We start from the raw sequence: 48,677 nt of genomic DNA, 5'->3' as shown, positions 1-48,677 counted from the left end.
GGCGCTGGGCCGAGACCGGCAGGGCGTTCTCGGCATGCACGCTGATGCCCAGCAGCAGGAACTGCCTTTCTTCCTCGCCCCCGGTGTCATGCTGAGAGTGCTGGGTGAGTTCGAACCAGCGCCCGGCCTGGAGCTGACGCGTACCACCAGCGCCGCGAAAGCGCTTGGCCAGGGATTCATGCGCCTCGAGACGGTTTTCGGTGAGGCGTTCGCCGCGCTCAAAGCCGTGGTAGTAATACTCACCGGCGTAGTCGTAGACCTCGGTGGCGGGCAGGTTGCCCTGATCGCTGAGGGTATCGAGGCCGGTATGCTTGGTCAGCGAGGGCTGCTTGTAGTCGAAGGTGCCGACACTGACCCGGGTGGGCTGCTGGCTGCGTACGCCGCCCCACTGGGTGAGGGCATCCTCGCGCTCGGTGGCATCCTGGCGGTGGAAGCGGATCGTCTGTGGCGAGACCGGTTGGCAGGTGTCGACGTCGTCGGTAATGACCAGACGGTGGCCGTCGAAGGCCTGGCCATCGCTGCCGCTCGCCCCGTTGCCGGACGCCGCCTTGTCACTCTCTTCGTCGTCTTCATCGTTGCCGGCGTATTCGAAGTAGTACCACAGCCCTTCTTCCTCCAGCAGGCGACTGATGAAGTTGAAGTCGCTCTCGCGGTACTGCACGCAGTAGCTGCGCGCAGGATAGTCGCGGCGCAGGTCGAAGCGGTAGCGGCCCCGGGCCAGTTCATGGCCGTCGAACACCAGGGTGAGCACCTCGACCACCGAGCGATCCTGGAAGATCCGGCTGTCGCGGCCGAGCTTCAGCATCGCCAGCCACGGCACCAGGGTGAGCTGGTAGTAGGTGACGCCGCCGTCTTCGCCCAGCAGCGCGGCCTCGGCAACCAGGCCATGCAACTGGCGATAACCGCCATCGGCCTGCAGAATCGACAGCCTCGCCGGCTGCGCCATCAGCGTCTTGAGTTCGAGATCGCCCTGCTGGGAGATACAGTCCAGCGTATAGCTGAAGGGCGCGCTGACACGCTCCTCGCCCACCAGCCGATGCGGCAGCAGCGACGCCCCGGCAATGTCCAACGTCAGCAGCCGCTGCGACGGCGACAGGTCGATATCGAAGGTGTCGAAAAGCGCCTCTGACATGGCATCGTCCCTGAATGTCATGCATGGCAAGAACGCACGCGCTCAAACGATCGTCGCTTGCCACGCTCGTGCCACGTTTATGTGGAAGATAGCTAATTTAACATGGGTAAAAGTGAAACGTACCCCAGCGACACTGCCGTTCTGTGAGGATTTGTTGCTGGCGAGACGCGGGGTCTAGCACTGTCGTGTGAAGGGATCGTCTATAGTGGGGCGTGCGCAACGCGCTGGAACCGCATCAGGAATAATCGCCGGGTCGGCCTCGGCGTATCAGGGAGGAAGTAACTTGTTCAGTGAAGCGAGTATATCGGTAGCGCGCCATTGGGCGGGCGGTGGCGTCATGGTGGGCGCTTTGGCGGTGCTCGGTGGGTGCCAGACAGGGTCGCCGGCACCGGAAGGGCTGAATACTGAGCGTGTGGAGAAAAGCTTCGTCGAGCGTGATTGTCCGGCCGGGCGTTGCGCGACCGTTGAAGTCGAATCGTTGCGTTTTCCCGGTGCATCGGGCCTGAGCGAGCAGCTACGAGATGAGTTGCTGAGCATGGGGTCGGGCATTACCAATGGCGAAAGCGACGTGGTAGCTTCGTCTTGGAAAGAGTACGCGCAGACGTTTTTCGACGAGGCCAAGGCGGCGCGGGAGCGCGTGCCGGAATTGCCCGGTTATCAGGCGGTCTTCAAGGCGGAGATCTACGACCGGCATGCCGATTTGACCACCGTCAAACTCGATAGCTACGTGTTCACCGGCGGGGCCCACGGCATGCCGCTGACCGAATTCATGGTGATCGACGAACGCGAACAACGCGTGGTGACGCTCGATGACATGCTGCGCGAGGGGCAGACGCCGGCCTATCGCGAGGCGCTGTCGCGTGCGCATCTACGTTGGTTGGAACAGCAACAGGCGGATACCGACTTCGCCGAATCCTGGCCGCTGAGCATGAACCGCAACGTAGCACCGTTCGCCGACGAATGGCGAGTACGTTACAACGCCTATGACATCGCGCCCTACTCATATGGGCAGCCGGAGCTACGCATTCCTGCCGAGGCGCTCGAAGGCATCATCAAGCCGCGCTATCTGGAGCGCTGATTTTCAAGTGTTTTCAAGTGATACTTAGCCCCGGCGCTGCTTGAGCTGTTCCTTCAAAGAGCCGGGCACCTGCTTGATGATCAGCCGATCGCGCTCGGCGTCGAATTCGATGCTGTTGCCGAGCAGGTGAGAGTCGAAGCTGATCGAGACGCCGCTGGCGCGTCCCGTGAAGCGCCGGAATTGATTGAGCGCGCGTTTGTCCGGCGGGATTTCCTCGGAGAGTCCGTAATCCTGATGGCGAATGTAGTCGTAAAACGCCTTGGGATGTTGCTCGTCGACGAGTTCGGACAGCTCGTCGAGGGTCACCTTTTCGCCGTTCTTGGCCTGGTTGCTGGCGTAGTCGATCACGGCATCCGTCTTCTCGCGGCTCTCGTCGTCGGGCAAGTCCTCGCGCTCGACATAGTCACTGAAGGCCTTGAGCAGGGTGCGGGTTTCGCCGCTGGCATCCACACCTTCCTCGACGCCGAGCAGTTCGCGGAAGCCTTCGGCGAACTTCTTGCCGCCGCGATCCTTGATGAACGACACGTATTGCTGTGAATTGCCGCCTTGCCATTGGGCGAGGTCGATACGCATGGCGAGCATCAATTGGCCAAGATTGAGCTGAGGCGATTCGGTCACGTTGAGGGCATTGTCGATGGCAAAGCCCTGGCGATGATGGAGAAGTGCCACGCTGACGTACTGTGTCTCGCCGTGCTGATAATGCACGAACAGCAGGTGGCCACCCACCGAGAGGTGAGCGTCGATCAAGGCGTTGATGCGCTCCGCCATCCGTGCGCTCCAGGTGACGAAATCGACCGATCCGGCAAGATACTCGGAGAGCCCCGCAGCGAAGGCACTGCTGCCGGTCTCGCCGAAGTGACCCCACGCCTTGGGCTTGGCGTGATAGCTGTCATTGACGCTCGTCAGCAGCGCCTCGAGAGACGCCGTCGATGACTGTGCCTGCTCGGCGCAGGTCAGTGTGGCGGGCGTCTCGGTATCAGGCTTGTCGATGCGGTGGAGGGTGCTGGTCAGAATCGGCATGGCGACATCTTGATGGAAACGAAAATGGATATAATAGCGCGCACTACGGGCCAGCTTCTAAGGCCTAGGGCTTGATGTTGTAGCCGGTCTTGAAGATCCAGCCGACCAGCGCCAGACACAGGCTCAGGAACACCAGGATCATCAGCAGGCTGGCGCCGACGCTGACATCGCTGATGCCGTAGAAGCTCCAGCGAAAGCCACTGACCAGATAGACCACCGGGTTGAACAGCGTCACCGTCTGCCACACAGGGGGCAGCATGTCGATGGAGTAGAAGCTGCCGCCCAGGAAGGTCAGTGGCGTGATGATCAATAGCGGCACGAGTTGCAGCTTCTCGAAGCCTTCCGCCCAGATACCGATGATAAAGCCCAGCAGGCTGAAGGTGAGGGCGGTGAGTGCCAGGAAAAGCAACATCCAGAATGGATGGTCGATACGCAAAGGCACGAAGAAACTGGCGGTGACGAGAATGATCAAGCCCAGAATGAGCGATTTGGTGGCTGCAGCGCCCACATACCCGAGGACGATTTCGAGATAAGAGACCGGCGCCGAGAGCACTTCGTAGATAGTGCCGGTGAACTTGGGGAAAAAGATCCCGAACGAGGCATTGGAGACGCTCTGAGTGAGCAGCATCAACATGATCAGCCCAGGCACGATGAAGGCGCCGTAGCTGACACCCTCGACTTCCTGAATGCGTGAGCCGATGGCGGCGCCGAAGACCACGAAATACAGTGAAGTGGAGATGACTGGCGAGACCAGGCTCTGCAGCAACGTGCGCCACGCGCGTGCCAACTCGAAATGATAAATGGTGCCGACCGCGCGGAGATTCATGCGTCCTTCCTCACCAGGTTGACGAAAATTTCCTCCAGCGAACTTTGCTCGGTGTGGAGGTCCTTGAAGTGAACGCCCGCCGCTTCGATATCGTTGAGCAGGGCGCTGATGCTTGCCGGCGTCGAGTACTCGTTAGCGGACGCGGCGTAGGTATAGACCAGTACATTGCCGTCGTCGGCGAGACTCAGCGGATAGTGTGCCAGCGTCTCGGGGATGGCCGCGAGTGGCGTCTGCAGGTCGAGCCGGAGTCGCTTGCGGCCCAACTGGCGCATCAGGGCGGCTTTCTCTTCGACGAGCACGATTTCACCGTCGTTGATCACGCCGATGCGGTCGGCCATCTCCTCGGCCTCTTCGATGTAGTGCGTCGTCAGGATAACGGTGACGCCTTGGTCGCGCAGTTGCCGCACCACATCCCACATGTCGCGGCGCAGCTCGACATCGACCCCGGCGGTGGGCTCGTCGAGAAACAGGATCTGCGGCTCGTGCGCCAGCGCCTTGGCGATCAGGACCCGGCGTTTCATGCCGCCCGAGAGCGTGATCATCTTGTTGCGACGCTTGTCCCACAACGACAATGACCTGAGCACACGCTCGATGTGCGCAGAGTCGGCGCGCTTGCCGAACAGACCTCGGCTGAAGCTGACCGTGTTCCAGACCGTGGCGAAGGCGTCGCTGGTCAGTTCCTGCGGGACCAGGCCGATCTGCTCGCGCGCGGCACGGTAGTCGGTGACGATGTCGTGGCCGTTGACGCGGACTTGGCCGTCACTAGCGTTGACCAGCCCGCAGATGATGCTGATCAAGGTGGTTTTGCCGGCGCCGTTGGGGCCCAGCAGAGCGAAGATTTCGCCGCGCTGGATATCCAGGTCGATGCGCTTGAGCGCCTCGAAGCCGGAGGCGTAGCGCTTGGTCAGCCCCTGAACGGCGATCACCGAGGGCGTGGCTTGCAAGGTATGAGCGCGTGCGGCGGGGCGAGTGTCGGTGGCAGTGGCGTCTGCGATGTCATGACTCATGCGATACCGGGCTCCCGTGGAGAATGGATACGATCCGTATAGGCACGCGCCGGCATGTCGTGGCCGGCGCTCAGCTGATCGGTAAGTACATCGTCGGCGAGTGCCTCGTCGGCGAGGCCGGGTCAGTCCTGCGGCTCGGCGCTGTGGTAGATGTTCTGAACGTCGTCGAGATCGTTGAGCGTGGCGAGCAGCTTGTCGAGCATGGCCACGTCATCGCCGGCAACGGGGGTCGTGGTCTGCGGCAGGAACTGGATCTCGTCGGCCTCGAACTCGAGCTCACCGAAGGCCTCGGCGAGTGCCTGCTTGGTCTTGGCGTATTCGGTGTGGGGCGCGAACACGGTGATGCGATCGGTTTCGCTCTCGATGTCGGTGACATCGACATCGGCCTCCATCAAGGCTTCCAACACCGCTTCCTCGTCACCACCTTCGAAGGCGAGAATCGCGCAGTGATCGAACATATGGCTGACGCTGCCCGGGGTACCGAGCTTGCTCTTGGCCTTGTTGAAGCAGGCGCGTACGTCGCCGAAGGTACGGTTGGGATTATCGGTCAGGCATTCGACGATGACCATGCAACTGCCCGGCCCGAAGCCCTCGTAGCGTGCCAGGGAGTAGTCCTCGCCGCCACCGCCCTTGGCCTTGTCCAGCGCCTTGTCGATGACGTGCGACGGTACCTGGTCCTTCTTGGCGCGTTCGATCAAGCCACGCAGGGCGAGATTGCCCTCAGGGTCGATTCCGCCGGCTTTGGCGCAGACGTAAATCTCGCGCCCGTATTTGCTGTACACCTTGGTCTTGGCGTCGGCCGTCTTGGCCATGGATTCCTTGCGGTTCTGGAAAGCCCTACCCATGTCATGCCCTATCAAGTGGTTCGCAACGCACAAGATTCTACGCAACATCGCCGGTCGAGGCAGGTTTAATTTTACGCTTTCGGCCTTTGGCCTTCGACGATACGCCGTTCTCTTCAGTCGACGCTATGCTTAATGCGCGCTCACCTGTAACTTAGGGAGTCTCTAATTGCTCACCTCATCGGAAATGCATATGTCGACGCGCTCCATGCCAATGCCGTTTACTGCTCGCTCCGTCTGGCACGTCATGCTGTGGCTGTGCCTTGCCGTCTCGCTGACGGGCTGCGGCATCAACAATATTCCCACGCTGGACGAGCAGGTGAAGTCGGCCTGGTCGCAAGTCGAGAACCAGTATCAGCGGCGCGCGGACCTGGTGCCCAACCTGGTGGAGACGGTCCAGGGATTCGCCGATCAGGAACAGGAAACGCTGACTGCCGTGATCGAAGCGCGTTCCAAAGCGACCTCGATCAACATCGACGCCGACTCGCTGGACGATCCCGAAAAGATGAAGCAATTCCAGCAGGCCCAGGGTCAATTGACCGGGGCGCTGAGTCGCCTGATGGCAGTGTCTGAACGCTATCCGGAGTTGAAGTCGAACCAGAACTTCCTGGCGCTTCAGTCGCAACTGGAAGGCACCGAGAATCGCATCGCCGTGGCGCGCCGCGACTTCATCCAGGCGGTCGAGCAATACAATACCGAGATTCGCACGTTCCCCGGGCGACTCTGGCATGGCCTTTTGTATAGTGACATGCCGATTCGCGAAAACTTCGAAGCGACTGCTGAGAACGCCGATCAGGCGCCTGAGGTGGAGTTCTAATGAGGCATTGCATCCGTCTGACATGCTTGATGCTGCTGTGGGCCTGTGCCCTCAGCGTTCAGGCCCAGGACATCGAGTTTCCCGAGCTGACCGGGCGCGTGGTCGACCAGGCCAACCTGCTGGATGCGTCGACTCGAGATGAATTGAGCGGCATGCTCGCGGCGCACGAGGAAGACACCGGCGAGCAGGTCGTGGTGGTCACGCTGCCCGACTTACAGGGAGCGCCGATCGAGGAATACGGCTACCAGTTGGGGCGCCATTGGGGCATCGGTCAGGAGGGCGAAGACAACGGCGCGCTGCTGATCGTCTCCATGGAGGAGCAGGACATCCGTATCGAGGTCGGCTATGGCCTCGAGGGGCGGCTGACCGACGCGCAGTCCTCGGCGATCATCACACAGAAGATCGCCCCGGCGTTTCGTGAGGGCGATTACGCGACCGGCATTACCCAAGGCACTGAAGCGATCATCCAGGTGCTGGGCGGCGACCCGATGGCCGACGCACCCGCCGCCGGCTCGGCGTCCGGAAATGACAAATCGCGGGATGCCGGCGGCGCATCGGTGGCGTTCTTCGTCATGCTGATGATCGTCATGGGCATCGTGCGTGGCATCGGTGGTGGCGGCGGACGCGGCGGGCGTCGAGGACGCGGTGGCGGCTTGCTCGGCGGTATCCTGCTCGGCGGCGCCATGGGCGGCGGTTTCGGAGGCGGCGGTGGCGGCCTCGGAGGCGGCGGCTTCGGCGGCGGCGGTGGTGGTTTCGGCGGGGGCGGTGCCTCCGGTGGCTGGTAGATCAACGCAAGGGACATCACCATGACATTATTGAGCGACAGCGAGCAGCAGCAGGTGCGCGACGCGATCACGCACATCGAACGTGATACCGACGCCGAACTTGTCACCGTACTCGCGCCGCAGGCCGACGATTACACCTACATCCCGTTGCTCTGGGCGGGGATTCTGGCCCTGCTGATTCCGGGGGCGATCAATTACTTCCCCCAATGGCTGGGGGCCTCGGAGCTTTTGATCGTGCAGTGGGCGTGTTTCGCGGTGCTTGCCATCGTGTTTCGGCTGCCGGCGGTGACGACGCGGCTGATCCCGCGCCGCGTTCGCTTCTGGCGGGCCGCGAATCTGGCAAGGCGGCAGTTCCTCGAGCAGAATCTGCACCATACTCAAGACGGCACCGGCATGCTGATCTTCGTCTCCGAGGCCGAGCGCTACGTGGAGATCCTGGTCGATCGCGGGATTTCCAGCCGGCTCGACGACGAGACCTGGCAGAGCATCGTCTCGACCTTCACCCAGCAGGTGAAGCAAGGCCAGACGCTGCAGGGTTTTCTCTCCTGTATCGAGGCATGCGGCGAGCATCTTCGAGAACATGTGCCCGCCACGCACGAGCGCAACGAACTTCCCAATCGTCTGATCGTGCTGGAGTAAGCGCTCCCCTTGCCTCGCGGCGATTCGTCACCATCATCTAGGTAGGATACTTGAGGGGCGCGTCATTTGGATGCGTCCTGCAAGCACAGGATGACAGCACAGGAGAGCACGATGAACGTCGTTACATTACGTAGTCCGGGTGGGCTGGATAAGCTCGATGTCCACGAATGCGAAGCGCCGGGCGAGCCGGGTCCGGGCGAGGTACGCGTGCGCTTGCATGCCAGCTCGCTCAACTATCATGACTACGGTGTCGTCGCCGGCGCCATGCCCACCGAGGACGGTCGGATTCCCATGTCGGACGGGGCCGGTGTCGTCGAAGCCGTGGGAGAAGGCGTCGAGGAGTTCACCGTGGGCGACCGCGTGGTGTCGACGTTCTTTCCCGGTTGGCTCGAAGGGCCGGCGCGGATCGGCGACTTTACCACTACGCCCGGCGATGGCGTCGATGGCTACGCTCGCGAGCAGGTCGTGCGTCCGACGACGTGGTTTACCCATGCGCCGCGCGATTACGACCACGCCGAAGCCGCTACCTTGACCACGGCCGGCTTGACCGCCTGGCGCGCACTGGTGGTGGACGGCAATCTCAAGGCCGGCGACACGGTTTTGGTGCTGGGCACCGGTGGCGTCTCGATCTTCGCCTTGCAGTTTGCCAAGCTGATGGGCGCCACGGTGATCGCGACCTCGTCCTCGGACGAGAAGATCGCACGGCTGAAAGAACTGGGCGCCGATCATACGCTTAACTACAAGACCGAGCCGGAGTGGGGCAAGCGCGTCAAGGCGCTCACCGATGGCCGTGGCGTCGATCATGTCATCGAAGTGGGTGGCCCGGGTACGCTGCCGCAATCCATCGACGCCGTGCGCATCGGCGGACACATTTCGTTGATCGGCGTGCTCACCGGACGCGGCGGCGAGATCCCCACCGCCAAGCTGATGGCCAAGCAGGCACGTCTGCAGGGCCTGATCGTGGGTAGCCGGCGCGATCAGATCGAGATGATCCGGGCCATCGACGCCAGCGATCTCCATCCAATCATCGACCGGCGTTTCGGCCTCGACGAGATCGCCGACGCGTTTCGCCACCAGGAAGCAGGGCGTCACTTCGGCAAGATCTGCCTGGAATTCTGATTGTTAGTCAATGGAACACTAAAACGCCGCCGAATAATTTCCGGCGGCGTTTAATGGAAGCTGGGTACAAACTACTAGCCCAGTAACGGGCAAAATTGTATGCTAACCGATCGTACTTGGGTGAAGGGCAATACAAACTACTTGGGCTAATTACTGGTCTACGAATCTCGTGCATGTGTGATGTGGTAAGGAGCAGAGGACAGTCTAGGGGGCAATCATCTACCCTTGTAGGTATGGGTGTCTTTGGTTGACTATTCGGCAAACAGCGGAGGTTGCTGGGGGGAGAACCGATTTATTGGTAAGACTCTTGGATGCATTCAGCTACCGCTGGCACTACGCTCGACAACGGCTCGTCTTCAGCAGTCACCACTACGCGGATCTATGAGCCGATCAGGAAATTACGACGCCATATACACTGGAGAAAAACGGACTCGTTGAATTCCTTTTTTGGACCTTAAAGGAAGAGTTAATCTGGTAGGACTTATTTCATCACCCGGGATCTGACACGACCAAGCTAGGGGTGTGATCCACCACTGACTTCGGCACTACAGATTATATTGGCCAAATAAGTCTCTGGGTTACGTGGCAATCCCATGTTATTAGGATGAGGCGTGAAGAAATAACAATATTATATATTTTTTACCTCGAGATTGTGTCTATCAAATTTGAGCCGCACTTTAGCCTTTCATTAGTTCTCGTAGTGGTAGTTGTTCTTTGTTAATGGGGGTCTTTATGACAATATAGCTAAAATATTTTGCAATTCCAATTTCATTTTCGACAAGTGTTTCTATGACTTGCTGGTAGTGCGCAATGCTGCGGGTTATAAAGCGCAGTAAATAGTCATAGCCGCCGCTAATAAGGTGGCACTCCATGACTTCATCAACCTGGCGAATTTCCTGTTCAAAGCGCAAAAAATCTTCCCGGTGGTGATCCGATAGTGTGACCTCTGTAAAAACGGTCACGCTCTCCATCATTTTCGCTAGATTGAGGCGGGCTTGAAAGGAAGTGATATAGCCAGCGGCTTCTAGTCGCTTGACTCGCTGTAGGCAGGGGCTGGGGGATAGCCCGACAGCATCGGCCAAATGGACATTGGTCATTCTGCCATCTGCTTGAAGCTGAACAAGAATATTGATGTCGATACGGTCAAGACGAACGCTAGCCACCATGCAAAGTCCTTTGCTTGTTAGGGGGCGGTAAAACGCCCCGTTGATTTGAACTCATACCTTTGTCTAAAGCAATTCGCCGCGTAGAGCAAGCTGGTGTTGATAAATAAAGTCGCTAAGCGAGATACACACCTGCGTTTGCGGTCGGTCAGCTTTGGCACTGCGCGTGATACGGCAGTGCCCCCCATGACTATTTACCGAGGCGGGGCCAGCGGTTAAGAGCAGAACCAGGCTATCTGCCTCCATCTCCCGAAGCTTGGCACGTGCGGCTACAAAGCTGCCAGTGGTGAGCCGCTCATTAGCTGAAAGGCCTATGCGCTGATTAAACGCAAAGAACTCCTGCTCATTGAGGGACGTCACCACTCTGAGTTTATAGAACTTGCGCAGATAGTGGATAGCGCCAGGGGCATCTTCATAAAGTGAGCCAAAGCCAAGTGAGCTGGCAAACTCAATCCCTTCTTGCCAATCCGCCTCCAGCCCCCAGCGGTTGGCCAGTGCACGGTAGACAGTGCAGTGCGCCGAAACGGCACCCATCTGCTCATCCGTGAGTTCATGCAGTGCCTGCACATAGTCTGCTAATACCTGCTCCTGCGGTGGCGGGGTAGGCATCAACGCTAACAGTGGCGATAGGCCCCGCACAATATCTCTATCACGATTAATCAGCACGCCATGGGCATCCATACATAGCGTCGTATAGTCGGTCAATTGCATGACGTCCTGCTCTCCTGGCGTTGGCGATGAATTAGTGAGTGGTGTTCGATAATGCGTTGTCTAAAATCGCCATTGCTTCGTCGGTTTGTTCGTCGCTTGTGTTCAGTGGCGCCAGGAAGCGAATAACATTGCGGTGAACACCGCACTTGATCACCAGCAAACCCGCTGCACGACAGTGATCGATGACCTGTTGCACAAGGGCGGCGTCTTCAGGTGTAGCCCGCGGGCCGTTGAGAAGCTCGATGGCAAGCATCGGGCCTTGCCCGCGTACGTCGGCAATCAAAGGGTGCTTGGCTTGCAACTGGCGCAATCCTGTTTCCAGGCGTTTGCCCATGGCGATACCACGTTCAAGCAGTTGCTCATCGGCAAAAATATCCAGCACCGCCAGTGCCGCCGCACAGCTCAGCGCACTGCCGCCATAGGTACCGCCCAGCCCACCTGGAGAAGGCGATTGCATCATCTCGGTACGCCCAACAACACCTGAGATTGGCAGGCCCCCGCCCAGGCTTTTAGCGACAGTGACCAGGTCAGGCTGGATATTGCTGTGTTCAAAGCCAAACATCTTGCCCGTGCGCCCGAAGCCGGTCTGAATTTCATCGGCGATGAGCACAATGCCGTGGCGTTCAGTCAATGCGCGAAGTGCCTGCATAAACTCGACCGGCGCCGGCAGGAAGCCACCATCACCCTGTACGGGCTCGATCAGGATAGCGGCGACCTGGTCGGGGACGACTTCCGTGGTGAATAGGGTGTCCAGCTCGGCAAGTACGTCCTCATTGCTGACGCCCCGCAGCGCATCCGGGTAGCTCACGTGGTGAATAGCAGTGGCAAAAGGGCCAAAATTTTGTCGATAGGGCTGGCTCATGCCGGTAAGCGTGGTGCCCAGCAGCGTGCGCCCATGAAAGCCGCCGCGAAAGGCAATCACGTTGGGGCGCCCTGTATGGGCGCGGGCAATTTTGATGGCGTTTTCCACCGCTTCAGCACCGGAGGTAAAGAGCACGCTTTGGTAGGCGTTGTCACCGCCGACCAACTGGGCCAGCTTATGCGCGAGTTCTATATAGCCAGGGTAGGCAGCTACCTGGAAGCTCATATGGGAAATACGTTCCACCTGGGCCTGAACCGCCGCCACCACCCGTGGGTGATTGTGGCCGACATTGAGCACGCCGATACCCCCTACAAAATCCAAATAGCGATTGCCGTCGACGTCATAGATTTCGCTGCCGCGGGCATGGGAAATGACAATAGGGTGGGCGTTCACCACACCGCGGGGAATGCGCTGCTCGCGCTGGCTTAGCATCGCGTGGGAAGGGTGGACGTCGGTATTCATCTGCGGGCTCCTTGAACATAGTCACGTTATAGTCACGATTTTCATGTTGTGGTGTGTTGGCGCCGCTGGCAGAACGCGGAGCGCGAGCGCCAACACTAATACGTTTTGAGCTTACCGCTGTTCGCAAACGAGATACGCTTGGTATAACGTCGGCAACCGCATAATCCTTCGTATTTTCCAGCTTGTGCGGCATGACTCACTATCATGGGGGAACGCAGTGTAATCTGCGTCTTAAGCGCGGATTTAGGCGCATGGCTTCGCTTCATCACCGCCAAAACGGTATCCACTGCCTCTCAGACCATCGTAGGATGAAGTTTTAGCTAAGGAGGCGCTGCTATGGCACTGCTGTATAAATCTGACCCGGTGCGCGGCGCCCGGTGGAAAGAACTTTTTGCCCAACACGCGCCTGATATTGAGTTCCGCCAATGGCCCGATATTGGCGCCCCTAATGAGATTCGCTATTTATTGGCGTGGCAGCCCCCGGAAAACATCATGGCGTGCCTGCCCTCCCTTGAGGTGCTGTTTGCCACGTCCGCAGGTGTCGATCAGTTTGATTTTGACGCACTGCCTCCAGAACTGCCGGTCGTGCGGATGCTCGACCCCGCCATTGAGCGTGGCATGATTGAGTACGCCACCTTCGCCACACTGTGGTTGCACCGCCGCATGGGCGACTATGTGCGCCAGCAGCGCGAGGGAAAATGGCAGGCGCATATGCTTGTGCCTACTGAAAAACGACGTATCGGTATACTCGGTTTAGGCCAGCTTGGCTGCGCCATCGCGACCCATCTGGCAGGTTACGGTTTTGACGTGCACGGTTGGTCGCGTTCGCCAAAACAGGTGGCGAATGTTCACTGCCACAGTGGTCAGGCAGCGCTGGATGGCTTCCTTGCTGAAAGCGATATTGTGATCTGCGTGTTGCCGCTGACCGGCGCCACCCGCGGTATTCTCAACAGAGATCTTTTTACGCGCCTGCCCGAAGGTGCGGCCTTGATCAACATTGGCCGTGGCGAGCACCTGGTTGACCACGATTTGACGCAAGCCCTTGACGAGGGGCAACTGAGTGCTGCGGTGCTGGACGTGTTGAGCGAAGAACCACCCGCCGATGACCATCCCTTCTGGCAAGACGAGCGGATTTTGCTAACGCCGCATGTTGCTGCGATGACCCAGCCGGATAGCGCCTTTCCCGTACTGCTGGACAATCTGCGTCGTTATCAGCACGGAGAGCCAATGATTGGCCGTGTCGATCTGCAGCGTGGCTACTAGGGTCGCTACCATTTCACTAACGTTTCCCACTCGCTTGACTTGGGTATCGGCTAGCGAGTGGGGTTATGTCGGTGTTAGTTATGTCCGCGTCAGTTAAGCCCGCCCATATGAAACGCTTTCTCTTCCAGGTACTCGTCCAGGCCTTGGTGGGAGCCTTCACGGCCCAGCCCAGACTGTTTCATGCCACCAAACGGCGCTACTTCCATTGAGATAGAACCGGTGTTGAGACCGACCATGCCGAACTCCAGCGCTTCGCCGACCCGCCAGGCCCGGCGCACGCTTTCGGTGAAGAAGTAGGCGGCTAGCCCAAAGGGCGTCGCGTTGGCAATACGAATAGCGTCTTCTTCGCTGTCAAATTGCATAATGGGGGCGACGGGGCCAAAGGTTTCCTCCTGGGTGACCAGCATGGCTTCGGTTACCTTGGTGAGCAGTACCGGCGCCACAAAGCGATCCTGACCACTGGGTACATCGCCGAGCACCCGTTCAGCACCATGGGACAAGGCGTCATCGAGATGGCGGGCGACTTTGCTCACCGCCTGGTCATTGATCAGTGGACCGATAGTGGTGCCTTCCTCCATGCCGTCGCCACAGCGCAACGCCTCGATTTCCGTCGCCAAGCGGGCCACAAAGCGGTCATGAATGCCGGATTGAACCAGAATGCGGTTAGCGCAAACGCAGGTCTGACCGGCATTACGGAACTTGCTCGCCATGGCACCGGCCACCGCCAGTTCCAGGTCGGCATCGTCAAACACGATCAGCGGGGCATTGCCGCCCAACTCCAGGCTGAGACGCTTGATATCGTCGGCGCTCTGGCGCATCAGCAGGCTGCCCACCCGGGTTGAGCCGGTGAACGAGAGCTTGCGCACGGTGGGGTTGGAGGTCAGTTCGCCACCAATCCCTTCAGGCAACCCGGTGACGATATTCACTACGCCGGAGGGGAAGCCCGCACGCTCCGCAAGTACTGCCAAGGCCAGTGCTGACAGCGGCGTCAGCTCCGACGGTTTGATGACAATCGGGCACCCCGCCGCCAGCGCCGGGGCGCACTTGCGGGTAATCATGGCGATGGGGAAGTTCCAGGGCGTAATCGCACCGCACACGCCCACCGGCTGTTTGAGGATCACAATGCGACGATCCGCGTTGGGGGCGGGGATGGTCTCGCCGTAGGCGCGGCGTGCCTCTTCAGCAAACCACTTGATAAAACTCGCGCCGTACTGGGTTTCCCCACGCGCTTCGCTGAGGGGCTTGCCCTGTTCCAGGGTCATCAATACCGCAAGATCCTCGCTGTTTTCCAGTATCAGCGCATGCCAGCGCTCCAGCAGTGCCGCGCGGTCTGCCGCTGTGCGGGCACGCCAGGCGGGCCACGCCGCTTCGGCGGCTTCGATTGCCCGGCGGGTTTCGCTGGCACTCATGCTGGGTACGCTAGCCAGCGCTTCGCCGGTGGCGGGGTTGGTGACGGTCAGCGTGGCCGCATCGTCGGCGTCGCACCATTGTGCGTTGATAAAGGCCTGCTCGCGTAGCAGGTCACTGTCATTGAGGGGCAGCGTCGGCATGCTTTTCTCCATGTCATTAATAGGGCTAGGTCATCAATCGGTCTGGAACATCAATAGAGCTAGTGGTTAAACGGGCGCGGTTGACGGCTGCGTATGGGTCGACCATTGGCACCCCTCAAGCCAGCCAGGCTGGAGTTCAGGCACCGAGCCGATCAGCTTGCGGGTATAGTCGTGCTGTGGCTGGCTGAGAACTGTGCTGCAAGGGCCGAACTCCACACATTCCCCCTGGTAAAGCACCATGACGTCATCGCACAGCGAGCGTACCGTCGAGATATCGTGGCTGATAAACAGGTAGGCGACGCCCAGTTCACGGCGCAGTTCGGCCAGCAGTTCGAGAATGGCGGCGCCCACCACGGTATCTAACGCCGAAGTCACTTCATCGCAGAGAATCAGGTCGGGTTCTGCGGCCAGCGCCCGGGCGAGATTGACGCGCTGCTTCTGGCCACCCGATAGCCCGCTGGGCTTGCGGTCGAGCAGCGTGCGCGGCAGTTTGACCAAGTCCATCAACTCTTCGACCCGTCGCTGTCGGGCATCGCGGCTCATCTGAAAATAGGTTTCCAGCGGGCGGTTGAGCAGCCGCCTAACCGAGTGGGCGGGGTTGAGTGCATTGTCGGCGCTCTGGAAGACGATCTGGATACGCCGAAACTGGTCGGGTGTGCGTCCTCGCAGCGTCGGCGGTAGCTCACGGCAATTGAACTGAACTTCACCCCGTGACGGTGCCACCAGACCAGCGACTGCCCGGGCAAGCGTTGATTTGCCTGAGCCGGATTCACCAATCACGCCTAACGTCTGGCCGCGATCAATGCGCAGTTGGATATGATCCAGCACGACATTATTCGGCAGCCCATTGCGATCACAGCGCCCATAGCCCACTTGAAGATCATCGATACGCAACAGTTCGTCGCCGCTGGACTGAGGGCCGGAGGGCGTGCGGGCCTCCGGACGCGCCGCCGCCAATAAGCTTCGCGTGTAGGCATGGCCCGGATTGTCCAGGATTTGCCCAATGGCCCCTTGCTCCTGCTCCTCCCCGGCTTGTAGCACCAGCACGTGATCGGCAATCTGGGCCACCACGGCAAGGTCATGGGAGACATACAGCGCCGTGGTGCCCCGCTCGCGCATAACGCGTTTGAAGGCCCGCAGCACATCGACCTGAGTGGTCACATCCAGTGCGGTGGTCGGTTCATCCAGAATCACCAGCGCGGGATCGGTAATCAAGGCCATGGCGGCCATAAGGCGCTGTAGTTGGCCCCCGGAGACCTGGTGGGGGTATCGGTCGCCGATATGTTCCGGGTCGGGCAGGGCCAGCTCGCCAAACAGTTGAATGGCTTTCTGCTGCGCTTGCTGTCGATCCATAACGCCATGGATAAGCGCGCCTTCGATGACCTGATCCATTAGGCGGCGCGAGGGGTTGAAGGCTGCCGCAGCGCTTTGGGCGATGTAGGTCACCCGGTGGCCGCGCAACGCGCGGGTTTCCACCGCAGAGAGGGTGAGTATGTCGGTCTCTCCCAACTGCACGCTGCCCCCGGCGATCCGACAGCCACGCCGGGCATAGCCCATCATGGCCAGCGCAATGGTGGTTTTGCCTGAACCGGACTCACCAATTAGAGACATCACCTCGCCTGGCTTAAGCGCGAAACTGATCTGGCTGACGATAGTGAGCTCATCCTCACCAGGCGGGGTCGCACAGATATCAAGATCGCGTACGATCAGCGATTCACCTTGCATGGCATCACTCCTTCTGGCTGTCGCGGCTGTTCGAGAGACTGTCGATCAACAGGTTGGCACCGACGGTTAATGAGCCAATCGCCAGGGCTGGGGCAATCACTGCCAACGCCCCCTGGCTAAGCCCACCGATGTTCTCACGCACCAGAGAGCCCAGGTCGGCGGCCGGCGGCTGCACGCCTAAGCCCAGAAAGCTCATGCCGCTGAGCAGCAGGACGATAAACACAAAGCGCATGCCCATATCGGTGAGCACGGGCTGAATCATGTTGGGAAAAATTTCCACGGCGGCGATATACAGCCGTCCCTCTCCCCGGGTATGGGCGACTTGAACGTACTCCAGGGTGGAGAGGTTTTTGGCCAGGCTATGGGCAATACGAAACGAGCCCGGCGCGTAGCTGAGCACCGCCGCCAGAATCAGTAGCGGGATAGAGGTGCCAAAGGCGGAAACCATCACCAGGGCCATCATTTTGCTGGGGATCGAGATGAGCGTGTCGAATATCCGCCGAACGCTCTCCTCGAGCCAACGGGGCAGGAGCACCGTCAACATGCCAAAGCCCGCTCCGACCAAGCTCGAAAGCAGCGCGGCCACCAGGGCCAGCCCCACGGTGTAGCGTGCCCCGGTGAGCATGCGGCTGAGCATGTCGCGGCCCATATAGTCGGTGCCCAGCAGGTGGGCTGTGCTCGCGCCGCCATAAATCTGGTCAGAGACAAAAGCCCCCATGGGATACGGTGCCAACAGTGGCCCAAACATGGCCACTAATAGCCAGAAGCTAAACAAACCAAGACCGATCCAGCGGGTGAGTTGCAACCCTGAACGATTGCGCTGCTTTGGCACCGCTATCGGCAGGCGGCTTCTTGGCGAGACATAGGGACGACGGTTGCCCTTGCTAGCGGGCATTGTTTTGGTGTCGTTCATCGGTTTCGCAGCCTCGGGTTGGAGAGGATCGCGCACAGGTCAGCCAGCATGACCAGCAGCAGATACGCGCCGCAGAAGATCATGGCGCAGGCCTGTACCAGGGCGAGATCGCGGTTGGAAACCGCATCGACCATTAAGCTGGCGATGCCTGGATAGTTGAAGATGGTTTCGACGATGATCACCCCGCCCAGCAGGTAGGAGAGGCTAAGCGCTACCGCATTGGCAATCGGGCCGACGGCGTTAGGCAGCGCATGGCGCAGTACACGCCGCATCGGGGGAACGCCTTTGAGCCGGGCCATCTCGACATAAGCGCTGTCGAGCTGATCGATTAAGGCCGCCCGCGTCATGCGTGCCATTTGAGCAATCAACACGCTGCACAGGGTGAGCACCGGCATCGCGTAAACTTTCATAAAGGCGCCCAAACTATCGACGGTGGAGACGTAGGAGAGCGCCGGTAGCCAGCCGAGTTGCACGGCGAAAATCAGCACCGCCAGCGTGGCGACCAGAAACTCGGGTACCGCCACCATCGACAGGGTGATCAGGTTTAGGGTGCGGTCAAGAATGCCCCCCCGGCGCATGGCGGCGGCGATACCCATGATGAGTGCCACGGGGACTGAGATAACCGTGGTAATCGCGGTTAACAGTAGCGAATTGGGCAGCCGGTCATTGACCAGCTGTATGACATCTACGCCATTACTGGCGGAGCGGCCAAGGTCGCCGGTGGCAAAGCCACTTAGCCATTGCCAGTAGCGCAGCAAGGGCGGCTGATTAAGGCCTAGCTGGGCACGCAGCGCCTCCACCTGTTCCGGCGTGGCAAACTGCCCCAGCACCTGCTGGGCGGTGTCCCCTGGTAGCAACGAGGTAATCGCAAAGATCACCAGTGAGACCAGCAGCAGGGTAATAAGACTGGAGGCTAAGCGACCTAGTACCAGTCCAAAGAGTGAGTCGCGCATATTTCTTCTCCGGCTCAAGGGCCATGTTCGTCATCATCAAGCGTCGTTAGGCGCTTTTGTGATAATGCCCATGGCTCGTGATTACAGTAGGGAGAGCAGGGATTAGCCTTTCCACCAGATATGCTCGGCGAACATATAGCCCATGAAACTACCCAGAGGCACGGTGCGATCCATTCCACCAATGCGGGCATCGAAGCCTTCGACACTGCTTATGAAGACGGGGATGCCGATACCACTCTCTTCATGGATCATGGTCTGCATATCGGCGTACATCTGTTTACGGGTGGCCAAATCCGGCTCTCCCCGCGAGGCAATCACCAATTGATCGAACTGCTCGTTGTGCCAGCCGGCTTCGTTCCAGGCAGCGCTGGAGAGGAAAAACTGCGAGAGCAAAATATTCGCCGTGGGGCGGGGATTAATATTGCCGAACCCCAGCGGGTGTTTCATCCAGTGGTTAGACCAGTAGCCATCGGAGGGGACACGGTTGATATCAAGGTTTAGCCCTGCCTGAGCCGCGGACTGCTGGAGAAGCACAGCCATATCTTCTGACGAGGAAGCCGCTGGAGAAGCGACAAGCGGTACTGTGGCTCCGCTCAGGCCAGCCTTCTTCAGCAAAGAGGCCGCTCGCTCTGGGTCGTACTCACGCTGAGGTAGCCCATCGAAGTAATAGGGGGAGCTTGAGATAATCGGCTGGTCGTTGGCAATCTCCCCATAGCCGCGCAGGGCGACGCGCTTGATCTGCTCGCGGTCGAAGAGATACTTCATCGCCTCTCGAAATTCTGGGCGACTGGTGGGCTGTTCATCAAAGCGCATCACCAAGTCGGTGTAGTTACCGGCGTTCGTCGCTTTTACCTGGTAGCCGTCACTGGTTTTCATGCGCTCTGCGGAGTTGCCACTCACTTCATTGATCATCTGCACATCGCCAGAAAGCAGCGCATTGACCCGTGACGATTCGTCGCTAATACCCACCACTTCGATAGCATCCAGGTAGGGATGGCCATCGCGCCAGTAGTTCTCATTCCGAACGCCGACCGAACGCACGCCGGGAGTAAACTCCTGGCACTTAAAGGCGCCGGTACCCAGCCCTTTCGAGAAGTCGGTGGTTCCGTCTGCCACAATCACCAGGTGCGAAACGGCCAGGATGGAGGGTAACTCGATATTGGGCGAGGAGAGGTTGAATTCGACACGTTGATCATCCAGTGCCTTGACACTTTCGATTTGTTCGACCATGGAGGCGACTTTCGAACCCGTTTCAGGATCTTTATGGCGCATGATCGAAAAAATCACATCCTGGGGTGTCAGCGGTTTGCCATCGTGGAAGGTGACGCCGCGCCGCAGGGTAAAGATCCAGTGGCTGCCGTTGTCGGTATTTTCAAACGACTCTGCCAGGCAGGGCTGGGGTGTCAGATCCTCATCGAACTGGGTCAGGCCGTTATAAAACATGTAGGCGCGGACATAGTCGATGGCTGTCGCCCCTAAGGCAGGGTCAAGCGTATCTTTTGTGGATGCCGAGTGCGCCGCTACGCGGATACGGCCGCCGTATTGGGGTGTTGCGCTTTCGCTATCCGCCGCCCAGGCCGAAGAGAAACCGGGAAAGGCACCGGCCGCGGCAGCAAAGGCGCCCGTCGCGCCAATAACTTTCATGGCATCGCGTCGAGACAGCCCGCGCTGCATGGCGTTGTAAACCTGCATGCTTTGTTCGGGAGAAACAAACAGATCATTAGGATTTTTTTCACGTGTCATAAGCCTTCTCCTTACTGCGATCAAGTGTTGTTGTGAGTCTGGCAGCGCGTGCTTAGCTGTTTTTGTAATCGCTGTTTTGCTCGCTCTCTTGGTGAGTTTGGGAAGCAGTGTGAGAGCTGTGGTTATGGCTTAATGCAATCGATCCTGTAGTCGGTACCAACTGCCCACCAGGGGTAAAAACCACGGCTTGCCAAAATGGCCGGGGATCGCTGGCCACTTGGTATCGTGCCAAGGATGATGCTGGCGGTTGCCTAGCATCACCTCGGCTAACACATGCCCCATATGCACCGACATCTGTACCCCATGGCCGCTATAGCCCATGGCGTAGTACATGCCGTTGTGCTGGCCTGCATGGGGAAGCCGGTCTTGGCTCATATCGACCAGCCCGCCCCAGCAGTAGTCGAGCCGCACCCCTTTTAGTTGGGGAAAGGCCTCTTCCAGCCCCCGGCGCAGTATCTCGCCGCTTTTGGCATCCGATTGGCTGCCGGACATGGCAAACCGTGCCCGCCCGCCAAACAGCAGTCGGTTATCGGCGGTAAGCCGGAAGTAGTGACCGACGATGCGGCTGGTGACATAAGAGCGCCGCTGGGGTAGCAGTTGGGCACACTGGGCGGCTGAAAGCGGCTCGGTGACGACGATAAAACTGCCCACCGGCACCAGGCGGCGGCGAAACCAGCTTAGTGGGCCTTTTTGCGAAGCGCCGGTGGCCAGCAGCACGTTTTCGGCGCGAATATCACCGCTGGGTGTGCCTAGCCTGTACGTGGACTTCTCGCGGGTGACGCGGGTCATCGGCGTACGTTCAAAAATATGCGTGCCATGCCTGGCTGCTGCTTCGGCCAAGCCGACACCGAAGCGCCCCATATGCATCTGGCCGCCGTTATGCTGCAGCAGCCCGCCATGGTAGAGCGACGAGTCGACCTCCTCTCGAACGGCGGCGGTGGAGAGCATCTCCACGTCGCTATCCACATCACGGCGAATGGCGTCGCAGGTGCGCGCGAGCTTGTCGTAGTGTTCCGGTTTAGCCGCCAGCTTCAGCTTGCCGTGGCGCAGGTAGTCGCAGTCGATAGCCTCTTCGGCCATCACCTGCTCGACGCTGGAGACGGCCTCGGCGTAGGTGGTGTAGTGAGCAATCGCCCGCTCGCGGCCCAGTTGCTCGACCAGGCTGGCGTAGTCTTGGGCCACGCCGGTGTTGCACTGGCCACCGTTGCGCCCCGAGGCTTCACCAATGATTTGGCCCGCCTCCAGCAGTGCTACGCGGGCCCCGCCCCGGGCCAGCGTGCGAGCAGCCGACAGCCCGGTAAAGCCACCGCCCACCACCGCAACATCGTAATGCTCTTGGGTGAGCGCCTGCTGGCCCCCGGTAAAGGCGGGCGCTGTGGACAGCCAATAAGAATTGAGTTGCATGGACGGCTCCTGCACGGTTGGCGAAATAGTCAGCTTAGAGACCGACTAACGCGGGCAAGTCGCGGATATCGTTAATCTTGGTCGCCCCGTAGCCGTCGCAATAGGGCTCGTGGTTGCGCGCCACAAACGCCTTGTTCTTGATGCCCATTAGGTGAGCTGAAATAAGGTCATAGCGGAAGCTCGATGAAACGTGCAGCAGCTCTTCGGGGTGGCAGTCCAAGCTGTCGATCATGGCTTCGAAGGCGGCTAAACGTGGCTTGTAAACTTTGAACGTATCGGCGGTAAAGACCTTGTGAAAGGGCACCTCAAGCTTTTGCACGTTAGCCATGATTTGGCCGTCATCGGCATTGGAATAAATCACCAGAGGGATTTTGTCGGCAATTTTCGCCAGCCCCTCAATCACGTCCGGGTGTGGGCCCCAGGTAGGTACGGCCTGGTAATAGAGCATGCCTTCGTTGTCACGGTATTCGATGCCCCAACGCTTGCAGGTACGCTCCAGCGCCGTGCAGAGAACCTCGGCATAGGGTTTCCACTCGCCGAGTACTTCGTCGTAACGGTAGGCGCCAAAATCCTGCACGAAGCGCTCCATGCGTTCGGCATCAGGGATGCGATCGGCAAAAATTTCGCGCGTCATGCGCCCCATCTGGAAGTTGGTGAGTGTGCCGTAACAATCAAAGGTGATGTACTTAGGGCGCATAATCTCGCTCATGGTTTTGATCCTCTTTTGTCTTGATCGGAGGTAGTTGGAGAGTCCTTAGCGCAGCCACTCATTTCATTACAGCATTCTTGAGCAGGCGCCAGACGCTGAAAGTACGCGCCCGGCTAACACAAACCGCCTTTTTTTGGGAGGGATGCAGCATAGAATGCGGCAGGCCGCTCACATCATTTCTGGCTGGCGGATACGGCTGCCATCGGAGAAGCGGTTGATGTGGTAAGGCTCGGGATCTACAACCGGCGTTGCATTGGTCGCCAAATCCGCGGCCAGCCTGCCCGCACCAGGTCCAATGCCGAAGCCGTGGCCACTACAGCCAGCGGCGACGATAAAGCCGGGGATGTTCTCAACCGGGGAGATGATGGGAATCATGTCCGGCGTGGTATCGATCATCCCGGCCCAGGCGCGGGCAATATGAATGCCTTTAAGCGCTGGGTACTCTGCCTTCAGTTCTGCCAGAGCGGCACGTGCCTGGGGAAGGTCGGGGGTGGGGTCAAGCACGCGCTGGCGCTCAAACGGCGATACCTGATCAAATTGCCAGTTACCCGCCGCTTCAGGCCCGTTGAAGAAAGACGCACCAATGCGGATCTGCAGCTTTTTGGCTAATTTGCTGCGGTAGGCGGCGTAGAATTTGCTCGCGTAGCGTAGCCCTTGGGGGCTGATTTCCACCCGGCCAAGCCCCGGCAGCGCCAAGGTGTAACTGCCATCCAGGCGGCGGCGCAGTGCGACCCTGGGGGTGATCAAGCAGCCCGGTGTGACCTCCGGCGCGGCGGTGGTTTGCAGCGCGGTGCCCATGATATTGGCCGAAGGTAGCTCAACGCCGTGACGACGGCAGAAGCGAGAGCTCCAGGCCCCGCCTGCACAGATGACCGTCGAGGTCTTAATCAATCCGTGCTCCGTCCAAACGCCACTCACACGCCCGTCATGCAGATCCAGGCCGCGCACCGCACAGTTTTGGTGAAGGTAGGAGCCGTGTTCACGGGCGCCAATAGCGATGGCCGAACAGGCCATTGAGGGTTCGGCCTGGGCATCGCTGGGCGACCAGACGCCGCCAATACAGGGTGAGGTGGTGCCGGGGGCGCGCTCGCGGGCTTCTTCGGCACTCAACATATGGCTGATAAAACCTCGCTCCTGGGCCTGTTGCCCCCAGGCCTCCCATTTGGCAAGGGTCGCTTGGCTATCCGTGGTGTAGACGATACCGTTGCGTCGAAACCCTACATCGCGGCCTATCTCTTGGGAGAACGCTTCCCAGCGGTCAAGGCTATACATGGCCAGCGGCAGCTCGAACATATCGCGATTTTGCTGGCGTACCCAGCCCCAGTTGCGGCTGGACTGCTCAGCGCCGATAAGCCCCTTCTCCAGCAGCGCCACCGAGACCCCTTGACGAGCCAACTCATAGGCGGCGGTCGTTCCCACAATACCGCCACCGATCACCACCACATCAACCTGCTCGGGAAGGGCCGGGCTGTCATGCACGGCGTCCACATTGATAAACATGCTGCTACCTCTAGTTGGTAGATAAAGTCACCATACAGTACGCGGTGTCACTCACTGGTCGAGATCGATCAGCACGCTTTTATGTTGCAGGCAGGCGTCAAAGGCCGCACGGCCCAGATCCCGGCCCACGCCAGAGCGCTTGTAACCGCCAGTGGGCAGAATGTAATCGTTACTACGACCGTAGCGGTTAACCCATACCGTACCCGCCGAGAGTTTTCTTACCGTGCGCAGCGCACGCCCTAGGTCAGCGGTATGAACGCCCGCAGCCAAACCGTAAACATCGTGCTCGGCCAGCGCTAAGGCTTCTTCTTCACTGTCGAAGGTTTGAATGGTTAGCACAGGGCCGAAGATTTCTTCCTCAACGGCAGGATTGTGGCGGTCGTTGGTATGCAGCAGGGTGGGCTGGTAAAAGTGGCCGCCATCATTGCGTTCAAAGCGCTCTCCGCCGCTCAGCAATTCAGCGCCCGCCTCGCGGGAGCGCGCCACGATGGATTCAATGCGCTCCAATTGGGTAGCGGAAATAATCGGCGAAAACCAACCGCCAGCCTGCCAGGTGTGACCAGGGGTGAGGGCGTTGAACAGCCCGCGAAGCCGCTCAACCATGGGCTCAAGCAGTTCCTGTTGGATCAATAACCGTGAGCCGGCGACACACACTTGCCCGGCGTTGCCGGTAATGGCGGCGGCAAGGGTTTTCGCGGTGCGATCAATATCCGGGATATCGGCAAACACCAGTTGCGGGCTCTTGCCACCCAGCTCCAGAGTGACCGGCTTGGGCCCGGTTTCGGCACAGGCGCCCATGATGGTGCGCCCGGTCACCGTTGAGCCGGTGAAGGTGACCTTGGCCACATAAGAATGACGGCATAGGGCATCGCCGGTTAACGGCCCGTTGCCCTGGATGACGTTGAACACCCCTGGCGGCATGCCCGCCTCAATGGCTAGCTCAGCCAGCCGCACGGCGGTAAAGGGCGTCATCTCGGAAGGTTTGAGCACCACCGTGTTGCCTGCGGCCAAAGCGGGGGCGACTTTCCAGCAGGTCATGCTGAGGGGAAAGTTCCAGGGTGCGATCGCGCCAACGACGCCTAGCGGCTCGGCAATCTGCATACCCAGGTGGTCGTGGGCGGTCGCCGCGACTTCGCCGCCGTGCTTGTCGGCGAATTCCGCAAAGAAGCGAATACCTTCGGCGGTGTAGGGCACATCCCAGGCCCGGGTCTGATCGATCGGCCGGGTGGAGCCGAGGGATTCCAGCGGGGCGAGATAATCAATATCGGCTTCAATCAGATCTGCCCAGCGGCGCATAACCCTTGCCCGCTCCCGTGGCGCACAGCGTGACCAGTCACCGCGCATAAACGCCTGGTGGGCACTGGTCACGGCATCATCGACGCGATTGGCATCGGCCATGGGCAGCTCGGCATAGACGGCCCCGTCGGAGGGGCGCGATACTCTTAGGGCGCTTGGGTCGATAACGCGCTGGCCCTGAATAAAGTGCGCACATGGGATAGATATCTGGGCAGGATCGAAACTTGGCATGAGAGTCCTTGAAGTTAGTTCAATAGCGTTTTCGTTTACCTACCATCCTAGGTCGGATGCCCCAGCATGGGGTGCTGAGTACAGGGTGCTTGGGCGCAGGGGATGCGCTCCTCTATAGCAGCGACGAATAAATCTGCTGAATTGCACGGAGTGCTCTTTTATGGCGTGGCATCGCTGCGTCCTGAGTGCCAAAGTAGCGGCAAACCGATCAACCCCAGCGCAAGGAAAATAGTGCGATGACTCACTCCCCTTTGACGTCTGCTTCAGCTAGTACTCCCGCCCGCTTTGAACGTGAGGGCTTAACGTGGCGATCCATGACCGTTAACGATCTTGAGGCGGCGCATCGCCTGTCGCTTAAACTCGGCTGGCCCCATCGCGTCGACGATTGGCGCCAGATGCTTGAGGTGGGAGAGGGCGTCGCTCTGGAGAGCATCGACGGTGAACTGGTGGGCACCGGGCTTTGCTTCAATCAAGGGGCTGTGGCCACCCTGGGGCTGGTAGTGATTAGCGACGAGTGGCAGGGCCTCGGGCTGGGGCGCGAGATGATGGCACGGCTGATGGCGCTGGCGGGCCCACGAACGCTGATGTTGGTCGCCACGAAAGCGGGCCAGCCGCTGTACCAAAAACTGGGCTTTGAGCCGTGCAATCGCATCTGCCAATACCAAGGAGTGGTCACCGGCGCACCGCCTGCGCCGCATGAGCCGGGTTTACGTCCGATGGCGGCAAGCGATCAGGCGGCGCTGCTCGCGTTCTCACCCGACAGCCCGGCTCATGCGGTGGCCGTTCAATCGGCTAATAGAGGGGTGGTGATTGAAAAGGCAGGTGTCATTGAAGGGTTTGCGCTGAAGCGTACCTATGGGCGCGGCGAGCATATTGGCCCCATTCTGGCGCGCAGTGCCGAACAGGCGCAGGCGCTGGTGTTGGCGCTGCTGACGGATGCTGAGGGTGATTTTATACGCATTGATTTGGTCGATCCCGGCGACGATAGCTGGCTGACGGCGTTAGGGCCCACCTGCGTCGATCAAATCACCCGTATGCGCTGTGGCGAGGCTGTCGAGGAGGGGCCGTTAACGCGCTTTGGCATGCTGACTCAGGCGCTGGGCTAACGGTGGAGGCTGCTTATGAACGCGAATATCGTGGATGCCGCTAACGCCATCGCTCCCCAGCTTTCTGCCCAGCGACGTGACTTTCACCGCTACCCCGAGCAGGGGTGGATGGAGTTTCGCACCGCCAGCCTTGTAGCTGAACGGCTTAGCCAACTGGGGTTCAGCGTTCAGCTGGGGCAAGCAGTGGTGAGTGAGTGTGCGCGCATGGGCGTGCCGGATAGACAAACCCTGGACGAAGCCTTGGCGCGTGCGCGCACTCAGGGCGCTGTTGAGCGCTGGTTGCCTGCCTTGGAAGGGGGCTTTACCGGCGTTGTAGGTACGCTGGATACGCAGCGCCCAGGGCCGACCCAGGCGTTCCGTTTCGACCTTGATGCCCTGCCAATCGTAGAGTCCAGCGAGGCTGATCACCGTCCTTATCAAGCGGGTTTTCACTCGATCAACCAAGGCTCAATGCACGCCTGCGGCCACGATGGCCATGCCACCATAGGGTTGGGAATGGCCGAACTGTTGAGCCAATTTTCCAGTCAGCTGGTTGGCAAAATAAAATTGATTTTCCAACCCGCCGAAGAGGGTGTGCGGGGGAGTCAGTCGATGGTCGAGGCGGGTGTCGTCGATGACGTTGACAGCTTGGTCGCCACGCATCTGGGCCTCGGCCACCCCAGCGGTCAGGTGATATGCGCGGCGGATGGCTTTCTTGCCACCACCAAGCTGGATGTTCACTTTTCGGGCAAGGCGGCCCATGCCGGCGGGCAGCCGGAGGTTGGCCACAATGCGTTACTGGCTGCCGCCCAGGCGACGCTTGGTTTGCATGCCATCGCCCCTCACAGCCAAGGCGCCGCGCGGATTAATGTTGGTCAACTACATGCCGGGAGTGGGCGCAATATCATTGCCGATAGCGCGCTATTAACGCTGGAGACCCGTGGCGCCACTGCGGACATAAACAGCTATATGGAAAAGCGTGCGTTTGAGGTGCTCAAAGGGGCTGCCGCTATGCAGGGAGTAAGCATCTCTACCGAACGCGTCGGCGCTGCCAGTGCCTGCGCCGCCAGCCCTGCTTTGGTAGAGAAAATTGCCGCTTGTCTCGCCGCTTACCCTGGCATCACTCAGTTAGTGAGGCGCGACGTGACGCCCGCGGGCTCTGAAGATGCCACCTCGCTAATGGCCAGGGTGATGGAGCGTGGTGGTCAGGCAACCTACATGATTTTCGGTGCAGATCTTGCGGCAGGTCACCACCACGCCTGCTTTGACTTTGATGAGACAGTGATACCGTTGGCAGTTGGCGCGTTGATGCAGATAGCGCTTGATCCATTCGCCTCATCTATTACTACTGTTTCATAAATCTCACTATCGGCTACCTGAATACGTGAAGTCAGCACTGTCATTTTCCCGATCATCACCAGCGAGACCAGCGGTCCGGCCCAGACATTATGACAGGCACCAGGCTAACTTACTCAGAAATGCTTAAGCCGATGGACTTGATAGACTGGTTTTTCCCGTTTTCTCACCGGCTAGGCATGGCCAACTGAGCAACCGGTGGACGCTAATTACGCAGTGATTGGAGGCGGTTTCTGGTCGACGACGTGGTTTACCCATGCGCCGCGCGATTACGACCACGCCGAAGCCGCTACCTTGACCCCGGCCGGCTTGACCGCCTGGCGCGCACTGGTGGTGGACGGCAATCTCAAGGCCGGCGACACGGTTTTGGTGCTGGGCACCGGTGGCGTCTCGATCTTCGCCTTGCAGTTCGCCAAGCTGATGGGCGCCACGGTGATCGCAACCTCGTCCTCGGACGAGAATGCTCAACGGACGCGGCGGCGAGATCCCCACCGCCAAGCTGATGGCCAAGCAGGCGCGTCTGCAGGGCTTGATCGTGGGTAGCCGGCGCGATCAGATCGAGATGATCCGGGCCATCGACGCCAGCGATCTCCATCCAATCATCGACCGGCGTTTCGCTCTCGACGAGATCGCCGACGCGTTTCGCCACCAGGAAGCAGGGCACCACTTCGGCAAGATCTGCCTGGAATTCTGATTCGCGCAGACGCAGAGCGGTGATAAATCCAGCCCTCAACAGCAAGAAGCCGGCCAAGGCCGGCTTCTTGTCGTTCGCTTTTCCTACAGCTTTGCGACTATATCTTAACTACGCAAAGTCACGTTCAGGGTGAAACCTGGCGGGTCGGCATCACCAGTAGTTCCTGCAGGTTGACGTGGCCGGGCTGCGCGAAGCCGTAGACTAGTGCACTGGCGATATCCTCGGCGTGTAACGCTTGGACGCTATCGCGGCGCTGTTGCATCTGCTCATCGGGCACGTTGTAGCCCCAATTGGTATAGGTGGCACCGGGTTCGATCAGCGATACACGGATGCCATCCTCGCCGAGTTCCTTGCGCAGCGCGTCGTGAAAGCCTACCACGGCGAACTTGGTGGCGTTGTAGACCGACCAGCCAGCGATACCATAGCGTCCGTCGACGCTCGAGACGCTACTGATCATCGCCCCCTCGCGGCCACGCATCATCGGAATGGCCCGCTGAGTGCAGTTGAGCACCCCATAGAGACTGGCATCGATAGTAGCCCGCCACTCCTCATGGTTGCTCTCCTCGAAGCGGTTGTTATAACCGACGCCGGCATTGTTGAAGAGCAGATCGAGCCCTCCGAATTCGCGCTCGACGTCGGCCACATGGACGCGGGCACGTCCACCGATACGCTTGGCCAACATCGCTTGGTTTACAAACGAAGTCGCTTTCTCGCCCTCCCTGGATAGATCGCCATGAATATTCTTGCACTCCTCTGACATCCGTAAGCGTTAATTCCATTCTGGAACCATTTGTCTATGTGAGGTGATTCTGCCGGGCGCCTGCGTGGTGCGCTCCGATGTATCGATGTGTGCTAAAAGAGGAAAGAAGGCTTTTGATTTTTGTTTAAAAACAGTAATTTAAGTTTTAATTTCTTGTGGTGGCATGCTGTTTGCTTTAGTGGCTTATAACGGAATATATGGAATGTAGCAGTACCGACGAAGCGGAGGAGAAAACGTCATGAGCTATAAGCGGCGAGATTTCATTAAAACAGGGGCTGGTGCTCTGGTCTTGGCAGAGTCATCAGAACCGGAAAGAACGTTTGCTACAGATCTGAACGCTCGTGTTCCTTACGGATACACTGGGTTGACTTGACATCAAAGCTCTGCAATACAGTTTTAACCAATCGAAAAAGCTGTGGTACCTATTTCAACTGAACAGAGAGCAGCGCGAACGGGATGCCTATGAAGACCGAAACACTGAACAAGCTGGTCCAATTCCGGCACAACCTACACCAAGAGCCCGAGCTGGGCTTCGAGGAACGCGATACGTCGCGCAAGGTGGGGGCCTATCTTGATTCGCTCGGCGTCGAGTACGTCAGTGGGATTGGTAAGACTGGCATCGTGGCCTGGATCATAGGTACGGTCGGCGACAGCGATGCCAGTGTCGGGCTCCGAGCCGACATGGACGCGCTGCCCATCGAGGAAAAAAGCGGGGTCGAGCATATCTCGACGCGTACCGGGCGCATGCACGCCTGCGGCCACGATGGCCATACCAGCATACTGTTGGGCGCGGTCGATTACTTGAAGAAAAACAACGATTTTGCAGGCACGGTCTATTTCGTGTTCCAGCCAGCCGAGGAAGGGGTCGGCGGCGCCAAGGCGATGATCGAAGATGGTATCTTCGAGCGCTTCGATATGCGTGAAATCTACGCACTGCATAATTGGCCATCGCTGCCGATCGGCCAGTATGGACTCATCGCGGGGCCGATTATGGCCGGCGGCGACCGAGTCGATATCACCATCCATGGCCGCGGCGGACATGGTGGGCTCAACCCGCATGGCTGTATCGATCCGATTCGCATCGCTGCCGAACTCGTGCACAAGGCCCACACCATCATTGCCCGTGAGGTCGATCCGCTGAACCCGGCGGTGTTGAGCATCTGTGCCCTGCAAAGCGGCGACTTGGCCGGCTTTGCCGTTATCCCCGACACCGCCACGCTATCCGGCACTATTCGCGCCCTCGACGAAGCTACCCGCGAGGTCGTTCGATCAGGGCTGCGTCGACTCTGTCAGAGCCTGGAGCAGTACTATGGCGCAGAGATCGAGCTAGTCATCGAGGACAAGTTCGGGGTCACCGACAATGATCCGGGAGCGACCGAATCGGCCCGACAGGTCATCGCCGACTGTTTCGGCGAGGAGGCACTGGCGGTGAACCACAAGCCCTGCATGGGCGGAGAGGATTTCTCGTACATGCTGGCCGAGCGCCCCGGTGCTTATATCCATGTCGGGTCCGGCGACGCCGAGCATAGCCGCGGTCTGCATCATCCTGAGTATGATTTCAATGATCGGATCATGCCGGATGGAATCCGGCTGCTCACTGAACTAGCTCGCAAATCGCTTGAAAAACAACTTCAATGACGTGAGTTCATGAATAGCGTGAGCCGTCATACCAAGGAATACCCTAAAACAATCGAAAGGAGGGCGCTCTTATGGCAACCAGCCGCCGAAGTAAAGTCACCCGACCGTACATCGTTTTCGTGGTGGTAATGTTCCTGCTCATGATCTTCCCGCTTTACGGGCTCGCCAACCACGTGTTCCCGCTGGTACTGGGGCTACCTTTCGGTCTTTTCTGGGTCATTCTTCTAGAACTAATCGCCTTCGTCGCGTTGTGCTTTTTCTACCGCTACGAGTATGGCAACGGGGGCGAGCATGAATAATTGGGTATTCGCGCTGGGCTCGATGCTGGTGTATCTGGTCCTTGCCTTCGTGATTGGGCTCATGGCTGGGCGTAAACGCTCGTTCTGGTCGGTTTCCGAATACGCGGTCGCAGACCGCGGTCTTGGCCTGATCGTGATCTGGTTCATGATGGGCGGTACGGTTTTCAGTGCGTTTTCCTTCCTCGGCGGTCCGGGCATGGCTTTTTCCCAGGGGGCAGCGTCGTATTTCGTACCGGCCTATATAGCACTCGGGATCCTGCCCTGGTACTTGCTGGGACCAAAGGTGGGCCGTATTGGCGCTCGCAAGAATTTTTTCACCATGGGTGATTTCCTGGGGGATCGGTATCAGTCCAAGGCGTTGACCGTGATCGTGGGTGTGATCTCGGTACTGGCTTTCATCCAGTATCTGACCCTCCAGATCAAGGGTATGGCCTTCATTTTCAATATTCTCACCGACGGAGTAATTCCGTATTGGTTCGGCGCGTTGCTGGCCTACGGCATCGTGGTCGCCTATGTGGCAACCTCGGGCGTACGCGGTGCAGCGTGGAGCGATGTGTTGCAGGGCGCGCTAATGCTTATCGTGGCTTGGACAGTCGGCTATTACCTGGTCTATACGCTGCAGGGCAGTCCAACGGAGATGTTCACTGCTATCGATCAGGCAAAACCAGGATTTCTGACCATCGGCCAAGACGGCTCGCCGATGTCGGCTATGGCGTATTCGACCGTCATATTGGTATCGGCCCTTGGTTTTTTGATGTGGCCGCATCTATTCACCAAGTCCTATACGACCACCGAAAAACGCATCAAGATCACGACAATGGCTTTCCCCCTGTTCGGTATCTTTCTGGTGCCAGTGCTGTTCGTCGGCTTTGCCGCCATCGGCGTGGTCGCCCCGGACGCGTTGGAAAGCTCAGACGAGATCCTGCCGCATCTCGTGACCAACTATCTCGGCGCTAACAGCTGGCTGTACGGTTTGATCGGGGCCGGCGCTTTGGCTGCGGCAATGTCGTCTTCGGATGCAATCACCCACGGCGGCTCTGTCTCGCTAGGCCGCGACGTGATCCTGCCTTTCAAACCGGACATGAGCGAACGCACTCAGGTCTGGATCATGCGTGCCGGTGTGGTCGTGATTGGCGCAGCGGCCTATTGGCTGTCGATCTTCGGGGCGGCCGGTATCATTGCGCTGCTGGTCGGCGCCTATGGGTCGATCGCGCAGTTCGTGCCGGCGGTGTATGGCGCTCTGATATGGCGGCGCGGCACCAAACAGGGAGCCATCGCGGGGATGGTTGTCGGTATTGGCGTCAACTACTACTACCAGATCGTGGCGGAATCGACGCCGCTGGACATCAATGCCGGCATCGTCGGCCTGCTTTGCAATATCGTGGTATTCGTCGCGGTCAGTCTGATGACCCGGCCGGTACCCGCTACACTCGCAAACGAGTATGCTGACGCTTGAATCCGGTGATTGTTACAGCGCGCGTAGCGAAGCGATCAGGTGGTCCATGTCCTTGCCCGGGTAGCCGATGACCACCAGCGCCCGCGATTGATGGGCACGGGTCACGGTCCAGGTCAGCCGACCACCTGCAAGCTGAATAACATGGTAGCGACCGGAATGGTCGTTGGCCTGCACCAATCCCTTGGCGCGAACCAGCGTGGTAGCCGCCTCGCTCAGCAGAGCCTCGAGGGCGGCGAGATCAATGACGCTGGCGAACTCCACGCTCTCGGTGACTAGCGTCCCGCTGCCTCGCGTCGCGGAATCGGCAGTCGAAGCTGATGGCGGCTTCTCTGCCTTTTCGAGCGTCCTGCCTGCCGTCGGGTTTAGCGCGGCGATTGATTGCAATACCTGCTCGCGCTGCGCGTCGGTCAGCCAGTTAATACGGTTGATGCGTAGATGGGCCACCTCTCGGATCTGGGCGACGACGATGTCTTTGATTGCCGTGTCTTTGTAGTGGCGTGTGAAGGCGCTGGCATCCACCAGTGTTTCGGCGCTTTCGAGCCGGAAGCCGCGTGCTGCGTCGAGTAACTGCATGAGCGGGCGCGGCCGAGCGATACCGCTAGCCTCGAAGATCAGATGCGATGGCGGCGTCGGCCATCGGCGTATGTCACGCAGCTGTGCGGAAAGATTGCCGGCGATCCCGCAACAGGCGCAGCCGTTGGTTAGCCGCAGGATGTGGTCTTCCTGCGATTCGATCAGCTCGGCATCGATGTTGATACGCCCGAAATCGTTGACCAGAAACAGCGCATTCGTGAGTTCACCGCTGGCAATGAGCGTGTTAATACGGGTGGTCTTGCCACTACCGAGAAATCCACAGAGCAGGGTGACGGGAATGGGCAATCTCGAGGTGCTCATCGTTTCCAACTCCATCCTCAAGCACGCCGATCAGGTGAAGGATCGGACATTACCCACCCCCTTGGGCATTGATCAATGAGTCGCCATGCCCCGGTATCGAGCGCCTTGGCTGGCGTAATCCGAGTAGCGTTTTGCCTGTATCTATTTGCGTGCATGCTCTCAGCCGCCGCCCGTCGACCGACCGGAAAGCAGCGTGTCGAACACACCAATGTCCTTGAGTGACGTGGTGCTGTCGAGCGGATCTTCGTCGAGTACCGTGATATCGGCAAGCTTGCCTGGCTCAAGGCTGCCGATGCGATCATCCAGGCGCAGCGTGTAGGCCGCACCCAGCGTGATCGCCTCCAGTGCGCGGGCGCGGCTAATCTTCTCTGCCTCGCCCAAGGTGACCCCGCTGGCGGTCTCGCGGGTAGTGGCACACCAGGCGGTAAACAGCGGCGAGATTGGCGTGACCGGCGCATCGCAGTGAATGCCGAAGACAATGCCCATTCGGTCGGCACTCGCCGCCGGTTCGAGTCGCTGGCAGCGGTCGAAACCGAGTGTCTTGGTTAGATGAATATCGCCCCAGTAGTAGATATGGTTGGCGAAGATGTTCAGGCAGGCCCCAAGGCGTGCGACCCGGCGTAGCTGGTCCTGGCGGATCAGTTGTACATGCTGAAGTGTATGTCGATGGTCTGGTCGTGGCCACATCGCCAGCGCCCCGTCCAAGGCATCAAGGATAACGCTGACTGCTTCGTCGCCATTGGTGTGCACATGCAAGTGAAGCCCGGCCTGGTGGTAATGCTGGACCATGTCGTGAAAAGTCTGTGGCGGTGCGTTCCAGACGCCGTTGTCCTGCCCGGTAAGATAGCCTGGCCACTGCAGGCGGGCTGTGAAATTCTGGATCGCGCCGTCGGTGACTAGCTTGACGAGCCCGAACTGCAGCCGCTCGTGGTTGTAGTCGATTGCCTGCTGCACCCGCTCGCTACCCATCTGTGGATCCCAGGCGAGAGCATTGAGTGCGGGTACCAGGCGGACCGGGAAGTCCTCGGCCGCAGTGACCTCGCGAAGTGCTGCAATCGCGGCATCGCTCATAGGATTGAGCAGATCGGTGATCGTGGTCACGCCCTCACGCCGCGCCGCTTGCGCATAGCGATTCAGTGCGCGGGTATCGGAAACGCCCTCGAAGATGTCGAAGTCCAGTGCATCGAACACTGGATGCATGGCGGCGAACTCTTCGAGTATGCCGTTGGGCCGGCCCTGATCGTCGCGCACGATGCCTTCGAGGTCCATATCGGCGAGGCCCGCCCGGTCAATGGTTGCACTGTTGACGAACATCACATGCAGGCTGGCATGAATAACCACGATCGGCCGTGTGTCGCTTACCGTATCCAGCAGTTGCCGGTTGATCGATACGGAGTCGAAATAGACCGGATCCAACCCCCAGGCAATGAGCGGGCTATCTGCGGCACCTTGATCGACGTGTGCGGCCAAACGCTGCTGAACCGCATCGGGTGTCTTGAGCCCTTCCCAGAGCTTGCCTTCCGGATCCCGTCGATCGAAATAGCCCAGATATAGATGGCTCCAGACCGAACCTTCCAGCGCATGGCTATGGCCCTCGACGAAGCCGGGCACCAACACCTTATCGGCATAGCGGTCGTCGACGACCACCTCGCCGAAGCGCTGTATTTCTTCGATTGGCCCGACACCGAGTATCCGCCCGTCCCGTACCGCCACACATTGCCCAACCGGTTGCGACGGGTTCATCGTATGAATGGTTTTGGCGGTATAAGCAGTAATTGTCATGGTTGTCGGGCTCTCGAGCTTCATGAGTGTGAAGCAGTCAACATAGTCGGCCTGTCACCAGTTACCACCAGGCGAAGCATTGGCCAGCCTGGCATCTCTCAATTTCTTGGCCTCTTCAACATAGGCTACCTGGAGATGGAAAGAGGTCAATCATTTGCCCGGTGTCGTCTGTCCGTCATCGCCAGAGCTCTCAGAAGGCCGAACGCCCAAGAGCGGAGAGTAGTGTCACCGATCTTTACTCAGATCTTGGCACCGCCCCGGCCATGCTTGATACGAGAGAGAAGAGTCGTACAATTTACTGAAATGACCTCCTCTCGCCCCAGGAGGCGCTCGCGTGCAAAGCGGTCAAATGTCTCCTGGCTATCGGTCAAGGTGTGCATGTGGAGGCTACGCAAGTCGCTCATGATGTAGAGGTTGATAACTTCATTGCAATCTGCGAGTTCCGCTGCCATCTCCTCGATGGCGTAAGGTGCGACTTTTAGATCCACGAAGGTCGAAATGACCTTGCCGAGCTTCGAGGGGTTGACCACAGCCGTAAACTGCTCGATGACGCCATTGTCGATGAGTTGCTGAACACGATCTCGAGCATGAGCGCGAGAGATGTCGAGTTCTCGAGCCATATCTGCGTAGGACATTCGACCGTCTTTGATCAGTAGATTAAGAAGCGCGTTATCAAGTTTATTCATGACGTTTTAGGAGCTTTAAATTATACAGGGAAAATTGAGAACAAGGTGTTCCAGAGCCCCGATTGTCAGTCAATGATCGCTAAAACGCCGACGGGGACTCTTCGGCGGCGTTGTGTCATTTCCGCGACGCGGGCCGTAGATCGTAGTCGAAATATTGTTCCATAAGCTCGACGAAAGTGCCGTCGGTGTAGATGCTATCCAGCGCTTGATTGAAGGTGTTGGCTAGTGCCTTGTCGCGTGGTCGAACGGCGATGGCGTTACCCTTTCCGAAGATCGACTCGGGGCTGTTGATCTGCGGCCCGAGTTGGACAAAATCGCTGTCGGTGTTATCGACTTCCAACGTATCCAGCGCGACCGGGTAATTGAGGAATGCTAGATCAAGGCGCTGCGACTGCAGGTCGAGTGCCACATCCGCCGCCGTGGAATATCGCTGGATATCAAGGGTGTCAGAATAGCGCTCGGCGACATAATTATCTTGTGTCGTTCCGCGCTGCACGCCGACGGACAAGCCTTTCAGTGTCTCCATGTCGTCGATATCGATATCACTGCCACGTCGTGCGACCCACACTTTGGGTGACATGGCGTAGGGCTCGGTGAAGCGCACCTGCTGCTCGCGGGCGGGGGTGATGCGCATCGATGACAGGATGGCATCGTACTTGCGTGATAGCAGCCCGGGGATGATGCCATCCCAGCCTTGTACGACCCATTCGCAATCCAGTTTGGCGCGCTGACAGAGCTCGTTACCCAGGTCGATTTCGAAGCCCGCGAGTTCGCCATCAGCGTTGCGATATTCGAACGGTGGATAAGGCACGTCGACGGCAATGCGTACTTGTTGTCTGTCATCGTTGGACGTGTCGTTGGCCAGTGCAGAAACAGTACTGGTCAGGCTGGCACCCACAAGCAGAACGGCGATGGCCAGCTTGAGAGGCGTGGTTCCGGTCGGATGAAGGTCCGGTAAGCGTAAAGGCGGCATGAGCAGATTCCTTGTTGTCATCGATGGGGCTTAGAAGCGGCCCCGAAGGGCCGGGTCAGGCGGTTTTTTCGCTAGGTCTTTGTCGCAGTCGCTGGCGAATCGCAAAAGCCACCGACACCACAGCGAGGATCAACAGTGTCAGCGAGATTGGCCGGGTGAAGAACAGAGTCCAGTTTTCGTCGGTCATCAGCGCGCGGCGCAGGTTGGTCTCGGCGATTGGTCCGAGGATAACGCCGAGCACTAGTGGTGCCAGAGGGTAATCCAGCTTACTGAGGATATAGCCGAAAATTCCCACCCCGAGTAGCAGATAGATGTCGGTGACGCGGTTGTTGAGGGCGAAAGCGCCGACGACACAGCACACCAGCACCACCGGCACGATCACCGAGCGTGGCACGTCGGTAACTCGCAGGAAGAAGCGCATACTGAATAGGCACACCACCAGCACCATGAATGCGGCAAGCAGCATGGCCATGAACATGCCGTAGACCAGATCGCCGTGATCGAGGATCAGGCGCGGGCCGATGCCAATGCCATGGACCATCAGCGACGCCATCAGCACCGCGTCGACGGCGCTACCCGGGATGCCCAAGGCGATCATCGGAATCAACCCACCACCGGACGTCGCCGAGTTGCCGGACTCCGAGGCGATCACACCCTCGGGGGTACCGGTGCCAAATTTCTCGGGCGTTTTGGAGGCACGCTTGGCTTGGTCGTAAGCCAAAAGGTTGGCGATGCTGCCGCCGGCCCCGGGTACTGCACCGATGAACACCCCGACCAGCGATGAACGGAGCAAGTTGATCGGGTAGGTTAGCGTCTCGCGGAGCGCATCCAGTGGCTTGAAGGTTACGTTGGCGGGAATCAGTTGCTTGCCGTGCTTCGTCTGTTCGGCATCTTCGACTTCCTGGAGCAACTGACTGACGGCGAAGATGCCGATCAGCACCACCAGGAACGGAAAGCCATTGGCGAGTAGGTCGATATCGAAGGTAAAGCGTGCCACCCCCATCATCGGGTCGGCACCCACGGTAGCGATGAATAGCCCCAGCAGACCGGTCATCAGCCCCTTGAGCATCGACTTTCCGACCAGGCTGGCGACCACCGTCATGGCGAAGATGATCAGTGAGAAATATTCCCAGGCGCCCAGTTTGACGGCAATCATCGCCAGCGGTGGGGCGGCGATGATCAGCACGATCACGCTGACCAAGGCACCGAAGAACGATGACCAGATGCCCAGCGCCAGGGCACGACCGGGCTGGCCGCTGCGCGCCATCGGGAAGGCATCGAAGGTAGTGGCGACTGACGACGGCGTGCCGGGAATGCCCAGCAGGGCGGCACTGATCAGCCCGCCCGAATAGCCGCCGACGTAGACCGCAAGCATGGTCGCAATGCCCTGTAGTGGGTCCATGCTGAAGGTCAACGGTAGGGTCAGCACGATGGCCATGGTGATGGTGAAGCCGGGGATCGCCGAGGCGATAACACCGGCCACCACGCCGAGCAGCATGGTGGCCATCGTCGATAGCGTGAATAGCTGGTCCATGCCGGCGAACAGCGCTTCCGTCATGTTGCGTCTCCTCTCGAGGACAGCCGCGAAGCTGTGGTGTCAGCTAACGTTCAGCCGAATGGGCCGCGGGGAAGGCTGATGATGAAGACATCCCGGAATAGCCAGTCGATGCCGAACGAGAACGTCACGGCGATGATCGCGGCGATCGCCAGGCTACGCGGGCGACGCACACCAAGCGCGAGTTGAGCCAGGACCAGGAAGAGCAGCGAGGCCAGGCGAAATCCCAGCGCCGGTACGCCGACGATGTACAGGGCGAACAGCGCGAGTACGCCGAACGCTAGCCGGTGGCGCCACAGCCAGCGCCTGACCAGTCCTGGCGCGGCTGCTGTATTGCTACGATAGTGCCGCCATTCCTGGACCATGATGCCCAGGTTGGTCACTATCAGCACGGCCAGCACCAGGCGTGGAAAGCTGCCCGCCCCTAGCGGCTCCCACATTGACGAGGGCAGTGCCCCGGCATGCACGAACAACATGGAGAACAGCACCACCAGCGCGCCATTCAGTACCAGGTGGGCGAGGGCGTTGGCGCGACGGGTGTCGGGATCGGCGACCCGGTCCGATGACCGGGTCTGCTGTGAAGGCGCCTGCGAACTCATTTAGCCAGCTTCCCTGAAAGCCGCTCGATGGTCTTGTCAGTAGTTTCGAGGTAGTCAGCAAATGCCCCGGGTCCTTCGAAATGTACCTTGGCACCGGCATTGTGTACCGCCTGGGTGAATCGCTCATCCTGGGAGAGTTCCTGCATGGCGTCGGCAAGCACTGCGACTTTGTCCTCCGGAGTGCCCTTGGGAGCGATCAGGCCGCGCACGATGTTGAGGCTGAGCGAATCGTAGCCGAGTTCCTTGAAGGTCGGCACGTCGGGGGTCTCCTCTTGGCGTTCGGCACTACCCACCGCCAGGAAGCGTAGATTGCCATTCTTGACGAACTCGCCACTCGAGGCGATGTCGCCGATCGCCGCATCGATGTGACCACCCACCAGCGATCGAATACGTGCGCCGGTGCCCTCGAAACCGACGTAGCGGAACGATAGGTTTGCGGCGTCTTCCATCATCGCCGCGTGGACGTGGGGGATGCCGCCCAGGGTGACGCCGACACGGATCTCGCCGGGATTCTTCTGGGCATAGTCGACGAACTCGCCGAAGGTTTGCCAGGGGCTATCGGCGTTGACCGTCAGGTACTGTGGCGAGGCGGTCAGCGCGGCCACCGGGGTGAAGTCGTCCCAGTTGAGTTCGGTCAGTTGGGTATGGTTGGCGACCAGCAGGCCTTCGTGGATCTGGCCTACCGTATAGCCGTCGGGATCACGCTCAGCCAGTGCCTCGAGCCCCGTGGTGCCGCTGACGCCGGGCATGTTGATCACTGGCATCGGTTGGCCCAGATACGCCTCGGCATGATTGGAGACCACGCGCATCAGGGTGTCGCTACCCCCGCCCGGCGACCAGGGCACGATGAGTTCCACCGGCTTGCTGGGATAGTCTTCCGACTGGGCTAGCGCCGTGGCGCTGGCGCCGAGCGCGGTGCCCAGCACTAGGCCGCCGATGGCCAGCTTGAACCGTGTGGAACGGATGTCGCTTGGATGTTGCGGAGTAAAGAATGACATGGTTGTTTTGTCCTTGTAGGTCATCATGTTGATTCATTGTGTAGTTGCTTGGCCCGTGAGGGCCCTAATCGGTTCGTGCGTGTACCGCCGAACCGCGAACGGGCAATTTCCGGTCCTTGCTACCCGAGTAGCAAGGCGCCGTAGACGAGCCCGAAACACACGACGAACGCCGGGTGAACCCGTGTCGCCAGAAGCAGTACGCCGGCGATGCCACCGATGATCGCGGTGTGCAGGATGCCGGCGGTATCCACTCCTTCGGAGAGAAAGCGCCAGGTCAGGTAGGCCATCAATGTCATCACCACCGGGCGGACCCATTGGCTCATCGACTTGACCTTGATCGAGTCGCGGTAGCGATACAGCGTGCCCAGCGCGATCAGCATCAGCAGTAGCGATGGCGCGACGGTGGCGAAGGTAGCGATCAGCGAGCCGGGTACGCCGGCGATGTCGTAGCCGATAAAGCCGGCCATCTTGGTGGCGATCGGGCTGGGCAGGGCGTTGGCCAGCGCCAGGGTTTCGGCGAATGTCTGGGAACTCATCCAGCCGTAGCGGCCGACCACTTCGTTCTCGATCAGCGGGATGATCGCCGGGCCACCGCCGTAACCGACGATGTTGGGAATGAAGAACGCCAGGAACAGGTGCCAATAGATCATGTGTCCGTCTCGCGGGTGGTGTGATGCGGCTCGGGGCGGAGCAGCGCGGCGATCAGGATCGCGCCGATCACCAGCCCCGGGTGCACGTCGAGCCAGTAGATCAGCCCGCCGGCGACGGCGCCCATCACCAGCGTCACGAGCCAGCCGAGGCTGGCCCGCGACTTGGCGAAGAAATCCCAGGTCAGCTTGGCCATCATCACCATGACCACGGGCACCACGCCCTGGCCCATGCCCTGCACCCAGCGCTGGTCGCCGTGACGCGCGTAGAGGCTGAGCAACGCGATCATTGCCACGATTATTGGTCCTATCACCGCGATGACGGCGTTGAGTGCGCCTAGACTGCCGCCGACCCGGTAGCCGATATAGCCGGCCATCTTGGTGGCGATCGGCCCGGGCAGGGTATTGCCGATCGCCAGCACGTCGGCGAATGCCTCGTCGTCCATCCAGGCGTGGCGTTTGACCACTTCCTGATGCACCAGCGGGATCATCGACGGGCCGCCACCGAAACCGAACAGGCCGATGCGCAGGAAGGCCATGAACAACTGGGCTTGTGTCTGCAGCATGGTCATAGCACCGCGATGCTGGCGTCGGTGCGCGGTTCGGTGCCGCCACAGTAGATGCCGCTGTCGGGATCGCGGATGATCATCTGCCCGCGACCGAAGCCGCGCGGATCGTGATCGATCTGCATGTCATGACCGCGCTCGGCCATGGCCCGTACCAACGGGGCCGGGTAGCCGTGTTCGATGCCGATGCGCTTGCCGCCCATCCATTGCCAGCGCGGCGCGTCGAGCGCGGCCTGGGGGTTGAGGCCGAAGTCGATCAGGTTCATCACGACCTGGACATGGCCTTGCGGCTGCATGAATCCGCCCATCACGCCAAATGGCCCGAGCGGCGTGCCGTCGTCGCGGGTCAAGAAGCCAGGAATGATGGTATGGAAGGTCTTCTTGCCCGGGGCGAGCACGTTGTCGTGGCTCGGGTCGAGGCTGAAGTTGTGGCCGCGGTTCTGAAGTGCGATGCCGGTGCCCGGCACTACTACGCCGGAGCCGAAGCCGTGATAATTGCTCTGGATGAACGACACCATATTGCCGTCGCTATCGGCGGTGGCCAGGTAGACGGTGCCGCCGGCCTGCGGGGTGCCCGGCGTCGGCTCGAGTGCCGATTCACCGATCAGCGCGCGGCGCTCGCGGGTGTAGGCGTCGCCGAGCAGCGCCTCGACGCTGTGGCTCATGTGCTCGGGTTGGGTGATATACGCCTGCCCGTCGCTGAACGCCAGCTTCATCGCCTCGAGCTGGCGGTGCAGCACCTCGGGATTGTCGCGGCTGTCGACCTGAAAGCCTTCGAGCATGCGCAGTGCCATCAGCGCGACCAGGCCCTGGCCGTTGGGCGGAATCTCCCAGACTTTATGGCCGCGGTAGTCCGCCGCGATCGGTGTGACCCATTCCGGCTGATAATCGGCGAGATCCGCGGCGCGCAGGTAGCCGCCGGTCTCCCGCGAGAAGGCGTCGATACGCTCGGCCAGCGCGCCGCGATAGAAACTCTCGGAGAGAGTCTCGGCGATGGCTTCGAGGGTTTGTGCTTGGTCCTCGCAGCGGTGCCACTCGCCAGCGCGCGGGGCACGTCCGGTCGGCGTGAAGGTCTCGAACCAACCGGCGGTGGCGGCCTCCGTCAGATGTTCGCGGAAGGTCGTCTCGGCGCGCTGCCAGAGGCTGGCGATCACCGGCGACACCGGAAAGCCCTCGCGGGCCAGGCGGATCGCCGGGGCGAGCAGCGTCTGGAAGTCGAGCTTGCCGAAGCGCCGCGACAATTCGGCCCAGGCGGCGGGAATGCCGGGCACGGTCACCGGCGTCCAGCCGTAAAGCGGCATGGCCTCGAAGCCGGCGTCGGCGACTGCCTGTGGAGTCAGCGCGGCGGGGGCGGTGCCGCTGGCGTTGAGGCCGTGCAGCTCGCCGTTGCCTGCATTGTCGTTGGCGATCCACACCAGCGCGAAGGCGTCGCCGCCGATCCCGCAACCGGTGGGTTCGACCACGGTGAGTGCTGCGGCGGTGGCGATGGCGGCATCCACGGCGTTGCCGCCCTGGGCGAGGATGTCACGGCCGATCTGGCTGGCCTGGGGCTGGGACGCGGCGACCATGCCGTGTTTGGCATAGGTAGCGCTACGCTGGGAAGCGTAGGGCGTTGCCTGGGAAAAGGGCGTCAACATGCCGTCTCCAATCGATTGTTATGTTATAAATCGTCTTTAGTAAAAAAATCGATTTTGTTGAGATGACTATGGCGCGCGGTTTGATTAACGTCAATATGGGATTTGGCAAAGGGCTTACGTCACCGAGGCAGAACCTGTTCGCCAGTCGTCAACGCGCATCGCCGACCATTACCTTTGAACTTGATAAGCCATTACCTTCGAACTTGAGAAGAGAACCACGCCATGACCGTATCGCCATCCGCCAGTCGCGACATGGCCTCGAGCCGGATCTTCGAGACGCTCAAGCAGGACTTGATTCGCGGGCGTTTCGCGGCCGGCGAGAAGCTCGCCATCAGCGCCTTGAAGGACCATTACCAGGTGGGGCTCAGCCCGCTACGTGAGGCACTCAACCGGCTGGCGGCCTATGGCCTGCTCGAGCAGGTCAACCAGCGTGGCTTTCGGGTGCCGGCGATGCACCTCGAGGAGCTCGATGACATCGCAGGGCTGCGCGCTCAGCTTGAGTGCATGGCGTTGACGCAGGCGTTTCAGGCGGGCGATTCGGAATGGGAGTCACAGGTACTGGCGGCGCAGCATCGGTTGCGGCGTGCCGACGAGCATCCTGAGCGGGTGGAGGAGTGGGAGCAGGCACACCTGCGCTTTCATCGGGCGTTGCTGGCGTCGTGCGGTTCGCACTGGTTGCTGCGCTTCATCGAACAATTGCACGACCAGTTCGACCGCTACCGGCGCCTGGCGCCGCCCAACCCGGGCGTGCGCGAGGTGCTCGATCGCCAGCATGGCGAACTGGTCGAACTGGCGCTGAGTCGAGACATTCGCGCCGCGCGGGCATTGCTCGATGATCACATTCGGCTGTCTCACAGTGTTGCCCGCGGTTGTTGCGAGTCACCGGCATCCGACGACGCGACGTGAGCCGTTGGCAGCGCGTACGACGACTCAACGCCCCATCGTGTCACGACTAACCTGACTTACGCTCCGCCTTGGGTGCCGTTACCGCGACCTCGTCCGCCGCGACGACGGCGCGGGCGGTTTTCGCCGCCATCATTGCGATTGCGTGAGGCATTTTTATTGTGTGAGTCGCTGCTGCGTGAGTCGTTACCGCCCGAGTTGCCACCACGACGTTGGCCGTTGTCGCGTCCGTTGCCATTGCGCTGGCCTCCACCACTACCACCGCGCGGTGGGCTGGTGCCCTGGCCGCTGACGAGTGCCTCGCTGGGCTCGAAGCCGGCGATGGTCTGGCGTTCCAGCGGCTGGCGGATCAGCCGCTCGATTCCCGCGAGTTCCTTGCCTTCCTCGGGGCTGACCAGCGATACCGCGTGGCCGCTGGCACCTGCACGGCCGGTACGTCCGATACGGTGGACGTAGTCCTCGGCGACATTGGGCAGCTCGAAATTGACTACTTGCGGGAGCTGGTCGATGTCGAGGCCACGCGCGGCGATATCGGTCGCCACCAGCACGCGAATCTCACCGCTCTTGAAGCCGTCGAGGGCTTTGGTGCGTGCATTCTGGCTCTTGTTGCCGTGAATGGCGGCGGCTTCGATGCCGGCGTCTTCGAGCTGGCGGCTCAGGCGGTTGGCGCCATGCTTGGTGCGCATGAAGACCAGCACCTGCTGCCACTGATTCTCGTGGATCAGGTGCGTGAGCAGCGCCGGCTTGCGGGTCTTGTCCACCGGGTGAATCCACTGCGTGACCGTCTCGGCGGTGGTGTTGCGCGGCGTGACCGAGATTTCCACCGGGTCGTTGACCATGCCCTTGGCGAGCGTGCGGATCTCCTGCGAGAAGGTCGCCGAGAACATCAGGTTCTGACGCTTGGCAGGCAGTGCCTTGAGGATCCGACGGATATCGTGGATGAAGCCCATGTCGAGCATGCGGTCGGCTTCGTCCATCACCAGCACCTCCAGTGCATCGAAGCTGACGGCCTTCTGGCTATATAGATCCAGCAGTCGTCCCGGTGTTGCCACCAGGATATCGACCCCGCCGCGTAGTTTGGCGATCTGCGGGTTGACCTTTACGCCGCCGAAGACCACGGCGCTGCGTAGCGGCAGGTGCTTGCCGTAGGCCTCGATATTGGCGCCGATCTGGGCAGCCAGCTCGCGGGTCGGCGTGAGAATCAACGCGCGCACCTGCTTGGCGGGCGCGCGCGTGCCGGTGGAGAGGCGCTGGAGGATCGGCAGCGTAAAGCCGGCGGTCTTGCCGGTGCCGGTCTGAGCGGCGGCCATCACGTCGCGTCCCTCGAGAACGGCGGGGATCGCCTTGGCTTGAATCGGTGAAGGTGTCTCGTAGCCTTGCTCGGCCACGGCATCCAGAATCGGAGCGGAAAGCCCCAAGGAGGTAAAGCTCATGAAGTCGTCTCGGTGGCTGCGAAGTGGGCCAGAGTAGGCGGGCAGCGGGCGTGCAGCTTACCGGATATGGACTCGGCTTGCCACTTTAGGCGTATAGTGCAGGCACTGCTCACGCTGTGTTCAGTACCCAGGCCCGAAATGCGCGCATGGGCTCGGTCAAGTGACGATGCTGCGGGGTGAGCAGTGACAGACACCCTCGGCTGGGCAGCGTATGCGGCAGCGCCTGCACCAGGTTGCACTGCGCCAGATCCGCGTCGAGCAGGCGTGTCCAACCCAGGGTGACGCCTTGCCCGGCCAGGGTGGCATTCATCAGCAATTGGAAGCTGTTGGCGCGCAGGCTGTGTTCCGGGGCGTGCCAGTGCAGACCCTGCGCCTGGTACCAGCCTTCCCAGGTCAGCCAGTCGTGATAATGGTCCTCGACGACCATCAGCGTGTGTCGAGCGAGCAGATCCTCGGGATCGCGGATGTCACCGTGACGGGCCAGGTAGGCCGGGCTGCACACGGCGGCGACCTCTTCGTGGGCGAAGATCGCCTCGGCGCCGAGGCCGGGCGGGTCGACTTCATGCGGGACATGGTAATAGATCCCCAGATCGAACTCGGCAAGATCCAGACGATGCGGGTCTTCGACGGTCAGGATGCGGATTTCGATATGCGGGTGGGCGCGCTGGAAATCGGGAAGCTGCCGCGCCAGCCAGATCGAGGCGATGGTCGGGCTGGAGGCCAAGGTGAGCTGGCGGTCATCGCCGCGACGGCGCAGGCGGGCCGTTTCATCGCGCAGGTCACGCAATAGGCGCTGCACCACGCGAAAGTAGTGCTCGCCGGCGGGCGTCAGGCGCAAGCCTTCGTAGTGGCGTTCGAACAGCGGCCGGCCTAGGTCGTCCTCGAGTCGTTTGATCTGACGGCTGACGGCGCTCTGGGTCAGGCTGAGTTCGTTGCCGGCTTGCGTGAAGCTGGCATGTCGCGCGGCGGCCTCGAAGGCACGCAGACAAGCCAAGGGGGGAAGTGCATCGCGAGTGGGCATGAAAGCATCCGGAACCGAGTTCTCTCGGCCCCGGAGCATAACATGCACGCCGCCGGTCAGAGGGCCGTGCGTGGAATCTCCCGCGCCCATTGTTTCTCGCTGACCAACGTCTCGCCCTCATGAGCGATCTGCTCGGCGTTGAGGTAGAAGGTCTGCGCGTCGCAATGAAGGTGATAACGGCTTACCACCTCGACCGCAAACTGATCGTTTTTGACGTTCTGGCCTTCGCCACGGCTGGCGCGGTAGACCCATTCGATATCGGCACGTGTGCGGGTGGCATCGCTTGGGTGGCTGGTATAGACCTCTTTCGCCTTCTGCTCGACGCGCAGGCCGTGATCCTCGAAGCGAACGTCGCCCATGTCGTCTTCGACGGTGACGGTCACCTCGCCGCTGCCGACGTCTTCACTGATGGTGCGCTTGGGCTTTCCGGCTCGCAGGGTTTCGACCCGGCAGGGTGTGGCGCTCTCCGGCGGTTCGAACGGCATGGGGATATAAGCCGCTTTTGAACAGGGCAGCTCGAGCGTCGGCATGCCTGACTTGAGTGTCAGGTCGGCGCGCCTCGAAGGCGACCACACTAACGGAAAGCTGGCGCTGGAGAGCGCCACGCGCAGGCGATGCCCCGGAGGCAGGCGATAGCCGATCAGGTCGAGCGGTATGCGAACGTCCATCGGTTCGCCCGGCACCGGTGGCGTGATGGTGCCCGGGTCGTCACGCAGATTGAGGTTGAGCGTGCCGTAGGTAATCAGCGCGCTTTCGCCGCTGGGGGCCACGTCGCACAGGCGTACGTGCAATTGGCCGCACGCCTCCGTGCTGGTGACCGACACCGCAAGCGTCGGCTGACCGAGAATGTCGAGTCCTTCGATGTAAGGCGCAGAGTCGAAGGTCAACGACAGGCCGTCATCGCGGCGCTGATCGGTCGGAAAGTCGGCGCCGAACCACAGCGGGATGTACTCGCCCTGCAGCGAGCCCGCGGTCAGTGGCGAAGCGATTTGTCGGTCATTGCTCAACCGGCCGTTGCTCCCCAGGCCGTGATCGCCGAGCACCAGGGGCTGCGTCTCGACCTCGGTGCTGGGTGCCGGCCAGTCCGAGGTTTGCACCCACTGCCCGGGGCGTTCGAGATACTTGGGCGCCGGCGGCACGCCGTCCTGCAAGTAAAAGGTGCAGGGCGGCTCGTCCATGATTCCGGTGTCGACGTCCTTGAGCCAGTAATCCCACCAGCGCAGCGCCTCCTGCAGGAAGCCGATCGCCGGGTCGGGAATCGCGAAATGCGGATACTTGTGCATCCAGGGGCCGATCAGTGCCTTTCGGGGGCAGGAGAGGTGCTCCATCATCCGCGGGATCGTGTTGATATACGAATCCGCCCAGCCGCTGACCATGTAGACAGCCGCCTCGATATCCGCGGAGTCCTTGTGATAGCCCTCGCAGATCGAGCCGTGTTTCCAGTAGCTATCGCGATGCTGATGCTCGAGCCACGGTTCGGCCAGCAGCGGCATGTTGTCGAGGCGGTGTTTCCACATCTCGCGCCATTGGTCGCCGACCAGCGCCGGATCGGGTACGGCGGCGGAAAAGCTCAGCATGGTCGCCGCCCAGCCGAGATTCTCCAGCAGCATGTTGCCGCCCTTGTAGTGGATGTCGTCGGCGTAGCGGTCGTCGGTGGAGCACAGCGTGATGATCGCCTTGAGCGGCCCGGGGCGCAGCGCGGCGAGTTGCAGGCTATTGAAGCCACCCCAGGAGATGCCCATCATGCCGAGCTTGCCATCGCACCAGGGTTGCGCGGCGATCCAGTCGATCACCTCCAGCGCATCACGTTGCTCCTGCGGGGCGTATTCATCCTCCATCAGTCCGTCGGACTCGCCATTGCCGCGCATATCCACCCGAATGCAGGCGTAGCCATGACCGGCGAACCAGGGATGGGTTAGCTCATCGCGCACCGCTGTGCCGTCGC

General features: G+C 60.3%; 43 protein-coding genes and 1 pseudogene (1 of these 44 cut by a window edge). 13 read left to right on the top strand and 31 right to left on the bottom strand.

Annotated features, from left to right (window positions below):
* The coding region (locus tag L1073_RS05330) for a type VI secretion system Vgr family protein (RefSeq protein WP_246897355.1) at window positions 1-1,132 on the bottom strand (1,132 nt) is incomplete at its 3' end.
* A 283-nt stretch (window positions 1,133-1,415) separates the two neighbouring features.
* Here L1073_RS05330 and L1073_RS05325 point away from each other — a divergent pair.
* The gene (locus L1073_RS05325; protein WP_246897353.1) at window positions 1,416-2,210 is read left to right on the top strand and encodes an RsiV family protein; all 795 of its coding nucleotides are present in this window, start codon (window positions 1,416-1,418) and stop codon (window positions 2,208-2,210) included.
* 24 nt (window positions 2,211-2,234) lie between these two features.
* On the opposite strand, the gene yejK is transcribed toward L1073_RS05325, so the two are convergent.
* The 4 genes from yejK to L1073_RS05305 form a co-directional block, all read right to left on the bottom strand.
* Complete coding sequence (gene yejK / locus L1073_RS05320) at window positions 2,235-3,230, bottom strand: nucleoid-associated protein YejK (RefSeq protein ID WP_246897351.1); 996 nt, start codon at window positions 3,228-3,230, stop codon at window positions 2,235-2,237.
* Window positions 3,231-3,294: 64 nt separating this feature from the next.
* Entirely contained in the window at window positions 3,295-4,056 is a 762-nt protein-coding gene (locus L1073_RS05315) for an ABC transporter permease (RefSeq protein WP_246897349.1), read from the bottom strand.
* On the bottom strand, window positions 4,053-5,063 hold the full coding sequence (locus L1073_RS05310; RefSeq protein WP_246897347.1) for an ABC transporter ATP-binding protein: 1,011 nt from the start codon (window positions 5,061-5,063) through the stop codon (window positions 4,053-4,055). The genes L1073_RS05315 and L1073_RS05310 overlap by 4 nt, the downstream gene beginning before the upstream one ends.
* A gap of 122 nt (window positions 5,064-5,185) precedes the next feature.
* Window positions 5,186-5,908 (bottom strand): YebC/PmpR family DNA-binding transcriptional regulator, encoded by a 723-nt coding sequence (locus L1073_RS05305; RefSeq protein ID WP_246897345.1) that lies wholly within the window; start codon window positions 5,906-5,908, stop codon window positions 5,186-5,188.
* 190 nt (window positions 5,909-6,098) lie between these two features.
* Here L1073_RS05305 and L1073_RS05300 point away from each other — a divergent pair, with 190 nt between their 5' ends.
* The 4 genes from L1073_RS05300 to L1073_RS05285 all read left to right on the top strand — a co-directional run bounded on the left by L1073_RS05300 (window position 6,099) and on the right by L1073_RS05285 (window position 9,265).
* A complete protein-coding gene (locus L1073_RS05300) occupies window positions 6,099-6,722 on the top strand; it encodes a LemA family protein (protein WP_246897344.1) in 624 nt (207 codons plus the stop codon).
* Window positions 6,722-7,507 (top strand): TPM domain-containing protein, encoded by a 786-nt coding sequence (locus L1073_RS05295; RefSeq protein ID WP_246897342.1) that lies wholly within the window; start codon window positions 6,722-6,724, stop codon window positions 7,505-7,507. Before L1073_RS05300 ends, L1073_RS05295 begins: the two co-directional genes overlap by 1 nt.
* A 21-nt stretch (window positions 7,508-7,528) precedes the next feature.
* The gene (locus tag L1073_RS05290) at window positions 7,529-8,146 is read left to right on the top strand and encodes a TPM domain-containing protein (RefSeq protein ID WP_246897340.1); all 618 of its coding nucleotides are present in this window, start codon (window positions 7,529-7,531) and stop codon (window positions 8,144-8,146) included.
* A gap of 111 nt (window positions 8,147-8,257) precedes the next feature.
* A complete protein-coding gene (locus tag L1073_RS05285; RefSeq protein ID WP_246897338.1) occupies window positions 8,258-9,265 on the top strand; it encodes a zinc-dependent alcohol dehydrogenase family protein in 1,008 nt (335 codons plus the stop codon).
* A gap of 677 nt (window positions 9,266-9,942) precedes the next feature.
* Here the strand turns inward: L1073_RS05285 and L1073_RS05280 are convergent.
* The 3 genes from L1073_RS05280 to gabT form a co-directional block, all read right to left on the bottom strand.
* Window positions 9,943-10,431 carry an Lrp/AsnC family transcriptional regulator gene (locus L1073_RS05280; protein WP_246897335.1) on the bottom strand — a complete coding sequence of 163 codons (489 nt, stop codon included), beginning with the start codon at window positions 10,429-10,431 and terminating at the stop codon, window positions 9,943-9,945.
* 63 nt (window positions 10,432-10,494) lie between these two features.
* Window positions 10,495-11,139: a hypothetical protein gene (locus L1073_RS05275; protein ID WP_246897333.1), complete on the bottom strand. Its 645-nt coding sequence runs from the start codon at window positions 11,137-11,139 to the stop codon at window positions 10,495-10,497.
* A gap of 31 nt (window positions 11,140-11,170) precedes the next feature.
* Window positions 11,171-12,463, bottom strand: coding sequence for a 4-aminobutyrate--2-oxoglutarate transaminase (gene gabT, locus L1073_RS05270; protein ID WP_246897331.1), 1,293 nt, complete (start codon window positions 12,461-12,463; stop codon window positions 11,171-11,173).
* Window positions 12,464-12,799: 336 nt separating this feature from the next.
* Here gabT and L1073_RS05265 point away from each other — a divergent pair, with 336 nt between their 5' ends.
* The gene (locus L1073_RS05265) at window positions 12,800-13,726 is read left to right on the top strand and encodes a 2-hydroxyacid dehydrogenase (protein ID WP_246897330.1); all 927 of its coding nucleotides are present in this window, start codon (window positions 12,800-12,802) and stop codon (window positions 13,724-13,726) included.
* 89 nt (window positions 13,727-13,815) lie between these two features.
* Here L1073_RS05265 and L1073_RS05260 read toward each other — a convergent pair whose 3' ends face one another.
* The 9 genes from L1073_RS05260 to L1073_RS05220 all read right to left on the bottom strand — a co-directional run bounded on the left by L1073_RS05260 (window position 13,816) and on the right by L1073_RS05220 (window position 25,750).
* A complete protein-coding gene (locus tag L1073_RS05260) occupies window positions 13,816-15,276 on the bottom strand; it encodes an NAD-dependent succinate-semialdehyde dehydrogenase (RefSeq protein WP_246897328.1) in 1,461 nt (486 codons plus the stop codon).
* A gap of 66 nt (window positions 15,277-15,342) precedes the next feature.
* A complete protein-coding gene (locus tag L1073_RS05255; RefSeq protein WP_246897326.1) occupies window positions 15,343-17,001 on the bottom strand; it encodes an ABC transporter ATP-binding protein in 1,659 nt (552 codons plus the stop codon).
* Window positions 17,002-17,005: 4 nt separating this feature from the next.
* Window positions 17,006-17,914: an ABC transporter permease gene (locus L1073_RS05250; protein WP_246897325.1), complete on the bottom strand. Its 909-nt coding sequence runs from the start codon at window positions 17,912-17,914 to the stop codon at window positions 17,006-17,008.
* Window positions 17,911-18,867, bottom strand: coding sequence for an ABC transporter permease (locus L1073_RS05245; RefSeq protein ID WP_246897323.1), 957 nt, complete (start codon window positions 18,865-18,867; stop codon window positions 17,911-17,913). Before L1073_RS05245 ends, L1073_RS05250 begins: the two co-directional genes overlap by 4 nt.
* A 102-nt stretch (window positions 18,868-18,969) precedes the next feature.
* Complete coding sequence (locus tag L1073_RS05240) at window positions 18,970-20,610, bottom strand: ABC transporter substrate-binding protein (RefSeq protein ID WP_246897322.1); 1,641 nt, start codon at window positions 20,608-20,610, stop codon at window positions 18,970-18,972.
* 129 nt (window positions 20,611-20,739) lie between these two features.
* Window positions 20,740-22,014, bottom strand: coding sequence for an NAD(P)/FAD-dependent oxidoreductase (locus L1073_RS05235; RefSeq protein WP_246897320.1), 1,275 nt, complete (start codon window positions 22,012-22,014; stop codon window positions 20,740-20,742).
* A gap of 34 nt (window positions 22,015-22,048) precedes the next feature.
* A complete protein-coding gene (locus L1073_RS05230; protein ID WP_246897317.1) occupies window positions 22,049-22,723 on the bottom strand; it encodes a haloacid dehalogenase type II in 675 nt (224 codons plus the stop codon).
* Between the two features lie 168 nt (window positions 22,724-22,891).
* The gene (locus L1073_RS05225; protein ID WP_246897315.1) at window positions 22,892-24,223 is read right to left on the bottom strand and encodes an NAD(P)/FAD-dependent oxidoreductase; all 1,332 of its coding nucleotides are present in this window, start codon (window positions 24,221-24,223) and stop codon (window positions 22,892-22,894) included.
* Window positions 24,224-24,274: 51 nt separating this feature from the next.
* On the bottom strand, window positions 24,275-25,750 hold the full coding sequence (locus tag L1073_RS05220; RefSeq protein ID WP_281505990.1) for an aldehyde dehydrogenase family protein: 1,476 nt from the start codon (window positions 25,748-25,750) through the stop codon (window positions 24,275-24,277).
* A gap of 314 nt (window positions 25,751-26,064) precedes the next feature.
* Here L1073_RS05220 and L1073_RS05215 point away from each other — a divergent pair, with 314 nt between their 5' ends.
* From L1073_RS05215 to L1073_RS05205, 3 genes and pseudogenes are all read left to right on the top strand, one after another.
* Window positions 26,065-26,856 (top strand): GNAT family N-acetyltransferase, encoded by a 792-nt coding sequence (locus L1073_RS05215; RefSeq protein WP_246897312.1) that lies wholly within the window; start codon window positions 26,065-26,067, stop codon window positions 26,854-26,856.
* 15 nt (window positions 26,857-26,871) lie between these two features.
* Window positions 26,872-28,194, top strand: coding sequence for an amidohydrolase (locus L1073_RS05210; protein ID WP_246897311.1), 1,323 nt, complete (start codon window positions 26,872-26,874; stop codon window positions 28,192-28,194).
* Between the two features lie 240 nt (window positions 28,195-28,434).
* Window positions 28,435-28,885: pseudogene (locus L1073_RS05205) on the top strand (zinc-binding dehydrogenase); the annotation flags it as partial.
* Window positions 28,886-29,009: 124 nt separating this feature from the next.
* Here the strand turns inward: L1073_RS05205 and L1073_RS05200 are convergent.
* A complete protein-coding gene (locus L1073_RS05200) occupies window positions 29,010-29,567 on the bottom strand; it encodes an SDR family oxidoreductase (protein WP_246897309.1) in 558 nt (185 codons plus the stop codon).
* A gap of 540 nt (window positions 29,568-30,107) precedes the next feature.
* Here L1073_RS05200 and L1073_RS05195 point away from each other — a divergent pair.
* The 3 genes from L1073_RS05195 (at window position 30,108) to L1073_RS05185 (ending at window position 33,038) form a co-directional block, all read left to right on the top strand.
* Window positions 30,108-31,283: an amidohydrolase gene (locus L1073_RS05195; protein WP_246897307.1), complete on the top strand. Its 1,176-nt coding sequence runs from the start codon at window positions 30,108-30,110 to the stop codon at window positions 31,281-31,283.
* Between the two features lie 71 nt (window positions 31,284-31,354).
* Window positions 31,355-31,582, top strand: a complete 228-nt coding sequence (locus L1073_RS05190) for a hypothetical protein (RefSeq protein ID WP_246897305.1) — start codon at window positions 31,355-31,357, stop codon at window positions 31,580-31,582.
* A gap of 22 nt (window positions 31,583-31,604) precedes the next feature.
* The gene (locus tag L1073_RS05185; RefSeq protein WP_246897303.1) at window positions 31,605-33,038 is read left to right on the top strand and encodes a sodium:solute symporter family protein; all 1,434 of its coding nucleotides are present in this window, start codon (window positions 31,605-31,607) and stop codon (window positions 33,036-33,038) included.
* A gap of 12 nt (window positions 33,039-33,050) precedes the next feature.
* On the opposite strand, the gene L1073_RS05180 is transcribed toward L1073_RS05185, so the two are convergent.
* From L1073_RS05180 to L1073_RS05135, 10 genes are all read right to left on the bottom strand, one after another.
* Complete coding sequence (locus L1073_RS05180; RefSeq protein ID WP_246897301.1) at window positions 33,051-33,932, bottom strand: CobW family GTP-binding protein; 882 nt, start codon at window positions 33,930-33,932, stop codon at window positions 33,051-33,053.
* Window positions 33,933-34,091: 159 nt separating this feature from the next.
* Window positions 34,092-35,714 carry an amidohydrolase gene (locus L1073_RS05175; protein WP_246897299.1) on the bottom strand — a complete coding sequence of 541 codons (1,623 nt, stop codon included), beginning with the start codon at window positions 35,712-35,714 and terminating at the stop codon, window positions 34,092-34,094.
* Window positions 35,715-35,953: 239 nt separating this feature from the next.
* Window positions 35,954-36,400, bottom strand: a complete 447-nt coding sequence (locus tag L1073_RS05170) for an Lrp/AsnC family transcriptional regulator (RefSeq protein ID WP_246897297.1) — start codon at window positions 36,398-36,400, stop codon at window positions 35,954-35,956.
* A gap of 115 nt (window positions 36,401-36,515) precedes the next feature.
* Complete coding sequence (locus tag L1073_RS05165; protein ID WP_246897295.1) at window positions 36,516-37,373, bottom strand: transporter substrate-binding domain-containing protein; 858 nt, start codon at window positions 37,371-37,373, stop codon at window positions 36,516-36,518.
* A 55-nt stretch (window positions 37,374-37,428) separates the two neighbouring features.
* The gene (locus L1073_RS05160) at window positions 37,429-38,931 is read right to left on the bottom strand and encodes a tripartite tricarboxylate transporter permease (protein WP_246897293.1); all 1,503 of its coding nucleotides are present in this window, start codon (window positions 38,929-38,931) and stop codon (window positions 37,429-37,431) included.
* Between the two features lie 50 nt (window positions 38,932-38,981).
* Window positions 38,982-39,527 carry a tripartite tricarboxylate transporter TctB family protein gene (locus L1073_RS05155; protein ID WP_246897292.1) on the bottom strand — a complete coding sequence of 182 codons (546 nt, stop codon included), beginning with the start codon at window positions 39,525-39,527 and terminating at the stop codon, window positions 38,982-38,984.
* Window positions 39,524-40,525: a Bug family tripartite tricarboxylate transporter substrate binding protein gene (locus tag L1073_RS05150; protein WP_246897291.1), complete on the bottom strand. Its 1,002-nt coding sequence runs from the start codon at window positions 40,523-40,525 to the stop codon at window positions 39,524-39,526. Before L1073_RS05150 ends, L1073_RS05155 begins: the two co-directional genes overlap by 4 nt.
* 119 nt (window positions 40,526-40,644) lie before the next feature.
* The gene (locus L1073_RS05145) at window positions 40,645-41,175 is read right to left on the bottom strand and encodes a chromate transporter (protein ID WP_246897289.1); all 531 of its coding nucleotides are present in this window, start codon (window positions 41,173-41,175) and stop codon (window positions 40,645-40,647) included.
* A complete protein-coding gene (locus L1073_RS05140; RefSeq protein WP_425531568.1) occupies window positions 41,172-41,744 on the bottom strand; it encodes a chromate transporter in 573 nt (190 codons plus the stop codon). Before L1073_RS05140 ends, L1073_RS05145 begins: the two co-directional genes overlap by 4 nt.
* Entirely contained in the window at window positions 41,741-43,375 is a 1,635-nt protein-coding gene (locus L1073_RS05135) for a gamma-glutamyltransferase family protein (RefSeq protein WP_246897286.1), read from the bottom strand. The genes L1073_RS05140 and L1073_RS05135 overlap by 4 nt, the downstream gene beginning before the upstream one ends.
* Before the next feature lie 222 nt (window positions 43,376-43,597).
* On the opposite strand from L1073_RS05135, the gene L1073_RS05130 reads away from it, so the two are divergent.
* Complete coding sequence (locus tag L1073_RS05130) at window positions 43,598-44,281, top strand: GntR family transcriptional regulator (protein WP_246897285.1); 684 nt, start codon at window positions 43,598-43,600, stop codon at window positions 44,279-44,281.
* A gap of 56 nt (window positions 44,282-44,337) precedes the next feature.
* On the opposite strand, the gene L1073_RS05125 is transcribed toward L1073_RS05130, so the two are convergent.
* The 3 genes from L1073_RS05125 to L1073_RS05115 form a co-directional block, all read right to left on the bottom strand.
* Window positions 44,338-45,711: a DEAD/DEAH box helicase gene (locus tag L1073_RS05125; RefSeq protein WP_246897283.1), complete on the bottom strand. Its 1,374-nt coding sequence runs from the start codon at window positions 45,709-45,711 to the stop codon at window positions 44,338-44,340.
* Window positions 45,712-45,820: 109 nt separating this feature from the next.
* Window positions 45,821-46,732 (bottom strand): LysR substrate-binding domain-containing protein, encoded by a 912-nt coding sequence (locus tag L1073_RS05120; RefSeq protein ID WP_246897282.1) that lies wholly within the window; start codon window positions 46,730-46,732, stop codon window positions 45,821-45,823.
* A gap of 56 nt (window positions 46,733-46,788) precedes the next feature.
* Window positions 46,789-48,677, bottom strand: partial view of a CocE/NonD family hydrolase gene (locus tag L1073_RS05115; RefSeq protein WP_246897281.1) — the 3' portion only. 160 nt of this gene lie beyond the right edge of the window; only the last 1,889 of its 2,049 coding nucleotides appear in the window; its start codon lies off the right edge, out of view; it ends in the stop codon at window positions 46,789-46,791.

The sequence above is a fragment of the Chromohalobacter nigrandesensis genome (genome assembly GCF_023061285.1).
Classification (GTDB): domain Bacteria; phylum Pseudomonadota; class Gammaproteobacteria; order Pseudomonadales; family Halomonadaceae; genus Chromohalobacter; species Chromohalobacter nigrandesensis.
This window is presented reverse-complemented; position numbering and strand designations above follow the sequence as displayed.

Bases quoted from the DNA above. Each gene is read 5' to 3' on its own strand.
- L1073_RS05175 (WP_246897299.1), bottom strand. From the start codon at position 35,714: ATGACAATTACTGCTTATACCGCCAAAACCATTCATACGATGAACCCG.
- L1073_RS05315 (WP_246897349.1), bottom strand. From the start codon at position 4,056: ATGAATCTCCGCGCGGTCGGCACCATTTATCATTTCGAGTTGGCACGC.
- L1073_RS05290 (WP_246897340.1), top strand. From the start codon at position 7,529: ATGACATTATTGAGCGACAGCGAGCAGCAGCAGGTGCGCGACGCGATC.
- L1073_RS05155 (WP_246897292.1), bottom strand. From the start codon at position 39,527: ATGAGTTCGCAGGCGCCTTCACAGCAGACCCGGTCATCGGACCGGGTC.
- L1073_RS05250 (WP_246897325.1), bottom strand. From the start codon at position 17,914: ATGAACGACACCAAAACAATGCCCGCTAGCAAGGGCAACCGTCGTCCC.
- L1073_RS05160 (WP_246897293.1), bottom strand. From the start codon at position 38,931: ATGACGGAAGCGCTGTTCGCCGGCATGGACCAGCTATTCACGCTATCG.
- L1073_RS05280 (WP_246897335.1), bottom strand. From the start codon at position 10,431: ATGGTGGCTAGCGTTCGTCTTGACCGTATCGACATCAATATTCTTGTT.
- L1073_RS05215 (WP_246897312.1), top strand. From the start codon at position 26,065: ATGACCGTTAACGATCTTGAGGCGGCGCATCGCCTGTCGCTTAAACTC.
- L1073_RS05300 (WP_246897344.1), top strand. From the start codon at position 6,099: ATGTCGACGCGCTCCATGCCAATGCCGTTTACTGCTCGCTCCGTCTGG.
- L1073_RS05230 (WP_246897317.1), bottom strand. From the start codon at position 22,723: ATGAGCGAGATTATGCGCCCTAAGTACATCACCTTTGATTGTTACGGC.
- L1073_RS05130 (WP_246897285.1), top strand. From the start codon at position 43,598: ATGACCGTATCGCCATCCGCCAGTCGCGACATGGCCTCGAGCCGGATC.
- L1073_RS05180 (WP_246897301.1), bottom strand. From the start codon at position 33,932: ATGAGCACCTCGAGATTGCCCATTCCCGTCACCCTGCTCTGTGGATTT.
- L1073_RS05265 (WP_246897330.1), top strand. From the start codon at position 12,800: ATGGCACTGCTGTATAAATCTGACCCGGTGCGCGGCGCCCGGTGGAAA.
- L1073_RS05235 (WP_246897320.1), bottom strand. From the start codon at position 22,014: ATGCAACTCAATTCTTATTGGCTGTCCACAGCGCCCGCCTTTACCGGG.
- L1073_RS05140 (WP_425531568.1), bottom strand. From the start codon at position 41,744: ATGACCATGCTGCAGACACAAGCCCAGTTGTTCATGGCCTTCCTGCGC.
- L1073_RS05255 (WP_246897326.1), bottom strand. From the start codon at position 17,001: ATGCAAGGTGAATCGCTGATCGTACGCGATCTTGATATCTGTGCGACC.
- gabT (WP_246897331.1), bottom strand. From the start codon at position 12,463: ATGAATACCGACGTCCACCCTTCCCACGCGATGCTAAGCCAGCGCGAG.
- L1073_RS05150 (WP_246897291.1), bottom strand. From the start codon at position 40,525: ATGTCATTCTTTACTCCGCAACATCCAAGCGACATCCGTTCCACACGG.
- L1073_RS05240 (WP_246897322.1), bottom strand. From the start codon at position 20,610: ATGACACGTGAAAAAAATCCTAATGATCTGTTTGTTTCTCCCGAACAA.
- L1073_RS05310 (WP_246897347.1), bottom strand. From the start codon at position 5,063: ATGAGTCATGACATCGCAGACGCCACTGCCACCGACACTCGCCCCGCC.
- L1073_RS05195 (WP_246897307.1), top strand. From the start codon at position 30,108: ATGAAGACCGAAACACTGAACAAGCTGGTCCAATTCCGGCACAACCTA.
- L1073_RS05165 (WP_246897295.1), bottom strand. From the start codon at position 37,373: ATGCCGCCTTTACGCTTACCGGACCTTCATCCGACCGGAACCACGCCT.
- L1073_RS05220 (WP_281505990.1), bottom strand. From the start codon at position 25,750: ATGCCAAGTTTCGATCCTGCCCAGATATCTATCCCATGTGCGCACTTT.
- L1073_RS05190 (WP_246897305.1), top strand. From the start codon at position 31,355: ATGGCAACCAGCCGCCGAAGTAAAGTCACCCGACCGTACATCGTTTTC.
- L1073_RS05145 (WP_246897289.1), bottom strand. From the start codon at position 41,175: ATGATCTATTGGCACCTGTTCCTGGCGTTCTTCATTCCCAACATCGTC.
- L1073_RS05285 (WP_246897338.1), top strand. From the start codon at position 8,258: ATGAACGTCGTTACATTACGTAGTCCGGGTGGGCTGGATAAGCTCGAT.
- L1073_RS05120 (WP_246897282.1), bottom strand. From the start codon at position 46,732: ATGCCCACTCGCGATGCACTTCCCCCCTTGGCTTGTCTGCGTGCCTTC.
- yejK (WP_246897351.1), bottom strand. From the start codon at position 3,230: ATGCCGATTCTGACCAGCACCCTCCACCGCATCGACAAGCCTGATACC.
- L1073_RS05135 (WP_246897286.1), bottom strand. From the start codon at position 43,375: ATGTTGACGCCCTTTTCCCAGGCAACGCCCTACGCTTCCCAGCGTAGC.
- L1073_RS05170 (WP_246897297.1), bottom strand. From the start codon at position 36,400: ATGAATAAACTTGATAACGCGCTTCTTAATCTACTGATCAAAGACGGT.
- L1073_RS05185 (WP_246897303.1), top strand. From the start codon at position 31,605: ATGCTGGTGTATCTGGTCCTTGCCTTCGTGATTGGGCTCATGGCTGGG.
- L1073_RS05125 (WP_246897283.1), bottom strand. From the start codon at position 45,711: ATGAGCTTTACCTCCTTGGGGCTTTCCGCTCCGATTCTGGATGCCGTG.
- L1073_RS05305 (WP_246897345.1), bottom strand. From the start codon at position 5,908: ATGGGTAGGGCTTTCCAGAACCGCAAGGAATCCATGGCCAAGACGGCC.
- L1073_RS05295 (WP_246897342.1), top strand. From the start codon at position 6,722: ATGAGGCATTGCATCCGTCTGACATGCTTGATGCTGCTGTGGGCCTGT.
- L1073_RS05210 (WP_246897311.1), top strand. From the start codon at position 26,872: ATGAACGCGAATATCGTGGATGCCGCTAACGCCATCGCTCCCCAGCTT.
- L1073_RS05275 (WP_246897333.1), bottom strand. From the start codon at position 11,139: ATGCAATTGACCGACTATACGACGCTATGTATGGATGCCCATGGCGTG.
- L1073_RS05245 (WP_246897323.1), bottom strand. From the start codon at position 18,867: ATGCGCGACTCACTCTTTGGACTGGTACTAGGTCGCTTAGCCTCCAGT.
- L1073_RS05260 (WP_246897328.1), bottom strand. From the start codon at position 15,276: ATGCCGACGCTGCCCCTCAATGACAGTGACCTGCTACGCGAGCAGGCC.
- L1073_RS05200 (WP_246897309.1), bottom strand. From the start codon at position 29,567: ATGTTGGCCAAGCGTATCGGTGGACGTGCCCGCGTCCATGTGGCCGAC.
- L1073_RS05225 (WP_246897315.1), bottom strand. From the start codon at position 24,223: ATGTTTATCAATGTGGACGCCGTGCATGACAGCCCGGCCCTTCCCGAG.